At 63.5% G+C, this 56,566-nt stretch carries 54 protein-coding genes (2 of these 54 cut by a window edge); 25 read left to right on the forward strand and 29 right to left on the reverse strand.

What is annotated here, in order from left to right; genetic code table 11:
• The 4 genes from sppA to X771_RS161505 form a co-directional block, all read left to right on the forward strand.
• Positions 1-111: the 3' end of a signal peptide peptidase SppA gene (sppA, locus tag X771_RS161520; protein WP_023686570.1), read on the forward strand. The gene continues 846 nt to the left of window position 1, outside the view; 111 of the gene's 957 nt are visible here — the last part of the coding sequence; the start codon falls outside the window, past its left edge; the stop codon is at positions 109-111.
• 80 nt (positions 112-191) lie between these two features.
• Complete coding sequence (locus X771_RS161515; RefSeq protein WP_006200394.1) at positions 192-476, forward strand: integration host factor subunit beta; 285 nt, start codon at positions 192-194, stop codon at positions 474-476.
• A 52-nt stretch (positions 477-528) separates the two neighbouring features.
• Positions 529-873, forward strand: a complete 345-nt coding sequence (locus X771_RS161510; RefSeq protein ID WP_023669750.1) for a lipopolysaccharide assembly protein LapA domain-containing protein — start codon at positions 529-531, stop codon at positions 871-873.
• A 30-nt stretch (positions 874-903) separates the two neighbouring features.
• Positions 904-1,869 (forward strand): ornithine cyclodeaminase family protein, encoded by a 966-nt coding sequence (locus X771_RS161505; RefSeq protein WP_023686571.1) that lies wholly within the window; start codon positions 904-906, stop codon positions 1,867-1,869.
• On the opposite strand, the gene X771_RS161500 is transcribed toward X771_RS161505, so the two are convergent.
• The 4 genes from X771_RS161500 to X771_RS161485 form a co-directional block, all read right to left on the reverse strand.
• Positions 1,859-2,281 (reverse strand): VOC family protein, encoded by a 423-nt coding sequence (locus X771_RS161500; RefSeq protein ID WP_023686572.1) that lies wholly within the window; start codon positions 2,279-2,281, stop codon positions 1,859-1,861. The two genes, X771_RS161505 and X771_RS161500, sit on opposite strands and share 11 nt — an antisense overlap.
• A 120-nt stretch (positions 2,282-2,401) precedes the next feature.
• Complete coding sequence (locus X771_RS161495; RefSeq protein ID WP_023686573.1) at positions 2,402-2,836, reverse strand: EVE domain-containing protein; 435 nt, start codon at positions 2,834-2,836, stop codon at positions 2,402-2,404.
• A complete protein-coding gene (locus X771_RS161490) occupies positions 2,833-3,243 on the reverse strand; it encodes a VOC family protein (protein ID WP_023683064.1) in 411 nt (136 codons plus the stop codon). Before X771_RS161490 ends, X771_RS161495 begins: the two co-directional genes overlap by 4 nt.
• A 90-nt stretch (positions 3,244-3,333) precedes the next feature.
• Positions 3,334-4,032: a YafY family protein gene (locus X771_RS161485; RefSeq protein ID WP_023686574.1), complete on the reverse strand. Its 699-nt coding sequence runs from the start codon at positions 4,030-4,032 to the stop codon at positions 3,334-3,336.
• 127 nt (positions 4,033-4,159) lie between these two features.
• Between X771_RS161485 and X771_RS161480 the strand changes: the two genes are divergently transcribed.
• The 6 genes from X771_RS161480 (at position 4,160) to X771_RS161455 (ending at position 11,195) form a co-directional block, all read left to right on the forward strand.
• The gene (locus X771_RS161480; protein ID WP_023686575.1) at positions 4,160-5,242 is read left to right on the forward strand and encodes a class I SAM-dependent rRNA methyltransferase; all 1,083 of its coding nucleotides are present in this window, start codon (positions 4,160-4,162) and stop codon (positions 5,240-5,242) included.
• Positions 5,243-5,276: 34 nt separating this feature from the next.
• Positions 5,277-6,134 (forward strand): RNA methyltransferase, encoded by an 858-nt coding sequence (locus X771_RS161475; protein WP_023683061.1) that lies wholly within the window; start codon positions 5,277-5,279, stop codon positions 6,132-6,134.
• Complete coding sequence (gene lspA, locus X771_RS161470) at positions 6,131-6,619, forward strand: signal peptidase II (protein WP_023686576.1); 489 nt, start codon at positions 6,131-6,133, stop codon at positions 6,617-6,619. The genes X771_RS161475 and lspA overlap by 4 nt, the downstream gene beginning before the upstream one ends.
• A 105-nt stretch (positions 6,620-6,724) precedes the next feature.
• A complete protein-coding gene (locus X771_RS161465) occupies positions 6,725-7,714 on the forward strand; it encodes an MDR family oxidoreductase (protein ID WP_023686577.1) in 990 nt (329 codons plus the stop codon).
• Positions 7,715-7,856: 142 nt separating this feature from the next.
• The gene (locus X771_RS161460; RefSeq protein WP_023686578.1) at positions 7,857-10,145 is read left to right on the forward strand and encodes a response regulator; all 2,289 of its coding nucleotides are present in this window, start codon (positions 7,857-7,859) and stop codon (positions 10,143-10,145) included.
• A 162-nt stretch (positions 10,146-10,307) separates the two neighbouring features.
• Complete coding sequence (locus tag X771_RS161455) at positions 10,308-11,195, forward strand: GNAT family N-acetyltransferase (protein WP_027049733.1); 888 nt, start codon at positions 10,308-10,310, stop codon at positions 11,193-11,195.
• A gap of 98 nt (positions 11,196-11,293) precedes the next feature.
• Here X771_RS161455 and X771_RS161450 read toward each other — a convergent pair whose 3' ends face one another.
• Together X771_RS161450 and grpE are read right to left on the reverse strand one after the other, a co-directional pair.
• Positions 11,294-11,926: a trimeric intracellular cation channel family protein gene (locus X771_RS161450; RefSeq protein WP_023686579.1), complete on the reverse strand. Its 633-nt coding sequence runs from the start codon at positions 11,924-11,926 to the stop codon at positions 11,294-11,296.
• Between the two features lie 145 nt (positions 11,927-12,071).
• The gene (grpE, locus tag X771_RS161445; protein WP_023686580.1) at positions 12,072-12,701 is read right to left on the reverse strand and encodes a nucleotide exchange factor GrpE; all 630 of its coding nucleotides are present in this window, start codon (positions 12,699-12,701) and stop codon (positions 12,072-12,074) included.
• Positions 12,702-12,960: 259 nt separating this feature from the next.
• Here grpE and X771_RS161440 point away from each other — a divergent pair, with 259 nt between their 5' ends.
• Positions 12,961-13,161, forward strand: coding sequence for a hypothetical protein (locus tag X771_RS161440; RefSeq protein ID WP_023669766.1), 201 nt, complete (start codon positions 12,961-12,963; stop codon positions 13,159-13,161).
• 84 nt (positions 13,162-13,245) lie between these two features.
• The gene (locus X771_RS161435) at positions 13,246-14,268 is read left to right on the forward strand and encodes a fatty acid desaturase (RefSeq protein ID WP_023686581.1); all 1,023 of its coding nucleotides are present in this window, start codon (positions 13,246-13,248) and stop codon (positions 14,266-14,268) included.
• A 271-nt stretch (positions 14,269-14,539) separates the two neighbouring features.
• Here X771_RS161435 and X771_RS161430 read toward each other — a convergent pair whose 3' ends face one another.
• The 5 genes from X771_RS161430 to cysG all read right to left on the reverse strand — a co-directional run bounded on the left by X771_RS161430 (position 14,540) and on the right by cysG (position 19,367).
• Positions 14,540-15,073 carry a DUF934 domain-containing protein gene (locus X771_RS161430; RefSeq protein ID WP_023686582.1) on the reverse strand — a complete coding sequence of 178 codons (534 nt, stop codon included), beginning with the start codon at positions 15,071-15,073 and terminating at the stop codon, positions 14,540-14,542.
• A 107-nt stretch (positions 15,074-15,180) separates the two neighbouring features.
• On the reverse strand, positions 15,181-15,945 hold the full coding sequence (locus X771_RS161425; protein WP_023686583.1) for a phosphoadenylyl-sulfate reductase: 765 nt from the start codon (positions 15,943-15,945) through the stop codon (positions 15,181-15,183).
• Positions 15,920-17,590 (reverse strand): nitrite/sulfite reductase, encoded by a 1,671-nt coding sequence (locus X771_RS161420; RefSeq protein WP_023683051.1) that lies wholly within the window; start codon positions 17,588-17,590, stop codon positions 15,920-15,922. Before X771_RS161420 ends, X771_RS161425 begins: the two co-directional genes overlap by 26 nt.
• A 35-nt stretch (positions 17,591-17,625) precedes the next feature.
• Positions 17,626-17,919, reverse strand: a complete 294-nt coding sequence (locus X771_RS161415; protein WP_023686584.1) for a DUF2849 domain-containing protein — start codon at positions 17,917-17,919, stop codon at positions 17,626-17,628.
• Entirely contained in the window at positions 17,916-19,367 is a 1,452-nt protein-coding gene (gene cysG, locus X771_RS161410) for a siroheme synthase CysG (protein WP_023686585.1), read from the reverse strand. Before cysG ends, X771_RS161415 begins: the two co-directional genes overlap by 4 nt.
• Here cysG and X771_RS1000000167905 point away from each other — a divergent pair.
• The 3 genes from X771_RS1000000167905 (at position 19,366) to ybaL (ending at position 22,213) form a co-directional block, all read left to right on the forward strand.
• Complete coding sequence (locus X771_RS1000000167905; RefSeq protein WP_155923307.1) at positions 19,366-19,620, forward strand: hypothetical protein; 255 nt, start codon at positions 19,366-19,368, stop codon at positions 19,618-19,620. The two genes, cysG and X771_RS1000000167905, sit on opposite strands and share 2 nt — an antisense overlap.
• Before the next feature lie 165 nt (positions 19,621-19,785).
• A complete protein-coding gene (locus X771_RS161405) occupies positions 19,786-20,238 on the forward strand; it encodes a host attachment family protein (protein ID WP_023686586.1) in 453 nt (150 codons plus the stop codon).
• A gap of 184 nt (positions 20,239-20,422) precedes the next feature.
• Complete coding sequence (ybaL, locus tag X771_RS161400) at positions 20,423-22,213, forward strand: YbaL family putative K(+) efflux transporter (RefSeq protein WP_023686587.1); 1,791 nt, start codon at positions 20,423-20,425, stop codon at positions 22,211-22,213.
• 21 nt (positions 22,214-22,234) lie between these two features.
• On the opposite strand, the gene X771_RS161395 is transcribed toward ybaL, so the two are convergent.
• Positions 22,235-23,044: a helix-turn-helix transcriptional regulator gene (locus tag X771_RS161395; RefSeq protein ID WP_023686588.1), complete on the reverse strand. Its 810-nt coding sequence runs from the start codon at positions 23,042-23,044 to the stop codon at positions 22,235-22,237.
• A 111-nt stretch (positions 23,045-23,155) separates the two neighbouring features.
• On the opposite strand from X771_RS161395, the gene X771_RS161390 reads away from it, so the two are divergent.
• Positions 23,156-24,076, forward strand: coding sequence for a zinc-binding dehydrogenase (locus tag X771_RS161390; protein ID WP_023686589.1), 921 nt, complete (start codon positions 23,156-23,158; stop codon positions 24,074-24,076).
• A 15-nt stretch (positions 24,077-24,091) separates the two neighbouring features.
• On the opposite strand, the gene X771_RS161385 is transcribed toward X771_RS161390, so the two are convergent.
• The 7 genes from X771_RS161385 to X771_RS161355 form a co-directional block, all read right to left on the reverse strand.
• Positions 24,092-24,844: an SDR family oxidoreductase gene (locus X771_RS161385; RefSeq protein ID WP_023686590.1), complete on the reverse strand. Its 753-nt coding sequence runs from the start codon at positions 24,842-24,844 to the stop codon at positions 24,092-24,094.
• 130 nt (positions 24,845-24,974) lie between these two features.
• On the reverse strand, positions 24,975-27,251 hold the full coding sequence (locus X771_RS161380) for a transglycosylase domain-containing protein (RefSeq protein ID WP_023686591.1): 2,277 nt from the start codon (positions 27,249-27,251) through the stop codon (positions 24,975-24,977).
• Positions 27,252-27,455: 204 nt separating this feature from the next.
• Complete coding sequence (locus tag X771_RS1000000166270) at positions 27,456-27,602, reverse strand: hypothetical protein (RefSeq protein WP_023686592.1); 147 nt, start codon at positions 27,600-27,602, stop codon at positions 27,456-27,458.
• A 77-nt stretch (positions 27,603-27,679) separates the two neighbouring features.
• Positions 27,680-27,934, reverse strand: a complete 255-nt coding sequence (locus X771_RS161370; protein WP_023683047.1) for a GlsB/YeaQ/YmgE family stress response membrane protein — start codon at positions 27,932-27,934, stop codon at positions 27,680-27,682.
• Between the two features lie 105 nt (positions 27,935-28,039).
• A complete protein-coding gene (locus tag X771_RS161365) occupies positions 28,040-28,246 on the reverse strand; it encodes a hypothetical protein (protein WP_023683046.1) in 207 nt (68 codons plus the stop codon).
• An 80-nt stretch (positions 28,247-28,326) separates the two neighbouring features.
• Complete coding sequence (locus tag X771_RS161360; protein WP_023698188.1) at positions 28,327-28,947, reverse strand: ribonuclease D; 621 nt, start codon at positions 28,945-28,947, stop codon at positions 28,327-28,329.
• A 77-nt stretch (positions 28,948-29,024) separates the two neighbouring features.
• Entirely contained in the window at positions 29,025-30,410 is a 1,386-nt protein-coding gene (locus X771_RS161355) for a M20/M25/M40 family metallo-hydrolase (RefSeq protein WP_023686593.1), read from the reverse strand.
• 444 nt (positions 30,411-30,854) lie between these two features.
• Between X771_RS161355 and polA the strand changes: the two genes are divergently transcribed.
• Both polA and X771_RS1000000168680 read left to right on the forward strand, forming a co-directional pair.
• Positions 30,855-33,782 (forward strand): DNA polymerase I, encoded by a 2,928-nt coding sequence (gene polA, locus X771_RS161350; RefSeq protein ID WP_023686594.1) that lies wholly within the window; start codon positions 30,855-30,857, stop codon positions 33,780-33,782.
• A 7-nt stretch (positions 33,783-33,789) separates the two neighbouring features.
• Positions 33,790-34,089: a hypothetical protein gene (locus tag X771_RS1000000168680; RefSeq protein WP_198025807.1), complete on the forward strand. Its 300-nt coding sequence runs from the start codon at positions 33,790-33,792 to the stop codon at positions 34,087-34,089.
• A 199-nt stretch (positions 34,090-34,288) separates the two neighbouring features.
• On the opposite strand, the gene X771_RS161345 is transcribed toward X771_RS1000000168680, so the two are convergent.
• Positions 34,289-34,693, reverse strand: a complete 405-nt coding sequence (locus tag X771_RS161345; RefSeq protein WP_023686595.1) for a Fur family transcriptional regulator — start codon at positions 34,691-34,693, stop codon at positions 34,289-34,291.
• A 295-nt stretch (positions 34,694-34,988) separates the two neighbouring features.
• Here X771_RS161345 and X771_RS161340 point away from each other — a divergent pair, with 295 nt between their 5' ends.
• The 5 genes from X771_RS161340 (at position 34,989) to amrB (ending at position 43,304) form a co-directional block, all read left to right on the forward strand.
• Complete coding sequence (locus tag X771_RS161340) at positions 34,989-37,208, forward strand: caspase family protein (RefSeq protein ID WP_023686597.1); 2,220 nt, start codon at positions 34,989-34,991, stop codon at positions 37,206-37,208.
• An 89-nt stretch (positions 37,209-37,297) separates the two neighbouring features.
• Complete coding sequence (locus X771_RS161335; RefSeq protein WP_031202409.1) at positions 37,298-37,690, forward strand: hypothetical protein; 393 nt, start codon at positions 37,298-37,300, stop codon at positions 37,688-37,690.
• Complete coding sequence (locus tag X771_RS161330) at positions 37,687-38,400, forward strand: hypothetical protein (RefSeq protein ID WP_023686599.1); 714 nt, start codon at positions 37,687-37,689, stop codon at positions 38,398-38,400. Before X771_RS161335 ends, X771_RS161330 begins: the two co-directional genes overlap by 4 nt.
• 72 nt (positions 38,401-38,472) lie before the next feature.
• Positions 38,473-41,436 carry a caspase family protein gene (locus X771_RS161325; protein ID WP_245262510.1) on the forward strand — a complete coding sequence of 988 codons (2,964 nt, stop codon included), beginning with the start codon at positions 38,473-38,475 and terminating at the stop codon, positions 41,434-41,436.
• 149 nt (positions 41,437-41,585) lie between these two features.
• On the forward strand, positions 41,586-43,304 hold the full coding sequence (amrB, locus tag X771_RS161320) for an AmmeMemoRadiSam system protein B (protein ID WP_084566705.1): 1,719 nt from the start codon (positions 41,586-41,588) through the stop codon (positions 43,302-43,304).
• 29 nt (positions 43,305-43,333) lie between these two features.
• On the opposite strand, the gene X771_RS161315 is transcribed toward amrB, so the two are convergent.
• Positions 43,334-45,172, reverse strand: a complete 1,839-nt coding sequence (locus X771_RS161315) for a hypothetical protein (protein ID WP_023686602.1) — start codon at positions 45,170-45,172, stop codon at positions 43,334-43,336.
• A gap of 156 nt (positions 45,173-45,328) precedes the next feature.
• Positions 45,329-46,408: a serine protease gene (locus X771_RS161310; RefSeq protein WP_023686603.1), complete on the reverse strand. Its 1,080-nt coding sequence runs from the start codon at positions 46,406-46,408 to the stop codon at positions 45,329-45,331.
• A 402-nt stretch (positions 46,409-46,810) separates the two neighbouring features.
• Here X771_RS161310 and X771_RS161305 point away from each other — a divergent pair, with 402 nt between their 5' ends.
• Positions 46,811-47,902 carry a trypsin-like serine protease gene (locus X771_RS161305; protein WP_023686604.1) on the forward strand — a complete coding sequence of 364 codons (1,092 nt, stop codon included), beginning with the start codon at positions 46,811-46,813 and terminating at the stop codon, positions 47,900-47,902.
• Between the two features lie 80 nt (positions 47,903-47,982).
• On the opposite strand, the gene mgrA is transcribed toward X771_RS161305, so the two are convergent.
• From mgrA to X771_RS161270, 7 genes are all read right to left on the reverse strand, one after another.
• Positions 47,983-49,029 (reverse strand): L-glyceraldehyde 3-phosphate reductase, encoded by a 1,047-nt coding sequence (gene mgrA / locus X771_RS161300; RefSeq protein WP_023686605.1) that lies wholly within the window; start codon positions 49,027-49,029, stop codon positions 47,983-47,985.
• A gap of 57 nt (positions 49,030-49,086) precedes the next feature.
• Complete coding sequence (locus X771_RS161295) at positions 49,087-50,229, reverse strand: Gfo/Idh/MocA family oxidoreductase (RefSeq protein WP_023669799.1); 1,143 nt, start codon at positions 50,227-50,229, stop codon at positions 49,087-49,089.
• 11 nt (positions 50,230-50,240) lie between these two features.
• Positions 50,241-50,987 carry a sugar phosphate isomerase/epimerase gene (locus X771_RS161290; RefSeq protein ID WP_023669800.1) on the reverse strand — a complete coding sequence of 249 codons (747 nt, stop codon included), beginning with the start codon at positions 50,985-50,987 and terminating at the stop codon, positions 50,241-50,243.
• A 99-nt stretch (positions 50,988-51,086) separates the two neighbouring features.
• Complete coding sequence (locus X771_RS161285; protein ID WP_023686606.1) at positions 51,087-52,187, reverse strand: ABC transporter ATP-binding protein; 1,101 nt, start codon at positions 52,185-52,187, stop codon at positions 51,087-51,089.
• Positions 52,188-52,192: 5 nt separating this feature from the next.
• Positions 52,193-53,128: a carbohydrate ABC transporter permease gene (locus X771_RS161280; RefSeq protein ID WP_023669802.1), complete on the reverse strand. Its 936-nt coding sequence runs from the start codon at positions 53,126-53,128 to the stop codon at positions 52,193-52,195.
• A complete protein-coding gene (locus tag X771_RS161275; protein WP_023683029.1) occupies positions 53,121-54,014 on the reverse strand; it encodes a sugar ABC transporter permease in 894 nt (297 codons plus the stop codon). The genes X771_RS161280 and X771_RS161275 overlap by 8 nt, the downstream gene beginning before the upstream one ends.
• Positions 54,015-54,095: 81 nt before the next feature.
• A complete protein-coding gene (locus X771_RS161270) occupies positions 54,096-55,334 on the reverse strand; it encodes an ABC transporter substrate-binding protein (protein ID WP_023686607.1) in 1,239 nt (412 codons plus the stop codon).
• 392 nt (positions 55,335-55,726) lie between these two features.
• On the opposite strand from X771_RS161270, the gene X771_RS161260 reads away from it, so the two are divergent.
• Positions 55,727-56,566 carry the 5' portion of a LacI family transcriptional regulator gene (locus X771_RS161260; RefSeq protein ID WP_023683027.1) on the forward strand. Its footprint extends 204 nt past the window's final position, so 840 of the gene's 1,044 nt are visible here — the first part of the coding sequence; its start codon is at positions 55,727-55,729; its stop codon lies off the right edge, out of view.

A 56,566-nucleotide genomic window follows, 5' to 3' on the forward strand; every position in this document is an offset into this window, starting at 1 on the left:
CGCAGCGTCGGCAGCGCGCTCGGCCTGTCGGAGGCCGGCAGCGACGTGCTTCACGAAATTGGCGCGGATCGCTTGTTTCTTGACGGTCTCGTTTCCGTCTGGCACCCTTGATCTGCCGGTTGGGGCGAGTAAAAAAGCAAATAAAATCATCCTGATAATTTGACCGCAGCGCTTTCACGGGGACCTTTCTGATGATCAAATCCGAGCTTGTGCAGATCATTGCCACGCGCAACCCGCATCTTTTCCTGCGCGACGTCGAAAACATCGTGGGAGCGATCTTCGACGAGATCACCGATGCCCTGGCGGAAGGCAATCGGGTCGAGTTGCGTGGCTTCGGCGCTTTTTCGGTGAAGAATCGCCCTGCCCGCACCGGCCGCAACCCGCGCACCGGCGAATCCGTCGAGGTCGAGGAGAAGTGGGTGCCGTTCTTCAAGACCGGAAAGGAATTGCGTGAAAGGCTGAATGGCGGCAAGTAGGCGCGGACCACGCGCCGGCCTTATCATGGCCTGCCTTCTCCAGGGAATCTCTATGCTGAACCGCTTCATACTTATCGTGGTCTTCGTGCCGCTCGCCGTCATCCTGATCGCGCTGGCCGTCGCCAACCGCGAGCTGGTCGCCTTCACGCTCGACCCGTTCAACCCCGGCAATCCGAAACTGACGCTGACCTTGCCGCTGTTCATCTTCCTGTTCGTGGCGCTCGCCATCGGCATGGTCGTCGGCAGCCTGGCGACCTGGGTCAAGCAGGGCCGCTACCGCAAGCTGGCGCGCCAGCGCGGGGTCGAGGCCGAGAATTTGCGCCAGGCGGTCAGCCGTATACCCGCCGTGCAGCAGGGCGCGGCCGCCGGGCCGGCGCTGCCGAAGCCAACGGCCTGAAGCCGGCGCTTTTATCTTCGCGGAGTTTGCATGCTGACCATTTCGGCCGACGCTGTCGACCAGGCGCTGACCTTTCCCGGGCTGGTCGAGACATTGCGCGCGGCCTTCCGCGAGGGTGCTGTGCAACCCGTCCGCCATCATCACGGAGTCGAACGGCCCGACGGTGCCACTTCCACGCTGCTTTTGATGCCGGCGTGGACCGACTTCCATGCGGCCGGCACGTCGGTCGGGGGTCATATCGGCGTCAAGATCGTCACCGTATCGCCCGACAACAACGCCATCGGCAAACCGGCGGTAATGGGGCTCTACCTCCTGCTCAACGGCGCCACCGGCGAGCCCGAAGCGCTGATCGACGGCCAACGGCTGACACAGTGGCGCACCGCTTGCGCCTCGGCGCTGGCCGCCTCCTATCTCGCCCGCGAGGACGCATCGCGGCTTCTGGTGGTCGGCGCCGGCGCGCTGTCGCCGTTCCTCGCCAAGGCGCACTCCGCGGTGCGGCCGATCAAGACCATCCGCATCTGGAACCGCACGCCCGCCAATGCCGAAAAGGTCGCGGCCGATTTGCGCGCGGACGGTTTCAACGCCGAGGCCGCAAGCGATCTCGACGCCGAACTCGCCGAGGCCGACATCGTCTCATCGGCGACGATCACGACGACGCCGCTGGTCAAGGGTGCGCTGCTCAGGCCGGGCGCGCATGTCGATCTGGTCGGCGGCTTCACGCCGACCATGCGCGAGAGCGACGACGACGCGATCGCGCGCGCCCGCGTCTATGTCGACACCCGCGCCGGCGCCACCAAGGAAGCCGGCGACATCGTCCAGCCGCTCGCCTCCGGCGTGCTGAAGCCGGAAGCCATCGTCGCCGATCTGCATGAGCTGGCGCGCGGGGAAAAACAGGGCCGGCAGAGCCCCACTGAGGTCACGCTGTTCAAGTCGGTCGGCGCCGCGCTTGAGGACCTTGCCGCCGGCATTGCCGTCTACAACGCGCTCAAGCAGTAGCGTCTGCGCCGGTTCTGCGATCGAACTTCCTGATCGCTTCCGCGCTGACCGGGGTGAAGAAGTTCACCAGATTGCCATCGGGATCGCGCAGCAGCAGCGACCGGTTACCCCATGGCATCGTCGTCGGCGTCTGTACGAAATCGCCGATAATTTTCGCCAGCCTGCTGTACTCAGCATCAACATCGGCGACGCGAAACTCGATGATCGCTGAGCGATTGGCGGCCGGCTGCGCCACATCAGTTCCGAAGAGGGCCAGCGTGCGGGTGCTGCCGATCGCCAGTGTGCAGGACGGCGTTGCCAGTTCGGCGAAATCGTCTGTGAACCAGGTTGCGGTAAGCCCGGTGATCGTCTCGTAGAATGCCACCAAGGGCTTGATCTGGTCGGTAATGATGCGGATCGAGACGAAGTCCATCTTATTCTCCTGGGGCAAGCGCGACGCTAACTGAAGATGATCGCTTGTCGCACAAGGCTGCTGACAACTTGGTGTCAGCAGCCTTGTCACGGTGCCTTGCCGATCCGGCGGCTGGAGCCTTCAGCCTGCCTTCCTGGCCTTTGCGCCCATCGCCTCGGCGATCAGCGCGAAATCATGCGCCGTAATTTCGAACAGCCCAAAGCGCAGTTGATAACCCCAGTTCGATTTGCCCGCGGTGAAGTCGAGCTGCTCGAGCAGCGGCTTGATCGGCGCCTCCTCGGCCTTGGCCCATTCGACATCCCTGCGGAACGGCGTGAAGCCACCGCCCATGTCGCCCTGGTAAGGCTCGCCTTCGCGCACGGTGCCGATTGCCGTGAAGGCCTGCAGGCCGTCCTTCTCGCGCAGAATTGTGGTCGGCGAGTAGTAGATGATGCCGTCGCCGGGCTTGATGCGGCGCAAAGGTGCCGCCTTGCCGTGGTTGACCTGCATGAAGCCGGCCTCGCGGCCGCGCCGGACATGTTCGGCGGAAGCGACCGCGATCCAGTGCGCACTCATTTCTGTTCTCCATTGGCCTGTTCCCCATTGGCCTGTTCTCCGTCGTTCAGCCAGTAGACGCGCAGCCGGTGCTTGTCGGGATCGAGCGCAACGAAGGTGCGGCCGAAGTCCATGTCGGTCGGCGTCTGCAGAACGGTCAAGCCGCGTCCTGCCCAGTCCGTGTAGGCGGCGTCCACCGCATCAGGCCGGTCCAACGCGAAGACGAGCTCCGCACCGCCGCCCGCGGCCGCGGCCGACGGCTCCACCGTGTGGCGCGACCACAGGCCGAGCTTGAAGCCATTGTCGAGCACGAACAGCACGAAGGTCGGCGACGTCTCCACCGGCTGGCGTCCCAGCAGCGCACCGTAGAAGGCGCCGCTCCGCTCCGGGCTGTCGACATAAAGGATGACGAAATTGGGGGTGTTCATGTCTGCTCTCCAGGTTTCGATTGGAGGAGCATAGGTGACCCCACTGTCAGATTCTGGCAGCAGCGTCTTGTGGGCGCGTGGAAAGGAGCATTAAGCGCCAGGCTGGCGCTCCGGTGCGTCCAGCGTCGCGCGCCATTCCTTCAGCAGCGCCTGCCGACGACGCGGATAGCGGATATCCGTGGTGTTGAGCCCCGACATCCGGTCGGCGCGAAAATGTCTGAAATCCTGCCGCGTCTCGCACCAGGCCACCACCACCCGCACCTTGTCGAAAAAGCCGAGCGCGAATGGCCAGATCAAGCGCTCGGAGGCGGCGCCGCCGGCATCGCGGTAAAGAAAGCCGAGTTTTCTCTCGTTGCGGATCGCCTGGCGCACCAGGCCAAGGTCGATGCTTTCGACAGCATCGCCGTGCGGCCCGACCAAAAGCGCGGTCGCATCGAGGTCCTCGCGCAGATCATCCGGCAGCACAGCGGCGATCTTGGCCAGCGCGTCGGTGGCGGCGGCCGACAGCCGCTTGTCCGGTTGTCTGGCAACCCAACGCGATCCCAGAACGATGGCCTCGATCTCCTCGTCGGTGAACATCAGTGGCGGCAGCATGAAGCCGGGTTTCAGCACATAGCCCAGCCCAGCCTCGCCCTCGATCGGCGCGCCTTGCCCCTGCAGCGTGGCAATGTCGCGGTAGAGCGTTCGGATCGAAACGTCCATCTCGCCGGCAAGCGTGCGACCGCTCACCGGCCGGCGATGCCGGCGCAGGATCTGGATCAGGTCGAGCAGGCGTTCGGAACGGGACATGATTCGAGATTTGCCTGTTTCCTCAGCGAGGTCCACCACCTCAGACATTCGCACGCTCGACCATTTTGTTTGCGCAGCCGGTGACCCTATGCCAAAAGCGGCCTGCCGCCTCCGGAGACGCTCCTGCTTGAAGTCTTTTCGCGACAAACGCCGCGACAACCGTCCGCCCGCAAAAGGCAGGACCGAACATGCGCGGCCACAGCCGGAGACCGTACCAATCCGACCCGAAGCCAGACAGCAACGCCACGAAACAAAACCGGACGACCGGTCTGATCCGAAGCCCGCCCCCCGTGTCCTGGCGCGTCGCGAAGGCATCCTGCCCACTGAGCGCCTGCCGGTGATCCTCGAAGTGGCGCCCAATCAGGATTATGCACTGCTCGACAGCGGTGCCGGCGAGAAGCTCGAACAATACGGCCCCTACCGCATCGTGCGGCCCGAGGGACAGGCGATCTGGCAAAAGGCCTTACCGGCCAGGGACTGGGACCGCGCCGACGCCATCTTCACCGGCGACACCGACGAGGAAGGCATCGGCCGCTGGCGGTTCCCGAAGGTACCGCTGGGCGAGACCTGGCCGATGAAGCATGACGGCATCGACTATCTCGGCCGCTTCACCTCGTTTCGCCATGTCGGCGTCTTCCCCGAGCAGGCTTCGCACTGGGACCATATGGCCAGCCTGATCGCGGCGGCCAAGCGCCCGATCAAGGTGCTGAACCTGTTCGGCTATACCGGGCTCGCGTCTCTGGTGGCCGCCCGCGCCGGCGCCGAGGTCACCCATGTCGATGCCTCCAAGAAGGCGGTCGGCTGGGCGCGCGAAAACCAGGAAATGGCCGGTCTCGGCAGCAAGCCGATCCGCTGGATCGTCGACGATGCAGTGAAATTCGCCGAGCGCGAAGAGCGCCGCGGCAGCCGCTACGACATCATCCTGTTCGACCCGCCTGCCTATGGCCGCGGACCCAAGGGCGAGGTCTGGCAGTTGTTCGAGGACCTGCCCGGCCTGACCGACCTTTGCCGCGCGATCCTGACGCCGAAACCGGTCGCCATAGTGCTGACCGCCTATTCCATCCGCGCCTCCTTCTTCGCCATCCATGCCTTGATGCGCGACACCTTTGCCGGCATGGGCGGCACGGTTGAATCAGGCGAACTGATCATCCGCGAGCAGTCCGCCGGGCGGGCGCTGTCGACATCGCTGTTTTCGCGCTGGGTGGCCTGAATGCCCCGGAGACCTGAATGCCCGGGAGTCCCGAATGAATGAGCGGCACGCCGGCGCGCCCGGGCAGGTCAAGGAAGTCACCAGCCTTGCCAATCCGCTGATCAAGGACATCAAGGCGCTCGCCCAGAAGAAATTCCGCGACCAGCAGAACGCCTTCATGGCCGAAGGGCTGAAGCTGGTCATCGACGCCCTCGACCTCGGCTGGTCGATCAGGACGCTGGTTTTCGCCAAGGCCGGACGCGGCAATGCGGCGGTCGAAAAGGTGGCGGCGCGCACGGTTGCCGCCGGCGGCACCGTGCTCGAAGTGTCCGAAAAAGTGCTGGTCGCCATCACCCGCCGTGACAATCCGCAAATGGTGGTCGGCGTCTTCCGGCAAAAACTGCTGCCGCTAAGAGACATCCGCGCTCACGACGGCGACGTCTGGGTGGCGCTCGACCGGGTGCGCGATCCCGGCAATCTCGGCACCGTCATCCGCACCGTCGATGCCGTCGGCGCCAAGGGCGTCATCCTGGTCGGCGAGACTACCGATCCTTTTTCTGTCGAGACCGTGCGCGCCACCATGGGCTCGATCTTCGCCGTGCCGGTGACCAAGGCGACGCCGGAAGCATTTCTGGCTTGGCGAAACAGCTTCTCGGGCCTGGTGGTCGGCACCCATCTGAAGGGTGCGGTCGACTACCGCTCGGTCGATTTCTCCCGAGGACCGGTGCTCTTGATGATGGGCAATGAGCAGCAGGGCCTGCCCGACAATCTGGCGGAAAGCTGCGACCGGCTGCTGCGGATTCCGCAGGCCGGCCGCGCCGATTCGCTCAATTTGGCGGTCGCCACCGGAATCATGCTGTTCGAGATCCGGCGCGGCGCTCTGAAACTTGCCCCCGAGGACGCCACATCGTGAAATCATGGTCTCCCTATGCGCTGCTGGTGGTGGTGGCAATCGCGCTCGACCAGTGGATAAAGCATCTGATCGAGACCGGCCTCGCCTTTCAGGAAAAGCTCGACCTGATGCCGTTCCTGGCGCTGTTTCGCACCTACAATACCGGTATTGCCTTTTCGATGTTCTCGTCTTTCGGCGACACCGGCCTGGTCGTCATCGCGGTCGTCGTCGTCGCCTTCGTGCTTTATCTGGCAACGCGTACGCCATCCGGCCATGTGCTGGCCCGCATCGGCTTTGCCCTGATCATCGGCGGCGCGATCGGCAATCTGATCGACCGCGCCGTCTACGGCCACGTCATCGACTATATATTGTTCCACACGCCGGTATGGTCCTTCGCCGTATTCAACCTCGCCGATGCCTTCATTTCGGCCGGCGCGGCGCTGGTCGTCTTCGACGAGTTCATCGGCTGGCGGCGCGAGGCCAAGCCGCAAGGCCCAGAAGCCTGACGGCCCGACTCTTTTGACCAATTGACCTCGCCGGACGGTCGCCGCACAGTTCGGCCAGAGCCAGCCAATGCCGACCGCCAGCCTTTGCGAAGCCGAGGAGAAGAGATGCCTGAAACCTTCAAAGCCATCCTCGTTTCGCGCGACGCCGAAAAGAAGCAATCGGTCGAGATCGTCGATTTCGGCGAAGCCGATCTGATGGAAGGCGACGTAACTGTCGCGGTCGAGGCGACGACGGTCAACTACAAGGACGGGCTGGCCATCACTGGGAAAGCGCCAGTGATCCGCCGCTGGCCGCTGGTGCCGGGCATTGATTTCGCCGGAACCGTCCTCTCCTCATCGCATGCCGACTGGCGCAAGGGCGACAAGGTCATCCTCAATGGCTGGGGCGTCGGCGAGACGCATTTCGGCGCCTATGCCGGGCGCGCGCGCGTCAACGGCGACTGGCTGGTGCCGTTGCCCGACGGCATCAGCGCGCACGATGCGATGGCGGTCGGCACCGCCGGCTATACGGCCATGCTCAGCGTCATGGCGCTGGAGCGGCACGGCATCCTGCCGGATCGCGGCCCGGTGGTAGTGACGGGTGCGGCCGGCGGCGTTGGGTCGGTCGCGGTCTCGATCCTGTCCAGCCTTGGCTATCACGTCATCGCCTCGACCGGCCGCAACGCCGAAAGCTCCTATCTGATCGACCTCGGTGCCGCCGAAGTGATTTCGCGCGAGGAACTCTCCCAGCCGGCCAAGCCGCTGGCAAAGGAGCGCTGGGCCGGCGGCATCGATGCCGTCGGCAGCCACACGCTGGCCAATGTGCTGTCGATGACCGCCTATGGCGGCGCGGTCGCCGCCTGCGGCCTGGCGGGTGGCATGGATCTGCCGTCGAGCGTCGCCCCGTTCATCCTGCGCGGCGTCTCGCTGCTCGGCATCGATTCAGTGATGGCGCCAAAGGCTGTGCGGCTGGAAGCCTGGCGCCGCATCGGCAGCGATCTTGATCTCAAGAAGCTCCCCGGCCTGTCGACGACCATCGGCTTCGACGGCATCATCACCGCCGCCCATGACATCGTCGAGGGCAAGATCAGGGGCCGCGTGGTTGTCGATATGTGAGGCTCCCGAAGCATGATCCCGAAAGGGAATCAGGTTTCGGAAAAGATCAGGCGATGCGGAAAACCGCCAAAAATGCATGACCGCTAAAATTCGAACGATCCGCCGCGCTTTTCCATAATCTCTATCTGGCAAGGAGTTCCGCATGATCGCGGAGTCCGCCAGGAAAGAGAAGAGCCGCGCCGAAAGCATCGACGGGCCGAACCCGGCGACGCCCAAGCGGCAGCATGTTGCCGCGCCGCCGCTGGCGCCGGATTTTCCGCGCGCCACGCACGAGGGCCTGCTGTTCCTGACGGTCGTCGCCAGCGTCGTGCTGGCGGGCCTGTCTCACCTCACCGGCGCGCCGATCTTCATCACCCTCGGTCTGCTGGCGACCGGCCTAGCCGGCGTCGCCATGCACCTGCGCAACCGCCGCACCGTCCACCGCGCGACGGCCTTGCTCGACGAAACCGCCGCCCGCAGCCGCGCCGAGATCGAGACGCTGGCCGACCGCATGTGGGAGATGCAGGAGAGCGAGGAGCGTTTTCGCGGGCTGATCGATGCGCTCGGCGATCTCGTCGTCCACCGCGACCGCGACGGCCACATCGTCTATGCCAACATGGTTTTCGCCGGCCTTGTCGGAACCGATCAGCGCGACCTTGCCGGCAGGACTCTGGCCGACCTCGGCATCGATGTCGGTATCGTTCCCGACGCCGCCTTTTCGGATCACGAATGCCTGAGTTCCACCGACGTCTCCATCCGCACGCCGAACGGTCCGCGCTGGTTCTCGTGGATCGAACTGTCGGTGCGCGACAAGGATAGCGGCGCCGTCTCGCACCGGGCGATTGCCCGTGACATCACCGCCCGCAAGCGCGCCGAATCCTCGTTGATCACCGCGCGCGAGCGCGCCGAATATGCCAGCCAGGCCAAGTCGCGCTTCCTCGCCACCGTCAGCCATGAGATCCGCACGCCGATGAACGGCATCATGGGCATGGCCAAGCTTCTGGCTGACACCAATCTGTCGCCCGAGCAGCGCACCTATGTCGGCGCTGTCTCGACCTCGGCCAGCGCCCTTTTGGCGCTCATCGAGGATTTGCTCGACTATTCCAAGATAGAGGCCGGCCGTTTCGACCCGGAGCCGCAGCCGACATCGCTGCGCGAAATCGCCGACAACATCATCGAACTGATGGCGGCGAAAGCCTTCGCCAAGAACATCGGCCTCGGCTGTCATGTCGAGCCCGACGTGCCACAGATGATCATGGCCGATCCGGGAAGAGTCAGGCAGGTGCTGCTCAACCTGATCGGCAATGCGATCAAGTTCACTGACACCGGCGGCGTGCTGGTTTCGGTTGCACGGGCCCGCACCGAGACCAGCGACCGCATCTGCTTCACCGTCGCCGACACCGGCCCTGGCCTGCGCGAAGAGGATATGGAGCGCATCTTCGAGGAGTTCGAACAGTCCGACGGCACCTCGACCCGCACCCATGGCGGCGCCGGCCTCGGTCTGGCCATATCGAGGCGCCTGGTCGCCGCCATGGGCGGTGCCATTTCGGTGTCGAGCCGGCTTGGCGAGGGATCGGAATTCGTCTTCGAGATCCCGGCCGCAGGAGCAACCGAAGCACCGCAGAACCGGCAGAACATCCTGGCCGGCCGGCGCGCCGTGATCGTGTCGAAGAACGCCGTCGAGGCCGACGCCATCGCCCGCACCATCCGCGCCCATGGCGGCGCCGTCGACGTCGCCGCAACCGCTTCCCAGGCGACGCCCTTCGCCGACCATTGCGATGTGCTGTTGATCGACGCGGCCCTGGAGGTCGGCGACGGCAGACTGCTCAAGCGCCTGCGCCAGAGTGGCTTTGCCGATTGCGAGGCGATCACGCTGATCGCGCCGACCGACCGCGGCATGCTTGGCGAATTCCGCACCAGCGGCTACGCCACCTTCCTGGCGAGGCCGGTGCGCGGCGAAACCCTGCTGCGCGTGCTGCTGACCAGTCATGCCCCTGCCTTGCCGCCGCCCAAGCCGGAAAAGACCGGCGCGTCCTCGCTTCGTGCCCATGGCGGGCGCCAGCAAGGTTTGTCGGTGCTGATCGCCGAAGACAACGACATCAACGCCATGCTTGCCCGCGCCACGCTTTTGAAGGCGGGACATCGCGTGAAAGTGGTCGGCAATGGCAAGGCCGCGGTCGAGGCGGTGACCGAAGCCGGGCTGAAAAATCGCTTCGATGTGGTGCTGATGGATTTGCACATGCCGGTGATGGACGGGCTGGACGCGATCGCCGCCATCCGCCGCCACGAAGAGGAAATGGCTGTGCCGCCGGTGCCAATCATGGTGCTTTCGGCCGACAGCCAGGAAAAGACCCGCCACGCCGTGCTCGCCCATGGCGCCAGCGGCTTCGTCACCAAGCCGCTCGATCCCGACGCGCTGGTCCATGCCGTCGAGGGCCAGGTGGCCGCCTGAAGCGACGCTGGAGAAATCCTCGCGTCACGTAGGTAGCCGAATGAGGGTTTTCGCCAGCCGACGAAGTATTGCCCGTCGCGCCGTATCACGGTACTGTCACAATCCTGTTGCACCTACACCGTATCCCCGTGCCAAGAGGGATGGCTCGAAGGAGAATCACTCGTGCATACAGTTATGCCGGAATGTGACACTCGGCCCAGCGCAGGCGGCGCTTTGCTCGCCGCGCGGAACGCCGATGCCGTCGCAACAGGCGCACCGCTGGGCCGTATCGGCAATCTCGAAGTGCGGCTTGCCCGCAATGAGGCCGAAATCGCCGCCGCCCAGGAAGTGCGCTACCGGGTGTTTTATGACGAGCTTGGCGCCAGGAAGGACCTGTTCCAGGCGCAGGACCGGCGCGACGCCGACCGCTTCGACCCGCTGTGCGACCATCTCCTCGTGCTGGACACTTCGATCTCCGGCCCCGAGCATCGCCGCATCGTCGGCACTTACCGCCTGCTGCGGCAAGAGATTGCGGCGACCGCCGGCGGCTTCTATTCCGAAGGCGAGTTCGAACTGACCAAGCTGATCGCCCGCCATCCCGGCCAGCGCTTCCTTGAGCTCGGCCGCTCCTGCGTGCTGCCGGAATACCGCTCGAAGCGCACCATCGAGGCGCTGTGGCAAGGCATCTGGGCCTACATCAACCACTATGAGATCGGCGTGATGACCGGTTGTGCCTCGTTCCCTGGCACGGTGCCGGCTGCGCATGCCGAGGCGCTCACCTACCTTGCCCATCACTGCCGGACCAACTCCGCCTGGGATGTGCGGGCGGTCTCCGGCCGCTATTGCTCGATGGATCTGATGCCGATCGAGGCAGTCAACGCCAAGGCGGCGATCGCGGCCATGCCGCCGCTGGTCAAGGGCTATCTGCGCGTCGGCGCCCGCATCGGCGACGGCTGCGTCATCGACCGTGAGTTCTCCACCGTCGATGTGTTCGTGGTGATGCCGGTCAAGGAAATCGGCGCCCGCTACGTCAACTATTATGGCGGGGAAGCGCAGCGCTTTGCGGCGTGAGGCAGTAGGCAGTAGGCAGTAGGCAGTAGGCAGTAGGCAGTAGTGAAGGCTGCCGGGATTCCTGACCACTGACTACTCCCTACTCACTAATCCCCTCCCTACGGAATATCCTCCGGTCGCCGTCCCGGGCGGCTCTTGTAGGACGGAAAGGTCCAGCCGAATTTCAGCGCGCCGCCGCGCACCAGGAAAGCCGCGACGAAGCCGGCAATATCCGAGGCGAGCGGCGGCAGGCCGGCAAGATCGCAAAGTGTGTAGAGGCCGGCGCCCGCGAGTGCGGCGGTGACGTAGATTTCGGGCCTGAGCAGCACCGATGGCTCGCCGGCCAGCAGATCGCGCAGGATGCCGCCAAATGTGGCGGTCAACACGCCCATAACAACGGAGACGACCGGCGAGCCGGTGATGGCCAGCCCCTTGGCCGCGCCCATTACGGAAAAGGCCGCCAATCCGATGGCGTCGAGCCAGAGCAGCCATTTCCAGCGGGATTCGACGCGGTGGGCGATGAAGAAGACCAGCACCGCAACCGCCGCGCAAACCAGCACATAGCCGGAGTTGGCGACCCAAAAGACGGGCAGGTTGAGGATGACGTCGCGAAGCGTGCCGCCGCCAATGCCGGTGACGCTGGCCAGAAACAGGAAGCCGATAATGTCGAGCTGCTTGCGCGAAGCCGCCAACGCCCCGGTCGCGGCAAAGACGGCGACGCCGGCATAGTCGAGGAGGTCGATGGGTGTCAGGGACATGAGGTAGTAGGGATTGGGAATTAGGGAAAGTATGAATAACACGAAGCCGCGCGATTGATACGCCTGCCTATTCCCTATTCCCTATTCCCTATTCCCTATTCCCTATTCCCTATTCCCTATTCCCTACTGCCTACCCTACTCACGCATCCTTCTCGGCCTGCTCGTTCACCGGCCCCGGCTCGACCGGCGCTTCGGTGGCCGCGATCTTGGGGCCGCCCTTGGCGACCCCGACCATGGCCGGCCGCAGCACGCGCTCGCCGATCGAATAGCCCGGCTGCACGACCTGGACGACGGTGTTGGCCGGCACATCGGGATTGGGCACTTCGAACATCGCCTGGTGGAAATTCGGGTCGAACTTCTCACCTTCCGGTTCGAGCTTCTTCACCCCATGCCGTTCCAGCGTCGACAGCATGGCGCGCTCGGTGATCTCGACGCCGTCGATCAGCGCCTTGAAGCCGGCATCTCCGGCCGCTTTCGCCTCGGCGGGGATAGCGTCGAGCGCGCGGCGCAGATTGTCCGACACCGACAGCATGTCGCGGGCGAAATTGGCCACCGCATAGGCGCGCGCATCATGCGCGTCGCGGGCGGTGCGGCGGCGCAGATTCTCCATCTCGGCCGCGACGCGCAGCGCGCGGTCCTTCAGCTCCTCGTTTTCCTTCAGCAGCCGCACCAGCGCTTCATAGTCGCTGTCGATGCCGCCTTGCGTGCGCTCGGCCTCGGCCGTTTCGATATCCTCGGGCGCGCGTTCGTCTTTTGTCTGGTCGCTCATCGCCATTTCCCGTCATTCGAATGGTTTGGATTTGCGCCCGATATCGAGGTTTGGCGGCCAAAAATCAAGGGGCAAGCCCAGGAGGACGCCCCACAGCAGGCAATGTTGCGGGCTGCCCGTCGGACTTGGTGCGGGGCGCAAGGACGTTCAAAATTAATTCAAACTTTACCGTAACGGCAGCCTTTGCTTGCCAATACCCCGCTATGGGGAACCATTCAAAGCTTGGAGGAGTTTTGAAACCGACACAGGATTTGAGACAATGGACCGCAATACTGGCAACAGAAGCGAAGAGCTCGCCGCCGACATCAGGCGCCAGTTCGGCACCGAGGCGACGACGCGCTTCTTGCGCACCTTGCCGGCCTTCCGCACCGAGGCCGACATTCCCGCCCGTTTCCGGGACCTGCTCGACCGGCTGGACGGCATAGAAGCCAGCATGGCCGGCGGCCAACGCCGTCAATAGCGATGCTATCGCGCGACAATTACGCGCAGTAATTTTGCGTGAGCTTTTCCTTGCGGCAGCGGGACGCCCCGCCTATGCTTCCTGATGAACATGATTTCCCCCGAGACGGCCGCCAACAGCAAGCGCGCCTGGTTGAAGATCCTGGCGCGCTACAAGAAGCCCGACCGGCGACGCAGCACCCTCGAACTCGCCATCACCCTCATTCCTTTCGTTACGCTGTGGGCGCTGTCTTCGGCAGCCTATTCCTATGGCCACTGGTGGGGCTTGATCCTGATCCTTCCGGCCGCCGGTTTTCTGGTGCGGATCTTTATGATCCAGCACGATTGCGGCCACGGCTCCTTCTTCGCCAACCGCACTGCCGACGACTGGATCGGCCGCGCGCTCGGCGTGCTGACGCTGACCCCTTACGATTGCTGGCGGCGCGCGCACGCCACCCATCACGCCAGCGCCGGCAATCTAGACGAGCGGGGAATGGGCGACATCAGGACGTTAACGGTTGCTGAATACCGGCAACTGTCTTGGCGGGGACGCCTTGCCTATCGTCTCTACCGCCATCCCCTGGTGATGTTCGGCCTCGGGCCGATCTGGCTGTTCATCTTCGAGCAGAGGCTGCCCGTCGGCATGATGCGCGGCGGCCTGACGCCCTGGGTGTCGTCGATGACCACCAATCTCGGGATCGCGGTCGCGGCAGCGCTGCTTATCTGGCTGGTCGGCCCCGGCGCTTTCCTGATCGTCCATTTGCCGATCGTGATCCTGGCCGGATCGGCCGGAATCTGGCTGTTCTACGTCCAGCACCAGTTCGAGGAGACGGAATGGGCGAACGACGAAGAGTGGGAATTCCAGCGTGCCGCCCTGCACGGCTCGTCCTATTACGATTTGCCGCCGGTGCTGAACTGGTTCACCGGCAATATCGGCGTCCATCACGTGCACCATCTCTCGGCCAAGGTGCCGGGGTACCGGCTGCAGGAAGTGCTGCGCGACTATCCGGAATTGCGCGGCATCGGCCGCGTCACGCTTCTCGACAGCCTGCGCTGCGTAAAGCTGGCGCTATGGGACGAGAATCGCCGCAAGCTGATCTCGTTTCGCGAAGCGCGGGCCTTGGCCTAAAAGCAATCCCAGCAAAGTGTGATGCGGTTTTCCCGGGAAAAGCGCGCAGCGCTTTCCCTCGGGATCGCATAAAACAAGAAACAAACCGCCGCACCAAAGGCGCGGCTGCATCTCCCAGAAGATATGCTCAGGTGGCCTTGCGCTCCTCGCGCATCAGGACCTTGCAGCNCAGACGTGTGCTCTTCCGATCTGCTTCCTCCCTGGCGGATACTTCCGTCCGGACAGCCAAGAGATCACAGTCTTTGTAAAGACAGGCGAAATTACCGCTGCGTCAGCTGTTGCGAACGCGCCGCCAGGAGTATTTCGGCCCCTTCGGCTCCGACGCTTCGGTCGGCTGATAGTAAAGGCCCAGCCCGCCTGTGCGGCCTTCTTCGAGGCGCTTCAGCAGAACCGGGTTGGAGATCTCGAACTCGTCGAAGCCGAGGCGCAGCATATGCGGCAGCTGGTCGACGAGCACCTGGCCCGTGGCGCGGACCGCGCCCTCGAAATGGTAGCGGCTGCGCAGCAATTCGCCCTTGGAAAACGAGCGGCCGTCGCTGAAGGCCGGGAAGGCCAGCGCCACCAGCGACAGCTGGTCGAGCAGATCCACAATCTTTTCCAGCTGGTCGCCGGGCTGCAGCGCGACGCCAAGCCGCTCCTTGGCCGAGCGCCGCACTTCGGCATCGAGGCCGAGAAATGCCTGCAACGGCAGGATGAAGCGGCCATTGCCCGCCAGTGCATCCGCACTTTCGGCATGTGTCCACTCGTCCTCGCGAAAACCCGTCCGGGTCCAGAGGCGGGTCTCCGCTGTCGTCGGTTCAGTCATCGAAAATTCCTAAAAGCCCCAAAATCGAAGTCCGCGAAAGCCGGTCCACACGGCCTCCGGGCGGAAGCCGCCGTTGCAGGCCAGCCTCACCTGAATATCACCATAGCTTAAAGGGATGCGTCGGTCAGCGATACTTCCAGTCCCGACAGATGGATGCCGCACTCGGTCTTGGCATGACCGGCCCAGCGTCCGCTTCGCGCATCCTCGCCCGGCTGCACCGGCTGCGTGCATGGGAAGCAGCCGATCGACAGATAGCCGTACGCAACCAGCGGATTTTCGCGCAGCGCATGCGCGCGCATGTAGTCAGCCTGGTCGGATGTCGTCCAGTGCGCCAGCGGATTGACGCGTACGCGCGGGCCGACCGCCTCGAACACCGGCAGCGCGGCTCGCGTCGCCGCCTGGAAGCGCTTGCGGCCGGTCAGCCAGGCCCGGAAGGGGGCGACGCCGCGCGCCAGCGGCTCGACCTTGCGCACGTCGCAGCAGGCATCGGTATTGCTCTGGTGCAGATTGCCGGTCGGATCGACCCGCTCGAGCGCCGCGTCTTCGGGCTTGATCACCCTGATGTTGGTCAGCCCGAAATCGGCGACCAGCGCATCGCGATAGCCCAGCGTCTCCTCGAAATGCTTGCCGGTGTCCAGGAAGATGATCGGCAGCGTGCGGTCGACCTTGGCGATCATATGCAGCAGGACGGCGGAATCCGCGCCGAAGGACGACACGGCGGCGATCTCGTCATGAAACAATTCGCTCGCCGCGCGTTCGATGATGTCGAGCGGGCTCAGATGTCCATACAGCGCGTCGAAGCCCGCCGCTTTGGCGGCGATGCTGTCGTCGACGTCGACGATGCGGTCAAGCGGCCTTGGTTTCGCCAGCATAGAGCGCCTCCTTGAACGGCGCGGGACCGACACGGCGGTAGGCGTCGATAAAACGTTCACTGGGACCGAGCCGAAGGCCGAGATAGGTGTCGACGATCTGCTCGATGGCGTCCGTGATCTCTTCCGAAGAGAAGCCGCGGCCGATGATTTCGCCAACCGAGGTGTTCTCGTCGGCCGATCCGCCAAGCGTCACCTGGTAGAGTTCGGAGCCTTTCTTCTCGACGCCGAGGATACCGATATGGCCGACATGGTGATGTCCGCAGGCATTGATGCAGCCGGAAATCTTCAGCTTCAATTCGCCGATCTCGCGCTGCCGCTCCAGCGAGGCGAAGCGAAGCGAAATCTCCTGCGCGATCGGGATCGAGCGCGCTGTCGCCAGCGCGCAATAATCGAGGCCAGGGCACGCGATGATGTCGCTGATCAGGTTGGAATTGGCCGTCGCGAGGCCAATGTCGACCAAAGCGTCGTAGACCGCTTTCAAATCGGCGCGCGCCACATGCGGCAGGATCAGGTTCTGCTCATGGCTGACGCGCAGTTCGTCGAACGCGTATTTCTCGGCGATGTCGGCGACCGCTTCCATCTGGCTGTCGGTGGCATCGCCCGGCACTTCGCCGATACCTTTCAGCGAAATCGTCACCGCGGCATAGTCGGGATGGCGATGCGTCACGACATTCTGGTCGAGCCAATCCGAGAAGCTTTTGGAATCGAGCCGCGCCAGCTTGATCGCCGCGTCGCCTTCCGGCCGGGCGGTCAGTGCCGGCGGCGCGAAATAGGCGTCGATGGCACGGATGTCGGCTTCCGGCAGCTTCAGCTCGGCGTCCTTCAGCTCCTGCCATTCGGCCTCGACCTGGCGGGTGATTTCCTCGACGCCGGTCTCGTGGACGAGGATCTTGATGCGCGCCTTGTACTTGTTGTCGCGGCGGCCATAGAGGTTGTACACGCGCAGGATCGCCGTGCAGTAGGACAGCAGGTCGGCTTCCGGCAGGAAGTCGCGGATCTTGCGCGCCACCATCGGCGTGCGGCCCTGGCCGCCACCGACATAGACGGCAAAGCCGAGCTCGCCGGCGGCGTTCTTCTTCAGATGCAGACCGATATCATGCGTCTGGATGGCGGCGCGGTCGCGCTCGGCCCCGGTCACCGCGATCTTGAACTTGCGCGGCAGGAACGAGAATTCCGGATGCACAGACGACCATTGCCGCAGGATCTCGGCATAGGGGCGCGGATCAGCGACCTCGTCGGCGGCGGCGCCGGCAAAGTGATCGGCGGTGACGTTGCGGATGCAATTGCCGCTGGTCTGGATGGCATGCATCTCGACGCTGGCGAGATCGGCCAGGATCGCCGGAATGTCGGACAGCGCCGGCCAGTTGAACTGGATGTTCTGGCGCGTGGTGAAGTGGCCGTAGCCCTTGTCGTATTTGCGCGCGATGTGGCCGAGCATGCGCAGTTGCGCGCTGTTCAGCGTGCCATAGGGCACCGCGATGCGCAGCATGTAGGCGTGCAGCTGCAGGTAGACGCCGTTCATCAGCCGCAGCGGCCGGAACTGATCCTCGGTGATCTCGCCGGACAGCCGGCGTTCGACCTGGTCGCTGAACTCGGCGACGCGGGCCTGGACAAAATCGTGGTCGAACTCATCGTAGCGGTACATGTTTCGTCTTTCAGGGCGCGTCCGCCCGTATTTTGTTACGCTGCCCGCGCAGCCTGCTTGCCCAGATCTTCCCGGATGGTCGGGCCGGCGGCGCGGATCTTTTCGCGCAGCCGCATCGGCACGACGATGCCATTGACGACTTCAGCGTCGATCAGATTGACGTCGACAACCTGATTGTTGGCGTTGGCCTTGGCGCCGATTGCTTCCAGCCTGTCCTCTGCCGCTTGGTCATGGGCAAGGTCGGCATGGTCGACCGTCTCGGCCCAGCCACCATCGGCGTACCAGACGGCGATGCCGTCGGAGAGGCGGTTTGCGGTCAGTATCTTCATGGCTCGACCTCTGCGTCGGCCGCGTTGGCGGCGCCCTCATAGTTATGTGCCGCGAGCGGCTCGGAACGTTCAAAGTTGGCGCCGGCAACCGCGTCGCCGATGATGGTCATCACCGGACCGGCCAGATCGGCGCGCGCTTCCAGCGACGGCAAATCGGCCAGCGTGCCGTGGAAACGGCGGCGGTTCTGCAAGCTGGCATTCTCGACCACGGCAACCGCCGTGTCCGGCGACAGGCCGGCCTCGATCAGTCGTCCGGCGACTTCGGCGGCGACCGAGCGGCCCATATAGACGGCGACGGTGGCGCCGGAAATGGCGAGCTTGGCCCAATCCGGCAGCGAATTGCCCTTCAGATCATGGCCGGTGGTGAACACCATCGACGAGGAGACGCCGCGCAGCGTCAGCGGCAGCTCGAAGTCGGCGGCGGCGGCAAAGGCGGCGGTGACGCCGGGGACGACATCATAGGCGATGCCGGCATCGCGCAGTGCGGCCATCTCCTCGCCGGCGCGGCCGAACACGAGCGGGTCGCCCGACTTCAGCCGCACGACGCGCTTGCCCTGCCTGCCGAGATCGACCAGCAGCGCATTGATCTCGGCCTGGCTCTTGGTGTGGCATCCCTTGCGCTTTCCGACCGGCAGCCGCTCGGCGTCGCGGCGGCCCATGGCGACGATCGCCTCCGGCACCAGCGCGTCATAGACGATGACGTCGGCTTCCATCAAAAGCCGATGCGCGCGCAGCGTCAGAAGATCCTCAGCACCTGGCCCGGCGCCAACCAACGCGATATGGCCCGAAGCCGGAGCCTTCGACAGCAACAGATCGGCGGCGGCGTCATGCGCCTGCGAAAGCTCGCCGGCTTCGACGGCGCGCGCCGGTGCACCCTGGAAAAAACTGCTCCAGAACTGGCGGCGGGCGTTGCCTTTCGGCAGCAGCTTTTCGGCGGCACCCCGGAACGAGGCGGCAAGCGCTGCCAGCGGCCCGAGCGACGGCGACAGCATGCGGTCGATGCGGCTGCGCAGCATCTGCGCCAGCACCGGACCCGCGCCTTCCGTGCCGATGGCGATGGCGACCGGGGCGCGGTTGACCAGCGCCGGGGTGAAGAAATCGCATAGCTCCGGCCGGTCGACGGCATTGACCGGAATGCCAAGGCGGCGCGCATCGTGGGCGACGCGGCGGTCGAGCGTCTCGTCGCCGCTGGCGGCAAACACCAGGACCGCGCCTTCGAGATGCGCGGCGTCGTAGGGGGCGTCGATACGGATGGCGCCGGTCGTGGCGATGAAGCTCAGCAATTCGGCGTCGGCAACATCGGCAATGATGCGAAGCACAGCACTCGACTGATCAAGTAGCCGCGCCTTGGCCAACGCTTCGCCTCCGCCGCCGACGATGGCCACGGCTTCGCCTTCGACCCGCATGAAGACCGGGAACGCGGTGAGCTTGGGATTGGTGTGCGGCATGACGAACAGATTCCGGAACAATTCGGCAGTTTTAGGCGCGGACGCGAAAAAGCTGAAGGAACCCACTCGCGCATCCCCTGACGGGAGGCAATCGGTTTTCCGCAAGCCAAAGGGCCAAGAGAAAAATATTCCACATCCGCATATCAGGCGGATTCAAGCTGCTGCCGCAGGCCTTGTTCTGCGGCTCTTTTATCCGGCAGGCGGCCAAGCTGCAAAATTGTTTTTTCTAAATTCTACTAATTTAGTAGATTAAAGCCGTCACCTCGGACATTGCTCCGATGGACGTTAGATCGGGCTGGATATGGCTGCGTGCGATCTCGGCGAACGAAGTGGAACGTTCCCGCTTCGCCACGCGTTCTGCCCCTGCCGTAACAGACAATCGTCGGCTGGATTTGAACCTTCAAGCAGGAGCCCGCAAATGAGCAAGATCAACCTGAAACATGGCCTTCTGGTCATGGTGGCCGATGGCGAGAAAGCGCTGTTCCTGAAGAACGAGGGCGACAATCTCTATCCGCACCTGCAGCTCTTCCAGGAGATGAACCAGGACAATCCGGCAACGCGCGAACAAGGCAGCGACAGTCCCGGCCGCTACAATGACGGCCCCTCCGTGCATCGCAGCGCGGTTGAGGAAACCGACTGGCACCGGCAGGGCAAGGAACGCTTTGCCGAAGAGATCGCGGACCGGCTCTACAAGCTCGCCCATCACGGCATCTTCGACGACATCGTGCTGGTCGCGCCGCCGCTGGTGCTCGGCACCATGCGCAAGAAATTGCACAAGGAAGTCACCGACAAGGTGCAGGCGGAGATCCCAAAGACACTGACCAACCGCCCGCTGATCGACATCGAGGCCATGCTGCAGCAGGCAGCCTGACGCTATCTCATAGATCATTCGCGCGCGCAGCGTTTTCGCTGCGCGCGCCTTTCGTTTTTCGGCGCCTCTGGCCACCAATTTACGTCTCGCGGGTTGCGTCGCCCGCACCCCCTCCACCATATTGCAAAGGCGGCGGCTGCGGGCGGCGCACACCCGACATTTCCCGAAAGGCGCTCCATAGACAATGCCGCATGACACGCCCCTTATCGCCACCATCGTCGCCGGTCTGGGGCTGGCATTCATCTTCGGGGCGCTCGCCAACCGTTTTCGCATCCCGCCGCTGGTCGGCTATCTCGTCGCCGGCGTGCTGGTTGGACCGAACACGCCGGGTTTCGTCGCCGATGCCGGTCTTGCCAATGAGCTGGCCGAAATCGGCGTCATCCTGCTCATGTTCGGCGTCGGCCTGCATTTCTCGCTGAAGGATCTTCTCTCCGTCCGCGCCATCGCCGTACCCGGCGCCATCGTCCAGATCGGCTTTGCCACCGCGCTGGGCGCCGGCCTTGCCTGGATGCTCGGCTGGTCGATGGGCGCAGGCCTCGTCTTCGGCCTAGCGCTTTCCGTCGCGTCCACAGTGGTGCTGTTGCGCGCGTTGCAGGAGCGACGGCTGATCGAGACCGAGCGCGGCCGCATCGCCGTCGGCTGGCTGATCGTCGAGGACCTCGCCATGGTGCTGGCGCTGGTGCTTTTGCCGGCGTTGGCCGGCGTGCTCGGCGGCCAGCCGCAGGTCGATGACCATGCGAGCCTTTTGTCGCTGCCGGCCAGCTTCGGCATCTGGGGCGTCGTCGGCCTCACGCTGGCCAAGGTCGTCGCCTTCGTCATCGTCATGCTGGTGGTTGGCCGCCGCGTCATTCCGTGGATCCTGCATTACGTCGCCCATACCGGCTCGCGCGAACTGTTCCGGCTGGCGGTGCTGGCGATCGCGCTCGGCGTCGCCTTCGGCGCCGCCAAACTGTTCGGCGTCTCGCTGGCGCTCGGTGCCTTCTTCGCCGGCATGATCATGAGCGAATCCGAGCTCAGCCACCGCGCGGCGGAGGAATCACTGCCGCTGCGCGACGCCTTCTCGGTGCTGTTCTTCGTCTCAGTCGGCATGCTGTTCGATCCGTTCAGCCTGATGAGCAATGGCTGGCCGATCCTGGCGACGCTGGCCATCATCGTCATCGGCAAGTCGCTGGCCGCCTTCGTCATCGTCATCGCCTTCCGCTATCCGCTGGGAACCGCCTTGATGATCTCGGCCAGCCTCGCGCAGATCGGCGAATTCTCCTTCATCCTGGCGGAGCTCGGCGTCGGGCTGAAGCTGTTGCCGCAACAGGGACGCGACCTGATCCTGGCAGGCGCCATCCTGTCGATCCTGGCCAATCCGCTGATGTTCCTCGCCCTCGACTGGATGAAGCCATGGCTGGACGCGCGCGCCGCCAAGGCAGCACCACCGGAAGAGGCCAAGCCGGTCGGCCCGGCGACGCAGCCCGGACAAGTGGCCTCGGTGGCCGCCGCGGCAAAAGAGGATGGCCCACCGCCACGCACAACGCTTTCGGGCCACACCATCCTGATCGGCTACGGCCGCGTCGGCAGCCTGGTCGGCGCGGCGCTGAAACAGGCATCGCTGTCCTTCCTGGTCATCGAGGACGCCGACAAGACGCTGGCGAGGCTGAGAGACGACGGCGTCGAAATCGTCTCCGGCAACGCGGCCAATGCAGGTGTATTCGCCGCCGCCAATCCGCAGGGCGCCAGGCGATTGATCCTTGCCATCCCCAACGCGTTCGAGGCCGGGCAGATCGTGCTCAGGGCACGCGCCGCGAATCCCGGCATCAACGTCATAGCGAGGGCCCATTCCGATGCCGAGGTCGAGCATCTCAAAGGCCTCGGCGCCGACACCGTCATCATGGGCGAACGCGAGATCGCCCGCGGCATCGTGCAAGAAGTGCTGGAGCAAAAGCCGATGCCGCGCCCCGAAGCCATTGAGCCCTCCCCGGCCTGAGGCTTGCCACAGGCGCATCGATCATCCAACGAAGGCGGAGCCGCCATTGTGCGCGACGCTGGCGAGATACTTTGCCGGCGGCTTGCCAAGCGCCTTCTTGAACATGGTGATGAAGGCGGTGACGGAGGCGTAGCCGAGATCGCCCGAAACCTGCTGGACACTCGCACCGGAGGCCAGCTCCCTTATGGCGACGATCAGATGCAATTGCTGGCGCCAGCGGCCGAAGCTCAGGCCGGTTTCCTTCACCACCAGACGGGCAAGACTGCTTTCACTCAGCGCGACGCGATTGGCCCACTCGGCAAGCGTGCTGCGGTCGGCCGGGTCTTGCGCCAGCGCCTCGGCGATCCGCCGCAAGCGCGGCTCGGCGGAGATCGGCAGATGCAATAGCTGAACCGGCATGCGCGGCAGTTCGGAGAGCAGGATCGTGGTCAGCAGCACGTCCCTCGCCTCATCCTCCTCCACGCGATCGGCCAGCTCGATGATCAGTTCGCGCAACAATGGCGAGATCGACAGCGTGCAGCAGCGGTCCGGCAGATCGGCGGCTCCCGGCTCGATATAGACGAAGAAAATCCGCGCATTGGCGGTGGCGATATTGCTGTGTCCCATGCCACCGGGAATCCACACCCCGCAATGCGGCGGCACCATCCACAGACCGCTGGGCACGCGGCAGGTGACGCCACCGCCGAGCGCGAAGACGAGCTGGCCCTTCCGATGCCAATGGGTCGCCACTTCCGCTTTGGTTTCGGTGACATCGACGCGAACCGCAATTGCAGGAGCGATCACATCATCGACGTCGAAATTGGCCCAGGGGTAGCGGAGAGGCTGTCTCATGATTGACGGCTTTTAGCGACTATTCGCCATGATAGCTAAATTCTTTGATCCGGGAAGTCGATAGGCTCTGGTTCGTGGCTGGCATTTCACAAACCGGCAGGAAGGCTTCCCATGCGCGCCCTCGTCATCTCTCCCGACAGCCCCACCGGACTGACGTTTGCCGAGGCCAACGAACCTCAACCCCTCGCCAACGAAGCGCTTGTCTGCGTCCACGCAACCTCGTTGAACCGCGGCGAACTGCGCCTGCTCACCATACGCCCAAAAGGCTGGATACCTGGCCAGGACGTGGTTGGAGTAATCAAGCGGGCGGCAGCCGATGGCTCCGGGCCTGCCGTCGGCGCCCGGGTTGTGGCTTTGGTGGACGAGGCCGGCTGGGCCGAACGGGTCGCCGTTCCGACCGACCGTCTCGCAGTCATCCCGGACGAGGTCAGCTTCGGGTCCGCCGCCACGCTTCCGGTCGCGGGCACGACGGCGCTCAGGGTCTTGCGCCATGGCGGCGACCTCGCGGGACAGCAGGTGTTGATCACCGGCGCCAGCGGCGCGGTCGGCGGTTTCCAGATCCAGATCGCCCGCGAGCAAGGCGCCGCGGTGACTGCAATCGCCGCCGCCCGGCACGCCGAGGATCTCCGCGGTCTTGGTGCTCACGAAGTCGTCGAGTCGATCGAACTGGCCGAAGGGCCATTCTCTCTGATCACCGAGTCGGTCGGCGGCCAAAGCCTCGCCCATGCCATCGAACGCGTCGCCCCCGGCGGCACCATCGTCATGTTCGGTTCGAGCAGCGGCGAACTCACGCCGGTTGGTTTCAGACAATTCGTTCCAGGCCATGAGGGAGCGAGGCTTCAGACTTTCGCCTACTACACATCCGGTCCAGCCATTGGCGCGGACATCGCCTCGCTGCTCGCTCTGGTCGCGGCTGGCCGGCTGGAAACCCGCGTGTCCATGACCGTGCCGTGGACAGACATCGCCCAGGCTCTGGACGCCCTGCGACAGCGCAGCTTCAGCGGCAAGGCTGTTCTCACCATCGCCGAATGAGCAGTCTGTCAGCGCTCAGACGTGCTGGCCGCCATTGATGTGGATTTCCGAGCCCGTCACATAGGACGCCTGCTGCGAGCACAGGAAGAAGATGATGTCGGCGACTTCCGAGGTGGCGCCAAGGCGCCTGAGTGGGATCGTCTCGACGATCTTGTCGGTGCCAGGCGACAGGATCGCGGTGTCGATCTCGCCCGGCGCAATCGCATTGACGCGGATGCCGTGCGGGCCGAAATCATGCGCCATCTCGCGCGTCAGCGAGCCGAGTGCCGCCTTCGAGGTCGCATAGGCGGTGCCGGCGAAAGGATGCACGCGCGTGCCGGCGATCGAGGTGACGTTGACGATCGAACCTTTTGCTGCCGCAAGCTCCTTGAAGAGACCACGCGCGAGCATGATCGGCGCGAAGAAATTTACCTGGAACACATCGCGCCAGACATGCATCGGCGTGTCGATCGAATCCATGCGGCTGTTGCCGTCCTTGAGCTTCGGCGAAATGCCGGCATTGTTGACCAGCGCGTGTAATTGCCCGCCATGCGCTTCCAGCCGGTGACGGATCTCCGAGACGGCGATGCCGACATCCTCCTGGTCGGCGAGATCGACCTTGATGTGGTCCTCCGGGCCGGCCGGCCACGGGCAATCCTCGGCAAAAGCCTGGCGCGAACAGGTGATGACCCGCCAGCCCTCACGCGAAAAGCGCTTGACCGTGGCATGGCCGATGCCGCGGCTGGCTCCGGTCAGCACGATGGTTTTTCTGATGTCGGTCTCAGCCATGTCTGTCACTCCGGCCGGAGATGTAGCCGAATGCCGCGAAGGTGGCGAGAGGCCGAATTGTCACCGCAGCTCTCATATGAGGAACGGATTGCCAGCTCGCATTTGATTCGAAGCTAGAATGACGAGCCGCTCAGCCGCCGCCGAGAATATCCAGGATTGAGGTTTTCCGCTTCTTGGTCGGGCCGCCGACGCTGCCCGGCGGTACCGGATGCTTGATCGAGGCCGTGGTGCCGCCGTCGCCCGGCATGTTGAAACCGTCGGCATCGACCGTTTCGGCCGGACGGCGGACCGGTGCTTGTGCCGGTGCAGCAGCAGGTGCCGGCGCGGCAGCAGGCTCCGAACGGCTGACGGCCACGGCAGGCAACGGCGCCGCCTGATTGTTATCGACTGACGGAATATCGTCGGGCACGATGGTATCTGGAGGCGTCGATTTCCAGGTCCCGGGCAGCGGCCTGACCGGCACGCCTTCATGCGCCGCCACCATGAATTCGTGCCAGGCCTGTGCCGGCAACGCGCCACCGGTGACCTTCTTCATCGGCGTGCCGTCATCATTGCCGAACCATACGCCGGTGGTGAGGTTTGCGGTGTAACCGACGAACCAGGCGTCGCGCGAATTCTGGCTGGTTCCGGTCTTGCCGGCAGACGGCCAGGCGAAGGCCGCCTTCTTCGCCGTGCCGATCTCGACCGTGCCAGTCATCATCGAGTTCATCATGCCGACAATGTTCTGCTTGACGACGCGCGGCGCGCTGCCGCCATTGTCGTCATAGAGCACCTTGCCTTCGGTCGTGGTGATGCGGCGGATGAAATGGATGTCAGGCTTGTAGCCGCCATTGGCGAACGGCACATAGGCCGATGTCAGCTCCAGCGGCGTCACTTCCGAAGTGCCGAGCGCGATCGAGGTGTTGGCGATCAGATCGGACTGGATGCCCATGCGGTGCGCCGCCTCGACCACCGCGTCGGGGCCGACCTCCATGGTCAGCTGTGCCGCGACAGAATTCAGCGATTTCGCCAGCGCGGTCGCCAGCGTCACCTTGCCGAAATATTTGCCGCCGTAATTGTCCGGTGTCCACTTGCCGATCTTGATCGGTGCGTCGTTGCGCACGCTGTCGGGCGTGCGACCAGCTTCCAGCGCGGCCATATAGACGAACGGCTTGAACGCCGAGCCCGGTTGACGGCGTGCTTCGGAGGCGCGGTCGAACTGGCTCGTCGAATAGTCGTAGCCGCCGACCATGGCGCGCACGGCGCCGGAATTGTCGATCGAGACCAGCGCGCCTTGGCTGACATTGAGCTTCTTGCCGCTCTCGTCGATCAGCCGGCGGATCGACTCTTCGGCGAGCTTCTGCAGGTTGAGGTCGACGGTGGTGTCGACGACGATGTCGCTGCGCACGTCGCCGATCAAATCGGGCAGCTCTTCCATGATGGTGTCGGCGACGTAGTTTTCCGAACCGGTCCAGTAGGATGGCGCGCGCGTTGCCGGCGCGCTCATCGCCGAGGCCAGTTCCTTAGCGCTGATCTTGCCTTCGTCGCGCATGGCGGCGAGCACCAGCTGCGAACGCTCCTCCGCCGCCTTCGGATCCCGCGCCGGCGACAGTCGCGACGGCGCCTTCAAGAGGCCGGCGAGAAGGGCCGCCTCCGACAGAGTGACATCGCGCGCGCTCTTGCCGAAATAGCGGCGCGAGGCCGCCTCGACGCCATAGGCGCCGGAGCCGAAATAGACCCGGTTGAGGTACATTTCGAGGATCTGGTCCTTGGTATGCTTGTGCTCCAGCCACAGCGCCAGCAGCACTTCCTGCACCTTGCGCTCCAGCGTGCGGTCGGGCTTCAGGAACAGGTTCTTGGCCAGTTGCTGGGTCAGCGTCGAGCCGCCCTGCGAGAAACGCCGGCCCAGAACATTGGTCACCATGGCGCGTGACAGGCCGATCGGGTCGATGCCGAAATGCGAATAGAAGCGGCGGTCCTCGATGGCGATGACGGCTTCCGGAATGTAGGGCGACATTTCGTGCAGGCCGACCGCCTCGCCGCCGCTCATGCCGCGGTTGGCAAGCAGTTGCCCGTCGACCGAGACGATCTTGATGTTGGGCGCACGGTCGGGGATCGACCAGGTGGTCGCCGCCGGCATCTTGGCGCCGTAATAGACGACGATGCCGGCCACGGCGATGCCGCCCCAGATGCAGAGCACGAAGCACCAGTAGAACATCCGGGCCATCACGCCGAAAAGGCCGCGCCGGGCTTTGCCTCGCTTGCCGCGTGACGATGATTTTGCCTTGGAGGTTTTGCGCGCCGAAGATGATTTGCGATTGGCCGGCACGACCCGATCCTCCTCGTTCACCGAAAAACCGGCCGCGGATTTCGCCTTTGGCGATCCCTCGAAGCTGGGTTCGATGCGACTGTCTCTGCGGTTCGCCATGCGTTGCGCTGTCTTCCCGGTATCAATGGCGCTCGGGTTGGAGGGTAGATGCGGCGGTTTAAGGGCGCGTTAAAGCAGGGTTTATGCACCCTTCTGAAATTCCTTAAGAATTTCTAAAATCCGCTGCCGCCAACTGGGTCCGAAAGGCGCATCCTCGCGGCCTGTCTGCCGCAAAAGGCAGAGGCCCTGGCTACCCCGAATATTTCAATTCTGCTGGATCGAAATGCCCTTGTCGTCGATCTTCAGTTCGACGCCCTTGGGCTTGGTCTGTTCGTGATAGACATATGCACCGAGCGCGATGACCACGACAACGAGCGCGCCGACAAGGAGATAGAGAGTGTTCTGTTTCACGGCGCGCTCCTTTGGCAGCAATTCCAGGAAAGCACAGGCTTTCTCCTGAGGAATTGCGTTGAATGAAACTTAGAGCGTCACGCTCGCTTCAAGACCTTGACCAGCACCAGCAGGATGACAGCGCCGATCGTGGCGTTGATGATGGCAGCCAGAATGCCGCCGCCGATTGCGAAGCCCAGCCTTGGAAACAGCCAGCCGGCGATCAGGGCGCCGATAATGCCGACGACGATGTTGCCGATGAGGCCGAAGCCGAAGCCCGAGACGATGAGGCCGGCGAGCCAGCCGGCAATGGCGCCGATTATGATGAAGATGAGAAGGCTTTCGATGCCCATGACGCGTTCCTCCAGGAAGAGAGGCTACGGAGCGGAAGGCCCCGAATCGGCCTCGATATCAACGGCTTCAGGCTATGCGAAAGCAGTTGCACCCGCCAGCGGCGCTCATTGATCGTCGTCATCGTCGCTGGAGACTGGCCGCCAGCTGGTCGGGTCGACCTTTTTCTGGGTATCGCTGTCGGTGTAGACCCACCAGGCGCCGTCGCGATATTGCCCGACGGATTCGCTGACGACGCCGGCGCCGTCCTTCCACAGAACAGTGACCTTGGATCCATCCGTCGGGGCGGTCGCTATCGGTTTGCGGTCTGCCACGTCATCCCCCTCATTGAGTCGACAGAACGCCACGACGCGTGTCTGGTTGCAAGGCTGCCGGAAGCGTTATCCGAAGGCCATCAGCTGTGGGCAAAAATATCCTCTTCGTCCCAACCCATCAAATCGAGCTTGGCACGCGTCGGCAGGAAGCGGAAGCAGGCGTCGGCTTCCTTGGTGCGCCCGTCCCGCGCCAGGCGTCCAGCCAGCACCTCGCGCAGACGGTGCAGATAGAGAACGTCGGAAGCGGCATATTCGAGCTGTTCGGGCGACAGGGTCTCGGCCGCCCAGTCCGACGATTGCTGCGCCTTCGACAGGCCGACGCCAAGCAGTTCGAAGCAGATGTCCTTCAAGCCGTGCCGGTCGGTATAGGTGCGGGTCAGCCGCGAGGCGATCTTGGTGCAGAACACCGGCTCCGGCATGACGCCGAAGGCATTGTACAGCACGGCGAGGTCGAAACGGCCGTAGTGGAACAGTTTCGATATGCCGCGGTTGCGGAGCAGGCTGACGAGGTTCGGCGCTTTCTTCTGGCCGGGCGCGATCTGGATCACGTCGGCCGAGCCATCGCCGGGCGAGATCTGCACCACGCAAAGCCGGTCGCGGTGCGGGTTCAACCCCAGCGTCTCGGTATCGATGGCCACCGCGTCGACATTGTAGTGGGCGAGGTCGGGCAGATCGTTCTTGTGGAAGCGGATGTCGGGCATAGTTGTCTCCGGATCGCGGCGTAACTCGTCCTCGCCGCGATCCGCTGAAAAATCAACAAGAAAACTTCCCAGCCTCCTCAGCGCGTCAGCGCATCGAGAATGCGCGCCCAGGAGCGCTGGCCCTTGTGGAAGGAGGTCAGCTCGTATTTCTCGTTGGGCGAGTGGATGCGGTCGTCGTCGAGCCCGAACCCGACCAGCAGCGATTCCATGCCGAGATAGGTCTGGAAGTCGCCGACCACCGGTATCGAGCCTCCGCTGCCGGTCGTCACCGCTGGCTTCGGCCATTCATCCGACAGCGCAGTCTTGGCCTTGGCCAGGAATGGCGAGTCGTAGGAAAGCTGAATTGCCGGCCCGCCGCCATGCGGGTGGAATTCGACCGAACAGTCCCTGGGAATGCGCGCCTTGACGAATTCCCGGAACGCGGCGCGGATCTTCTCGGGGTCCTGCTTGTGGACGAGGCGGAAGGAGATTTTCGACGACGCTTCCGCCGCGATCACCGTCTTGAACCCCTTGCCGGTGTAGCCGCCGATGATGCCGTTGAACTCGGCCGTCGGCCGCGCCCAGGTCAGTTCCATCACCGAGCGGCCTTTTTCGCCCGACGGGATCGAGAGGCCGATCGGTCCGAGGAAGGTTTCGGCGGTCTCGCCCAGAGTTTCCCATGATTTCAGGATCTGCGACGGCGTTTCCTCGACCCCGTCATAGAAGCCGGGAATGGTGATGTGGCCGTTCTCGTCATGGATGTCGGCGAGGATTTTCGCCAGGATGCGGATCGGGTTGGCGGCGGCGCCGCCATAGAGGCCCGAATGCAGGTCGCGATCGGCGGCCTTGACGGTGACCTCCTCGCCGACCATTCCGCGCAGCGAAACGCAGATCGACGGCGTTTCGCGGTCCCACATGCCGGTGTCGCAGACCAGAGCGAAATCGGCCTTGAGCTCATCGGCATTGGCCTCGAGGAACGGCTTCAGCGACGGCGAACCGGACTCCTCCTCGCCCTCGAACAGGATGGTGATGCGGCAGGGCAGATTGCCATGCACCTGCTTCCAGGCGCGGCAGGCCTCGACGAAGGTCATCAGCTGCCCCTTGTCGTCGGCCGAGCCACGGCCGGTGATTACCTTGTGACCGGGCTCGATCTCCTTGACCGCCGGCGCAAACGGGTCGTTCTCCCAAAGCTCGATCGGATCGACCGGCTGCACGTCGTAATGGCCATAAAACAGCACATGCGGCGAACCGGCGGGGCCTTCATGGTGCGCAACCACCATCGGGTGTCCCGGCGTGTCGCGCACCGAAGCGTCGAAGCCGATCAGCTTGAGGTCCGCCACCAGCCATTCGGCGGCCTTGCGGCAGTCGGCGGCATAGTCTGAATCGGTGGAGATCGACTTGATGCGGAGCAGGCCGAACAGGCGCTCCAGGCTCTGGTCGAGATTTTTGTCGAGACGGTCGAGGACGGAGGAAATGGTGGACATTACTGCGGGCCTTTCTTTTCGGTGCCGGGACCGTAAAGGCAGCGCATCAAAACGAAAAGCCCGCGATCGTTGGACCACGGACCGTAAGCACTTGTCAGAAGGCAAAAAAGAACCGCCGTGGTGGAGGGGAACCACGGCGGTCTTTTACTCGAAACGATGCGGCAGCCCGGAGAGGGGGGATAGGCTGCCGCAATTGTCCGGGATAGGCGGGGGACGGGCCTTGCTCCGGACTCGGCGAAAACTGCCGATGACCTTTATTTGTGTCTCGGATCGTGGCGTTTCAAGGGCACAAAAATTACACTTTTGTAACATAGCCCTGAGCGCCGAGGCAAACAGCAGCAGGACCTATCGGCAGGCAGGCTCTGTCAGCATGTCGCCGCAACACCTGTTGGAAGCCCGCCTTTGCCATGGACCGCGCCGTCCTGCCGCGCTATCCCTGCCGGCATGAAAAAAGGCGACCATCTCTTCCTTATCGACGGCTCCGGCTACATCTTTCGCGCCTATCATGCGCTGCCGCCGCTGACCCGCAAATCCGATGGGCTGCCGGTCGGCGCGGTCTCCGGCTTCTGCAACATGTTGTGGAAGCTGATGCAGGACGCCCGCAACACCGATGTAGGCATCGTGCCGACGCATTTAGCGGTCATTTTCGATTATTCGTCGAAAACCTTCCGCAACGATCTTTACCCGGAATACAAGGCCAACCGCAACGCACCGCCCGAAGACCTGATCCCGCAATTCGGTCTGATCCGCCAGGCAACCGTGGCCTTCAACCTGCCTTGCATCGAGATCGAAGGCTACGAGGCCGACGACCTCATCGCCACTTATGCCAGGCTGGCGTGCGAGGCCGGCGGCGACACCACTATCATCTCCTCTGACAAGGATCTGATGCAGCTGGTCGGACCCACGGTCGGCATGTACGACCCGATGAAGGACCGCCAGATCGGCATCCCCGAAGTCATCGAGAAATGGGGCGTGCCGCCGGAAAAGATGATAGACCTGCAGGCGCTGACCGGCGACTCCGTCGACAATGTGCCGGGCGTACCCGGCATCGGGCCGAAAACGGCGGCGCAGCTTCTGGAACAGTTCGGCGACCTTGACGGGCTGCTCGCCCGGGCCAGCGAGATCAAGCAGGACAAGAGGCGCGAATCCATCATCGCCAATGCCGACAAGGCGCGCATATCGCGCCAGCTGGTGACGCTGAAGAACGACGTGCCGGTGACCGACGGGCTCGACGATTTCGTGCTGCATGCGCCGGATGGGCCGAAGCTGATCGGCTTTCTCAAAACCATGGAATTCACCTCGCTGACCCGCCGTGTGGCCGAGGCGACCAGCACCGAAGCCGGCGATGTGCAGGCTGTCGCCGTCACCGTCGAGCGCGCCGACACCGCGCACGGCCCCGATGTCGGCTCCGGCACACCGGTGCCTGCGGCAACACAGGATGAAGCCAAATCCGAAACCGCAAGGGCCGGGGACGCGCCTTCGCTGCTTGCCGCACTTCGCCTGGAAACGGCCGCCGCGGCCAAAATCGATCCTGCCGCCTATGTCGCCATCCGCGACACGGCAACGCTCGAGACCTGGCTGGCCCAAGCCAAGGAGACCGGAACCGTCGCCTTCGACACCGAAACCACGTCTTCCGATCCGATGCTGGCCGACCTCATCGGTTTCTCCCTGGCGATCGGCCCCGGCCGCGCCGCCTATGTGCCGCTCGCCCACAAGAGCGGCGCTGGCGACCTGCTCGGCGGCGGCACGCTGGAGAACCAGATTCCGGTCCGCGAGGCGCTGGCGCTGCTGAAGCCGTTGCTGGAAGACAAATCGGTGCTCAAGATCGCCCAGGACGCCAAATACGACATCGTCGTCATGAGCCGCCACGGCATCGATATCGCACCCTTCGACGACACGATGTTGATTTCCTATGTGCTCGACGCCGGCACCGGCCACCACACTTTGTCCTCGCTTGCCGACAAATGGCTCGGCCATGCCACGACGCCGCTCAAGGATCTCGCCGGTTCCGGCAGAAGCTCGGTCGGGTTCGAGCAGGTCGACATCGACCGGGCGACCGCCTACGCCGCCGGCCATGCCGACGTAGCGCTGCGGCTATGGCAGGTGCTGAAGCCGCGACTTGCCGCCAAGGGCCTGGTTTCGGTCTATGAGCGGCTGGAACGGCCGCTGGTGCCGGTGCTGGCGCGGATGGAACAGCGCGGCATCTCGGTCGACCGCCAGATCCTGTCGCGGCTCTCCGGCGAGCTGGCGCAAGGCGCTGCACGGCTGGAGGAGGAGATCTACGGCCTTGTCGGCGAGCGCATCAACATCGGGTCGCCAAAGCAACTCGGCGACATCCTGTTCGGCCGCATGGGCCTGCCCGGCGGCTCCAAGACCAAGACCGGGCAATGGTCGACCTCCGCGCAGCTTCTGGAAGACCTCGCCGCCGAAGGCCACGAACTGCCGCGCAAGATCGTCGACTGGCGCCAGCTGACCAAGCTGAAATCGACCTACACCGACGCGCTGCCCGGCTTCATCCATCCCGACACCAGGCGCGTGCACACATCGTATGCGCTGGCCGCAACGACGACGGGCCGGCTGTCCTCCTCCGATCCCAATCTGCAGAACATCCCGGTGCGCACCGCGGAGGGACGCAAGATCAGGACGGCCTTCATCGCCGACAAGGGCCAGAAACTGGTCTCGGCCGACTACAGCCAGATCGAACTGCGCGTGCTTGCCCACGTCGCCGAGATCCCGCAGTTGAAGCAGGCCTTCGCCGATGGCGCCGACATCCACGCCATCACCGCCTCGGAAATGTTCAACGTGCCGGTCGAAGGCATGCCTTCCGAAGTGCGCCGCCGCGCCAAGGCAATCAATTTCGGCATCATCTACGGCATCTCGGCCTTTGGGCTGGCCAACCAGCTGTCGATCCCGCGCGAGGAGGCCGGCGCCTACATCAAGAAATACTTCGAGCGTTTCCCCGGCATCCGCGACTATATCGAGGCAACAAAAGCCTATGCCCGCGAGCATGGCTTCGTCGAAACCATCTTCGGCCGCCGCATCCACTATCCTGAGATCCGGTCGTCAAACCCGTCGATCCGTGCCTTCAACGAGCGCGCCTCGATCAACGCCAGGCTGCAAGGCACCGCTGCCGATATCATCCGCCGCGCCATGGTGCATATGGACGAGGCGCTGGAAAAGGCCGGCCTGTCCGCCCGCATGCTCTTGCAGGTGCATGACGAATTGATCTTCGAGACGGTTGAAGCGGAAGTCGAGGCGACGATCCCCGTGGTGCGCAGGGTGATGGAGAACGCGCCGATGCCAGCCATCTCGATGTCGGTGCCGCTGCATGTCGATGCCCGCGCAGCGAACAACTGGGACGAGGCGCATTGAAGGTGCGATGATTGTCTTTGTCACCGGAGACCTGCTGGCCGCCCAGGAAAGCTATATCGCTCAAGGCGTGGCAGAGGGCAATCAAGAGGGCCTTGGCACCGGACTTGCGCTGAAGATTTCGAAAAAGTGGCCGAATGTGCAGGCTGCGTTCAAGAAATATGCTCGGACCGGCAGGTTTATTGGGGGTCATATCTGGACATTGGAGCCAGACGGCAATCAGCCGGGCTTCATTTATCTGGCAACCCAGCCAGATATATGTATCACGCCACGCTTCCCTATTTACGGAAAGCAGTTCGCGGGCTTGTGAAATGGGCCGACAAAAACCGGGTAGAATCCATCGCCTTGCCAAAAATCGGGTCTGGGCTTGGCAAATTATCTTGGCTCGACGAGGTGAAACCCCTGCTTATGGAGCAGCTAACACCTGGGCCTACGCGGTACGTCGTCTATGAGACATTCTTGAACGAATTCGAGAATAGCGCACCGCCTCGGCTCAAGTAGGAAGCAAGCTAAGCCGCCTCAGCCAGGCACTTGGCACACGTCCCCCGAAACTCGATGACCGCCTTCTTCGCAGCAAACCCGGTCGAGCGCACCCATTCGTCCAGCCGGTGGCCGACGTCATGGTCGGACATCTCCATCACCTGCCCGCATGTGTCGCAGATAGCGAAGGCTGTCATCGAATGCGTATGGTCGTGCGGTTCGGCGCAGGCGACGAAGGAGTTGAGGCTTTCCAACCGGTGCACGAAGCCTGACTTCACCAGGCTGTCGAGCGCCCTATAGACCTGTAGCGGCGCGCGGAAACCGCGCTCGCGCAGCTGGTCGAGAAGCGTATAGGCGCTGAGCGGTCCGCTGGCGGCCTCAAGCTTTTCGAGCACGCTCAGCTGATTCTTCGTCAGCACATCCCTTGCTGCCATGATCCCGTTTTCCGATCGTTTAGAGCATGATGCCGAAAAGTGTGAAGCGGTTCTCGGACGACATCATGTTCTATCTGTTTGATCCAGCGCCGCTCGCAAATCATTTCTGCCATGCGGCGGTCTCAATTCCCTTGAGATAGCGATGAAGCGGGCTTTTTGCCACTGTTTCCGTTATCGCCATCGACACCATGACCACCACCGCCGATTGACGGCACCGACCACATCCAAAATACTGACAAAATTCGCGACGAAAGGTGCCGCACTTGCAAATTCGATCGGGCTTGGGGAAGCAATTATGATCAAACTGACACGACGGACGCTGCTCGTCGGCACGTCGGCGCTTGTGGCTGCCGGTACGGTCTCGTTCCGCGCCCTCGCTGCCTCGCGCACCTATCACGCGCTGCTGGTTGCCTGCACCGACTATCCGAACCTACCGCAGAAGAACTGGCTGATCGGGCCGAAGAACGATGCCGGCCTGGTGCGCGACTATCTCCTGAAGAACACGCCCGATCCGGTGAAGTTCTCGGCCGAGAATGTGATCCTGCTCGCCAAGGACGTCGAAGGCGCCAACGGCCCGCCGACGCATGCGGCGATCAAGGCCGCCCTTGCCGACCTCGCCGGCAAGGTGCAACGCGACGATTTCGTCTATCTGCATCTGTCGGGCCACGGCGCCCAGCAGCCGCAAGCCAAGGCCGGTGACGAGACCGACGGCCTCGACGAGATTTTCCTGCCGTCCGATATCGACAAATGGATCAACCGCGAAGAGGGCGTGCCGAACGCGCTGGTCGACAACGAGGTCGGCGCCGCACTCGACGCCATCCGCGACAAGGGCGCCTTTGTCTGGGTGGTGTTCGACTGCTGCCATTCCGGCACCGCGACGCGCGCCGCGGAAGTCGATGACGAACTGGAGCGCAAGGTCGAGTTCGCCGACCTCGTCGGCGGCGACGACGCGGCGAGAGCAGCCGCGGTGAAGGCCTATGACGACATCTCGGCAAGCGCATCGCGCGGTTTCGACGAGAATGGCGGCCGCAAGCCGGCCTTCAACCTGACGCCGACCGGCGCAGAGCCGATCGCCAGGGGCAAGCTGGTCGCCTTCTATGCCGCGCAGACGGTCGAGACGACGCCGGAAATGCCGCTGCCCAAGGGCACGCCCGACGCGCCGCGCTTCGGCCTGTTCACCTTCACCATCCTGTCGAAATTGGCCGAGAACCCCAACGTCACCTATCGCCAGCTCGGCCAGGCCGTGCTGCAGCAATATTCGGCCGACGGCCGCACAAGGCCGACGCCCCTGTTCGAGGGCGAACTGGACGCCCGCGTGTTCGGCACCGACAAGACCGACGCCGTCATGCAATGGCCGATTGCCGTCAAGGACGGCGATGTCGCGATCGGCGCCGGGCTGCTGCAGGGTCTGACCCCCGGCAGCAAGCTCGCCATTTTGCCTTCGGCGCTGTCGAAGCTCTCCGACGCCGTCGGCTATCTCGAAGTGAAATCGGCAAAAAACCTCGAATGCCAGCTCGCACCGGTCGAATTCGACGGCAAGCCGGCGCTTGCGCCGACGGCGGTGCCCGCCGGCGCCTATGCGCGCGTTGCCGAACTCGCGGTCGACTACAAGCTGCTGGTGGCAAAGCCGGCGCCGACCGCAGGGCTCGAAAAGGAAACCGAGCTGGTCAATTCGGTTCTGGACGAATTGGTGGCGAAGCCGAAGTCCGGCTTCCACATCGCGCTGGTCGAGCCCGGCAAGAGCGCCGATCTGCGGCTTGCGGTGCTGCGCGAAAAATCCATGGACGGCGCTGCCGCCAACGCCAGCGACGAACCGGCGCTGTGGTTCCTGCCGGCGTCCGGCGACATCAGCCTGAACGACGGCAGCAAGCCGCCACGCATCGTCATCCATCAGGATGGCCGCGACGAGCTTGCGGAAAACACAGCCAAGACCCTGACCACGATCTTCCGCGCCACCGGCCTGTCGCGGCTCGCCGCGGCGTCCGACTACCGGCCGGACGAGGTCAGCGTCCAGTTCCTGATCAAGCGCCAGGGCAGCGATGCGCTGGAGCCGATCGAATCGTCAAAGGTGCCGCGCGTTTCGCCGGGCGATCAGGTACACATTGCGGCCAAGAACGAGTCCGACGAGTTCGTCGACATCAACGTGCTGTATATCGGCAGCGACTATTCGATCACCCACATCGTCGCCGAGCGGCTGGCCCCGATCAATCAGCAGGCCGATCAGGGTCTGAAGGAAGGGCTGCTCGCCTTCACCGACACCAGCTTCGGCATGGAGCGCATGATTGCCGTGCTGACCGAGGCGCCGCCGCAAAGCGAGAAAGAGGATCTGAGCTTTCTTGCCCAGGAAGGCGTGCGCGCCGTGACGCGTGCCGCATCGGGAACGCCTGGTTTTTCCGACATGCTGGCCGACATCGGCATGGCGCCGGCAACGCGCTCCGTGATGCGGCTTGCCGACAAGAGCGGTCCCAAAGGCGCGGTGATGATCTTCCCGATGGAGACGGTGCCCCGCGCCTGACCTGACATCGCTTCGCCGGCTCTTGCCGGCGTGATATATGAACATTCCCGGCTCGCGACACTTCTATGCGCCGCGGCTGGATGCAACAGATGAGGACATCAGTGACTATCCCCGTGCTCTCCTGGCGTGCAGCGACGGTCGGCCTTGCCGGCAGCCTGTTGCTGGTTGCCAGCGCCTCGGCGGACGAGAATTGCGGCCTGTGCGCCAAGCAGATCGTCACCAATTCCGAGCTCGCCACCTGCTTTCTCGACCAGTACGACCAGATCGCCAAGACCGGCAACACGGCCGTTGTCGTCGATCTCTCCAGCTGCGCCTCGCGCGGCGTGGTCGAGCCCTTGCCGTCACCCAGCAAGGCGGCTGCCGAACCGGACGTGCAGTTCATGATTTCGCGCACGCAGCTCGATTGCCTGAAAAAGAAGCTAGAGACACCCGGCATCGTGCTCGATCCCACCGCCACCATCCAACTGGACAGCTGCGGATGAAAAAGCCGGGGGGCGCTGCAACGCAAAAATCGCCGGCCACATCGGCGCCGGCACCGGCCAAGAAGCCGGCGACCTTGCCCGAAACCACCGAAGGCTTTCCGTGGCCGAGCAGTCACGAGATCAAGAAGGAAGCCAACCCGTTCACCGACCGCGACTGGCGCATGCTGATCTACGCCTGGTCGGGTCTCGCCGTGCGCCTGGCGATCGTCTTCACCTTGGGCTTCTCGGTCTTCCAGTTTCTCGCAAACCAGGAACAGAAGCGCGTCGAGCAGACGATGTCGCTGGTCGAGCTTTGGGAAAGCAAGGACTTTCAGCAGGCGCAACGCGCGCTCAAGGAGCGCCTGTCGGCACTCAACGCCAAATACGACAATCTGCTCAGCGCCACGCCGTCGCCAACCGAGGAACAGGTTTTCCGGCAACGCATCGGCATCGAGGCGATGACTGCCGGCGGCGGCACCATGCCGATCGCCGATTTCAACGACAATTTCGACCGCATCGTCTATTTCCTCAATCGTCTCTCCATCTGCGTCGAGGGCAAGCTCTGTTCGCGCGATGTCGCCGATGCCTATTTCCGCGACTACGCGGTGTCGTTCTGGAGCTATTTTGCCGGCTACATCGAAAAAGAACGCAAGGCCGGTTCCGCCAATTATGCCCAGGCGATCGAGAATTATGTGCGTCACGGGTCGCCGCCGCCCGCCGACTCCAAATAGCGGCGCAACAAGGTGCCGGGCAGCTCCCATCCCTTGCGTGCTATCCGGTGGCTAATCCTGGTCGGTCTTCTGGTGTTAACGTCAACGGCCGGTGCCGAGGACCTCGATTTCCACCTCGATCTCAACACCGGCGGCCACAGCGCCAGGGTCACCGACCTTGCCTTCACGCCGGACGGCGAGGAACTGGTCTCCGCATCTGACGACAAGACCATCCGCATCTGGGACTGGCAGAGCGGGGTGACGCTCCGCACCATTCGCGGCTATCTTGGCAATGGCAATGACGGCAAGGTCTTTGCGATTGCCGTGTCGCCGGATGGTAAGACGATCGCCGCCGGCGGTTATTTCGGCGCCGGCATCGGCGACAAGCCCCCTTATGGCGATATCAGGCTGTTCGATTTCGCCACCGGCAAGATCAGAACCGTGCTCAAGGCCGCCGACTATGCCATTTATGATGTCGCCTTTTCACCCGACGGAAACACGCTCGCCGCCGGCGGTGGCGATGGTTTCGTCTACCTCTGGCGGGCGGACGACAAATCCGCTTCCGGCTGGACACTTGCCGAAAAACTCGATGCCGATTCCTGGCGTGTCGAAAAGCTCGCTTTCGCCGCTGCGGGAACCCGGCTGGTGGCGACGACCACCGACAACGGCATAAGGCTCTGGGACATCGCCAAGTCAGAGGAAATCGCTTTGCCCGCCGAGGCCGAACCGCTGCGCGATGTCGGCGTCGCCGCACTCGCCGTGTCATTGGATGGCAGCCTGTTCGCCACCGGCAGCAAGGACGGCGACGTCCAGCTCTGGCAGGCCAGCACCGGCAAATTCGTCCGCGCCATGCCGAAGCAGGATTTCCAGATCGGCGCTCTGAGCTTCGCCACGGGTTCGCGGCTTGTCGCGGCCTGCAGCTACCACTGCGCCGACAAGCATCGCTCGGTGGTCTGGAATACCGACAGCGGCGAGCAACTGCTCGACTATAACGGCCATGACGGCACGGTCTTTGCTGGCGCCGGCAATGCCGACGGTTCGCTGGTGGCGACAGCCGGCGGCACCCGCAACGGCATCCAGGTCTGGAACCCCATGACCGGCGAGCGCAAGGCGCTGCTGCAAGGGGTCGGCGAACCCGTGACGGCGATCGGGATCGATGCAGCGAGCAACTCCATCGCTTGGGGCAACACCAACCCCTGCCCTGAACGCGTGTCCTGTCCCGAGCTGCAGGGCACGCTGGACAAGGTACTGGCACTACCGACGGCCGAGCGGTTCTTCGAAGACCCGGTGGCGTTGGCGGAACAGGGCGCCTATGCCCGCGCGGCACTCGCACAGGGTGAGTGGTCGCTCCGTGCTGCCCCCGGCGGCAAGGACGGCCTGGAGAATGCCGTGCTCGAAATCGCGAGCGGCGGAAAGGTGATGCACAGCATCGAGAATGCCGGCACCAATGGCTTCGTCCATTCGGCTTACACGCTGATCGGCAATGGGCTTGGCCTGATCACCGGCGGCAGCGACGGCACGCTGTTGGAATACAAAACCGCGACCGCCGATGTATCGGGTGAATTCACCGGCCACACCGGCGAGATCAACGCCATGGTTGCCGCCGAGAAGGAAGGGCTGTTGGTCACCGGCAGCGCCGACCAGACCGTGCGGTTGTGGAATTTGAAGAGCCACAAACTGATCGTGTCGATGTTCTTCGCCGGCTCCGAATGGATCGCCTGGATGCCGCAGGGCTACTATTATTCCTCCGCCGATGGCGACAAGTTGATCGGCTGGCACGTCAATCAGGGCCGCGACCACGAAGGGCGTTTCATCAGCGCCGGCCAGCTGAAGAAATATCTCTGGAGCCCGGAAATGGTGCGCCGGGCCATCATCCTGCGCAGCGCCGAACAGGCGGTCCAGGAAATGCGCCCCGGCGTAGACCGCCAGCTGGAAAAGCTGCTCGAGCGCAAACCGCCGGAATTCGGCATCAAGCTTGCCGCCGACCAGAGCAACGTCCGCGAGGGCTATGTCGCCGTCGAGATTTCGGGCGCGCAGGAAGCCGGCGCCGATGTCGCCGGATTTTCGATCCTGTCGAACAGCCGCAATGTCGGCAATGTCACGGCGCGCTCGGCCGATGGCGGCAAGAGCACCATCGTCGAAGTGCCGGTCGAGAATGGCGAAAATACCATTCGCATCACCGGCACCAACGAGTTCGGCTATCTGACCGAGCGCAGTGTCACAGCACTTGGCAGGAAAACCGAAAAGCCCGCCAACAAGGGCAAGCTCTACGTCGCCGTGATCGGCGTCGACAAATATCCTTTCCTCACCGATGCATGCGCCGGCCACGCCTGCGATCTGCGCTATCCCGTCGATGACGCCACCGAATTCCTCAAGGTGATCTCGCAGAAATCCGCGCCCTTGTTCTCGGCGATGGAGACGCTGGTTCTGGTCAACCGCGAAGCGCTGGATGAGGCGCCCGATTCCGGCAAGGACGTGTTCAAGGTCGCCAGCGCCGACACCATCCTGGAACCGGATTCCGACACCATCGACGACCAGCTCGCCGACTTCCTCGACAGACCCGGCGAGAACGACACCACCATCATTTTCGTCGCCGGTCACGGCATCAACATCGACGAAGACTATTATTTCATCCCCACGGACGGCCGCAAACAGGATGCCGACCGCTGGAAGCGCTCCTCGCTGGTCGACTGGGGCGACATCCAGAAATCGGTTGAGCGGGCCAAGGGCATGCGCTTCATGCTGCTCGACACCTGCCACGCCGCCAACGCCTTCAACCCGCGCCTGGAAAAAGACGCGCAGGACGCACGCATCGTCGTCTTCTCGGCCACCGCTGCCAACAACACCGCCGCCGAACTGCCCGAGCTCGGCCATGGCGTCTTCACCTATTCGATCCTCGAAGGCCTGCGCGGCCGGGCCCAGACCTCCGACGGCGGCGTGACGCTGTTCGGCCTCGCCGACTATATTTCGCGCGAAGTGCTGCGGCTGACCGCGTCCAAGCAGAAGCCGTTCTACTATGTCGGCGGCGTGGAGAACATTGTGCTGGCTGAGCCGTGAGAGGTTTGCGCCCGGACACCCCCCTCTGCCCTGCCGGGCATCTCCCCCTCAAGGGGGGAGATCAGCTGACATCCGCGACTTCGCCAATCATCGAAGTTTCAGAAGATGGGCCGGCGGTCAAGCTGCCAATCTCCCCCCTTGAGGGGGAGATGTCCGGCAGGACAGAGGGGGGTGCCTGGGCGCAGACCATTCTGCTGATCTTTGCAGTCACCCTCCTCACCTTGTCTCCTCTCCAAGCGTCTGCCGCCCCCATCACCTGCCCGCCCGGCGACACAAACTTCCCGTCCTTCTACTCCGACCCCACACTCTTCACCGACGCCATCGCCGCCGTCGCCAGAATCGAGCCGTCCAACCAACGCCTCACCGGCATCACAGTCCCCCACCACCTGCTCGTCGCAGATCTCGTCGCACTCGGTTTCCACGCGGCGTCCGGCTTCCGCTACAAGCGCATCGTCATCCTGTCGCCGGACCATTTCCACGAGACGCAGAAACTCTTCGCCACCACGACGCGCGGCTTCGACACCGTGCTTGGCCCGGTCCCGGCCGACACGGCAGCCCTGCGCCTTCTCCAGGCGAACAGCGACATGGTCCAGGACTCCTGCCTCTTCGCCAAGGAGCACGGCGTTCAAGCCATGCTGCCCTTCCTGCACCATTATTTTCCCGAGGCAACCATCGTGCCGGTGGCGATGTCGGTCAAAGCCAAGCGAGCCGACTGGGACCGGCTGGCGCAGGCGCTGAAAGCGATCGTCGACAAGGACACGCTGATCGTCGAATCCACCGATTTCTCCCACTATCTGCCGCAGCACGAAGCCAGGCGTTTCGACCAGCAGACGCTGAACATGCTGGCCGCCGGTTCGCTCGACGGCATCGCGGCGCTGCGCCAGCCGGATCACGCCGATTCGGTCGGTGCGCTCTATATCCAGACCAGGCTGCAGCGCGAACTGTTCGGTGCTGCGCCGCTGGTCGTCGCCAACGAGAACTCGCAGGCGCATTCAAGCGACTATGTCGAGCGCACCACCAGCTATGTCGTGGCGCTGTTCGGCGCCTTCGGCCCCGGCTTCAACAATCCTGCCCGTCCCGACGACAAGCTCTACTATTTCGCGGGCGACGTGAATTTCGGCCGCGCCATGAAGAAGATCCTGGTCCGCGACGGTGTTGCCGAGAAGATCGTCGAAAGCGTGCTGGCCCTGACCCGCTCGCGGCCGCTGATCGTCAATCTCGAAGGCGTGATCCTGCCCAACGTCCCTGAAGCGATCGACGACATGACGCTGGCGATGCCAACCGATCTCGCCATCGGCATGCTCAAGAAATTGCATGTCGCCGCTGTCAGCCTTGCCAACAATCACGCCTATGACCTCGGCCCGTCAGGCTATGCCGAGACGCTGGCCGCTCTGGACGCCGCCGGCATCGCCCATTTCGGCCAGGGCGAGACGCTGGCGCTTGCCGATCTCGACCTGGTCGGGCTGACCGACATCGATACCAACGGCTCCAGGAACACCGACCTTCTGACGCCTGCTTTGCTCGACCGGCTGCTGCACGACAATGCCGAGCGGCCGGTGATTGCCTTCGTCCATTGGGGCCGCGAGTACAAGACGGAGCCGTCGCCGCGCGAGGAGATGCTTGCCGACCAGATGCGGCTGCGCGGTGTCACGGCAATCGTCGGCGGCCATCCGCATGTATCGAGCGAGGCGATCCTTCCGCTCGGCGGCGGCGATGTTGCGGAGATCTATTCGCTCGGCAATTTCCTGTTCGACCAGAAGGCCGAACGATCGTCTGGGTCGATGCTGGAACTCAGGGTGTTCAGCCAGGGCACGATCTTTGCCAGGCTGATCCCGCTGCCCAATTATTTCGAGATGGGCTCGAAATAACGCGATTCCCGAAAGGACGTGACAGGACCTTAACAGCCTTGCAGATCTTCCGGCAGATAGCAGACCGCCGGCTTGGTGCTGGTTTCAAACAGCGACTGCTTCGGCCTGAAATAGAAGAACGTGGCCGGCTTGCTCTCCCGTGTGCTGCCATCGGCGAAATGGGCGGCGATGCTGAAGCGATGGATCGACGACATTGACGACCACATTTTCAGCCGTGCCGTGTAGGCGCTGAGATTCTTGTTGCCGCGCACCGGCATGGGGATGCTGTAATCGGTCTTGCCGATCGGAAATTCGATGTTCTGGTAGCGTAGCGCTTCGGGCGACGCGCCGCCGCCATCGCCGCATTCGGCGAGCGATTCTGGGACCTCGATGCTGACCAGCGAGACGATGACGCGAAACGGCTCGCTCTGCTGGTAGACAGCGCCCTGATCGTCCGCCCAGGAATAATCGAGCTTGCCAATCCCGGTCACGCTCATTTTCTCGACGCTGCCGCTGATGTAATCGGCAACGTCGCCGAACTTGACCTTGTTGGCCACCTGGGCGCGGCAGACATCCAGGCTGTCCCTTGACGGGCAGGTGAAGCGCTCGGTCTCGAGCGTGGTTGTGTCGACGCCGGCTTCAATCAGCACGTTCTTGATCGAGACGTCGACGCCGTCGCCGAAAGTGCCGATGTCCTTCGTGAACGTGCCGCTCGGCTCGCCGGTCGCGTTGTCCTCCTCGTCGGTCCTGGTGAACTGGATCGACATCTTCATGTCTTTCACGTCGCCCCAGCCATTGTTGACGATCGAGAAGTCGGGGCGGAAGCCGACGCAGCCATAATGCTCGCTGATCGACAGCATCGGCTTGCGGTAGGCCTCGCTCGCGGCCACCTTCATTTCCAGGCTGTCGATCTTGACCCTCGACTGGTCGGTGGTCTTGAGGTCGACTTCGGCGAAGGCCGGCGCCGTCTCCCAGTCCATGCCTTCATAGACATTGCCGGTACGAATCTCTCCGGTGCCGTTCCAGGCATCATTGTACTGGTCCGACACCGGATAGATCGCGATGTCTTCGTCGCGCACCAGATGCTGGTACTGCATGTCGGCCTGCTGCGTCATGCGCTGGTCGACGGCAATGCCGATCTCGACCTTGTCGGCGGAACCGCCGCCGGTCTGCGCCTTGAGCAACCCGCCCACTCTGGCATCGGCCAGCACGTCGGGGCGCGCACCGCCGATCTCCTTGCCCATCGCCCATTGCGACCAGTAGACGGTGCCGCCGGGCAACCGGGTGCGGCCCTTGCCATCCTTCAGCCCATCGGCAAAAGAGCCGACGAATATCTTGCCTGTCTTCGTCTCCAGCCTGCCCTCGCCATTCGGCACACCGGCCCTGAATTGCCCTTCATAGCGATTGCCGTCGGCATCGACATGGATCGCATGGCCGTCGAGCTGGCCGGCGACCCAATGGCCGTCGAGAATCTCGCCCGAACGCAGCTCCAGCCGGCCTTGTCCTTCGGGGCGGCCATTCCTGATCTCGCCGAAATAGCTGGAATAGATCGTCTTGGGGTCGTAGCTCGCCGAGCCGCGTACGCACCAGACCAGCCTGCCCTTGCCGTTGACGGTGCCGTCGGCTGCGACGGTGCGGTCCGGCGACACGCCGGCTGCCGGCTCCCAGGTGAAATCAAGACCCAATTCCGGGTGGGAATCCCAGACCCGTACATTCTTGCGCAGCACCGAACGTGTTTCGCTTTGATAGAGGATTTGCACCCGCTCGGCCCAGGCGCCATCGGGTGCGGCACCGCCTTGATCGGCCATAGCGGAAAAGCATGTCAGTGCGGCCAGCATGGATGCAGCCGCCATCGCTTTGACCCCGAAGATCATTCTTGCCCGCGCCATCTTACCCAACCCCTTGGATCGCCTAGCGTAAGCACCGCTGCAACACAGTGCAAGAGAGGTGTTTCGATACAAAAAAAACCGGCGGCAGGAACGTCCCGCCGCCGGTTTGGTAGTGCTGGTTATCGCCGCTGTTTGCCGGCGAAAGATCATTCAGCCTTATTTGTACAGGCTGTTGATCCACGCCACGTTGGCGGCGTTCAGGCGCACCGCAGTGTTGGCGTTGGGGCTTTCGGCCACGTTCACGCCGGTGACGACGCGCTGCTTGGCGCCATTATCATAGGCGTAGACCGAGCTGCCGCTCGATCCCGGATAGGTGTCGCAGTCGTACTGGAAATACTCCGCGCCGACGTTTTCGGCTTTCACTTCGCAGGTCGCCTTCCACATCGTTCCCATCGGCTTGTCGCCGGGGTAGCCAACGATGTTTGCGGTGAAATCGCCGAGGTTCTCATAGTTGGCATAACCCAGCCAGCCGAGATTGGTGCCGACATCCTGCTTCAGCGTGATGATGCCGAGATCCCACGGAATGACCGAGCCGTAGTAACCCTGATAATTGTCGATGAAGCCCTGCAAGATATAGACGCTCTCGTAGCTGAAAGCGCCAAACGGTGCATCGTCGGCGGTGTTGCCGTTGAGCGACGGCACGAAGATGACGTCGTCGAGCCAAGCCTTGTCTTCATTGCTGTAGAGGCAATGCGCCGCGGTGAGCACCGTGCGCGGACCGATCAGGGTTCCCGAGCAGCTGCCGTAACCGCTCTTGGCTTTGCCTTCGATATAGCCGATCGCGGTGAACGGGTACGTCTTGGTGTTCTTGATCTGCTCGCGGTCGTCGGCCCCGAACACCTGGCGGCCGGCTTCGTCGCCGCCCGTCAGCCCGGTCTTGTTGGCCGCTGGTGCGTTAGCGGGCGCATTCAGTTCCTTGATGACAAGGTCCTTCAGCGTCTCGCCGGCATCGATCTTGATGTCCTTGCCATCGGCGGAACGTCCGACGATGCCATAGGATTTGACCGCCGTGCCCTCGTCGGTCAGCGGCGCTGCCCGGCTGGCTTCATCTTCGGTCAGTTTCGGCGGCGCGATCGGCTTTGCACGGCCGGGCTGGTAGTCGCCCGTTCCGAGATCGCGCATGCTTTCGCCATTGCCGGCATTCGCTGAGCCGGGATCGGCGGCGAAGGCAGGCATCGTCCACAGTGCGGTGGATAGCAGTGCGGACGCAATGATAGTGCTTGTCAGTTTCGTCATGGTGAGACTCTCCCAAAAGTCAGCAAGGAGTGGAGCAAAATACAGAAATATTGTCGAGATCGTGGTGGAGTTAAAAAATTAGTTTGGTTACCCGCCCGTATCGGATCATCGGTCCGGGCGGCCTCGTTAAAGCCCTCCGCCAAACGCACCCGCGTCGATATACTGCCTAAAATAATCCAACATTGGCAATGACAAATCGCTTCCACGTAGCCCGTGGGGGGCTATAGGGTTTGGGTGGGCTCTGCCCGATGGGGCACGATTAGCAAAAGTCGTATTTCGGTTTTATGACCGCGCGGATGTCGTTCGTTCTGGCAGAAGGCGATCGAGGTACCGGTACCGCTTCTGTTGGTTATGCGTCATGGCGGCATGGCTCGGCATTTTTCATCTCAGGAGGGTTTCAAGGTGAACATTATCCATCGGTTCAGGCCGCTTGCCGCTGCATCGCTGCTGGGCATCGCGGCCGCTTTCCCCGCCGTCAACGCGCTCTATGCAGCCGACGACGCCGCCAGGCCGGAAGCGGCGGTCTCGCCGATGCAGCGCGTCGCCGAATCCCGGGACAAGGCCAAGGCCGAGAATCCCGACGGGGCCGACCGCGTCTATGGCGGCAAGGAAGCCGACAAAGGGGCCTATCCGTTCCAGGTGGCGCTGCTGACCAGCGCCCGGCTGGACCCCAGCCCGGCCTCGCAGCCGAACGCGCAATTCTGCGGCGGCAGCCTGATTGCTCCGCAATGGGTGCTGACGGCGGCGCACTGCCTCAACGACAAGGGCCGGCCGATTTCGCCCGACACGGTGACCGTGCTGACCGGCGCCACCGATCTTACCGAAGGCAAGCGCTACAAGGTGGTCGAGGTCATCGTCAACGAGGGCTACAGCGAACAGACGCTGGACAATGATCTCGGCCTGCTCCGGCTGCCGGAGCCCGCCGATGCGCCGGTCATCAAGATCACCAATGAGCCGACGCCAGACAGCGGCAAGACCACGGTCATCGGCTGGGGCAAGATGCAGGACGGCACCTTCCCGACCGCGCTGATGGTGGCCGATCTCGATCTCGAGCCGAGCGCTGCCTGCAACAGCGGCATCAAGTCGATCTATGCGCATGACCTGAAGGCGGCACTTGGCGATCTCTCGCATCGGATGCGTTATTCCGAAAAGGGCATCGATGCCGCCGCCAATGCGATCGCCGCCGATATGTCGGATCCGCTGACCAAGAACATGATCTGCGCCGGCACCGACAGCGGCGAACGCGACGCCTGCAACGGCGACAGCGGCGGTCCGCTGTTCATGACCGGCGCCAACGGTCCGGTCCAGGTCGGCGTCGTCTCCTGGGGCGAAGGTCCGTCCGACGGCACCGCCGCTTGCGGCCACAAGAATGCCTATGGCATCTACACGCGATTGGCCAACTATACGGGTTGGATCGAAGCCAAGATGAAGACCCCGGCTCCCGCAGCCGCGGCGGCGCCCAAGGCCGGTCTCGGCACGGCCAAGAAGCCCTGAACGGGCCCGAAGCCTGATAAACGCAAAACGGCGGGATCTTTCCCGCCGTTTTGATTCATGTCCGGTGCCGGCTGTTCCGCTTACTTCCGCGGCGGGCCTTTGCGCTCGGCCGACGCCGCCCACAGATTGATGTCGGACTCGCGTGCGTAAGTGTCGATTTCGGCGAGCTCGGCATCGCTGAACTCGAGCACCTTGAGCGCGCCGACGCAGTCCTCGACCTGTTCGGGCCGGCTGGCGCCGATCAGCGCCGAGGTGACCCGGCCCTTGCGCAGCACCCAGGCTAGCGCCATCTGCGCCAGCGTCTGGCCACGCTTGCCGGCGATCGCGTTCAGCGCCTGGATGTTAGCGATGGTCTTTTCGTTGATGAAGGCGGGCCGCAGCGACTTGCCTTGGCTGGCGCGGCTACCCTCGGGGATGCCGCCGAGATATTTGTCGGTCAGCATGCCTTGCGCCAGCGGCGAGAACACGATCGATCCGACACCGAGCCCTTCCAGCGTATCGAGCAGTCCGTCCTCTTCGACCCAGCGGTTGAGCATCGAATAGCTCGGCTGATGGATGATGCAGGGCGTACCGAGCTGCTTCAATATGTCGGCGGCCTCGCGCGTGCGCTGCGAATTGTAGGACGAGATGCCGGCATAGAGCGCCTTGCCGGAACGCACCGCATGGTCGAGAGCGCCCATCGTTTCCTCAAGCGGCGTATCCGGATCGAAGCGGTGCGAATAGAAGATGTCGACATAGTCGAGCCCCATCCGCTTCAGGCTCTGGTCGAGGCTCGCCAGCACATATTTGCGGCTGCCCCATTCGCCATAAGGCCCTGCCCACATCTCATAGCCCGCCTTGGTCGAGATGATCAGCTCGTCCCGATAGCCGGCGAAGTCGGTGCGCAATATCTCGCCGAAGGCGATCTCGGCCGAGCCGGGCGGCGGGCCGTAATTGTTGGCGAGATCGAAATGGGTGATGCCGAGATCGAAGGCCTTGCGCGCGATCGCCTGCTTGGTCTTGTGCGGCGTGTCGTTGCCGAAATTGTGCCACAGGCCGAGCGAGATCGCCGGCAGTTTCAGGCCGGATCGCCCACATCTGTTGTAGAGCATTTTCTCATAGCGGTGTTCAGCCGGCTGCCAGCGCATGGGTACAGATCCTGGATTGTATGGGTGTCGGCGCGAGCGCGCCGACACCCTTCTACCTCATTTCTGCTTCGCCAACAGTCCTTTTGCGTCCTTGACGCCGAGTGCAGCCGGCCGCTCGCAGCTGGTCTGCATGGCGACGAACTTGCCGGTCTCGCCCGACCGCAACAGGCCGGTCATGACATCGACGGCATGCAGCGCGAGCTCCATCGAGCAACGATGCGGCCGGCCCTCGGCGATCGCCAGCGCCATGTCGGCAAGGCCTGCGGTGCGGTAGTTGGCCATCATGCCCTGGCCGTGCATTTCGTTGGGCACGCCGAACGGATGCTGCCATTTCGGCAGTTTCTTCACCGGTTTTGCCGCCTTGGTTATGCGCACGTCGCCACCGAAGAAATTCGGATCCGGCACGAACACCGTGCCCGTCTCGCCATAGAGTTCCATCGGCGCGTGACCATGCGCCCAGACGTCCCAGCTGGTGTTGAGCGTGATCACGGCGCCGTTCTCGAACTCCAGCAGGCCGTGGATCGTCGTCGGCGTGTTCACCGGGATTTTTTCGCCCGCGCGCGGTTTCGACGAGATCGTGCGTTCCTTGGCAGGCGTCGTCGCGAAGGCCGCCACCTGCTTCACCGGCCCGATCAGCTGGATCAGGTTGGTGATGTAGTAGGGCCCGATGTCGAGCACCGGCCCGGCGCCCGGCTGGAAGAAGAAATCGGGATTGGGGTGCCAGTGCTCCATGCCGTGGCCCATCACATGACAGGTGCCGCTGGTGATCTTGCCGAGCGCGCCGGTGTCGATGAGGTTGCGCACCAGCTGGTGCGCGCCGCCGAGGAAAGTGTCCGGAGCCGAACCGATGCGCAGCCCTTTCTTCTCGGCCCGGCTCTTGAGGTCGAGGCCTTCCTTGACCGACAGCACGAACGGCTTTTCCGAATAGACGTGCTTGCCGGCATCGAGGATCTGCTTCGACACCCCGTAGTGCACCGCCGGGATGGTGAGGTTGACGACGATGTCGATCTCGTCATCCTTGAGCAGTTCTTCGACGGTCTCGGCGCGCAGCTTGAACTCCTTCGCCCGTGCCTTGGCCGCGTCCATGTTGATGTCGGCGCAGGCGCGCATCTCAATGCCGCGAAACAGCGGCGCCAGCGAGAAATACGCTTTCGAGATGTTGCCGCAGCCGATGACGCCGATACCCAGTTTCTTTGCCATGATGATTGTTCCTAGTAAGCCTTGACGGATGCGAGCGAGCGGCTGGCGAAGCGCTCGATATCGTTGGGGTTGTCCTGTTCCATGACGTAATATTTGGCCGCGCTCTTCGCCCGAAGTGTCTTGATCAGGCCGGCCCAGTCGATGGTGCCGTGGCCGACATCCGCCCAGCCGTCCTCGTCAAGGCCTTCGCCTGACTTGGCCATGTCCTTGACATGGACGGCGCTGATGCGCTTGCCGTGCTTTTCGATCCACGGCAGCGGATCAACGCCACCGCGGACTACCCAGGCGACGTCCATCTCCCAGCCGATGTCGGGCGCAGCCGACAGGATGTGATCCTGCGGCACCGAGCCGTCGGCGAGTGTCTTGAACTCGAAATCATGGTTGTGCCAGGCAAAGCCGTAGCCGGCTTTTTTTGCGGTCTCGCCGACCTTGGCCAGACGCTCGCCAAAGCCGCGCCAGCCGGCAGCGTCGGCCGGCCGCTGCTCGGCCAGCAGATAGGGACAGATGACGAGCGTGATGCCGAGTGCGTCGGCTGTTTTGCGTACCCCGTCGAAATCATTCTCCAGCGCATCGATCGAGAAATGTCCGGTCGGCATCGAAAGCCCGTTCTTGTCGAGTTCGGCGCGGAACGCCGTGGGGTCGTCATAGACGCCGCCGAAACCTTCGACTTCCTTGTAGCCGAGCTTGCCGAGCATTTTCAGGATGCCGTCCCACGGCTGGAAATTGCGGGCGCTGTAGAGTTGGAATGACCAGTTCATCGTCTCTGTCCGTTTCTTGGGTGGTTAAGGCTTGGGGATGTTTTCGGGGGATCGTTTCGGTCGTTCTTGGGAGGATGGTTTGCGGATGATTCTAGAGGGTCACAGGCGATTGCCGGTCGCAGCGTCGAACAGCGAGGCGCGCGCCGGATCGAAACCGAACTGGATCGGATCGCCGCTGCGCAGCGTCCGTTCCGCTTCGACGCGGAAGGAGAAGTTGCGGCCGGCAAGCTTGGTCCACACCAGCGTGTCGGAACCCATCGGCTCAACGATCTCGACCGAACCGCCGGCGGAAAACGGCATCGACTTTGCAGCGTCACCGAAAGCGATGTGTTCAGGCCGGATGCCCAGCACGCAAGCGCCGGCCGGGCGCTCCGTGCCGTCAAAGGTATAGCGGTCGAGCGGCACCGAAACACCGTCGGTCCTGAACGCCGGAGCAGCACCGGCTTCCAGCTCCCCTTCGAGGAAATTCATCGCCGGCGAGCCGAGGAAGCCCGCGACAAAACGGTTGACCGGCCGGTTGTAGATCGTCTGCGGCGCGTCGAGCTGCTGGATGACGCCGCCGCGCATGACCGCGATACGGTCGGCCAGCGTCATCGCCTCGATCTGGTCGTGGGTGACGTAGATCATGGTGTTCTGCAGCTTGCGATGCAGAAGCTTGATTTCGACGCGCAGTTCCGAGCGCAGCTTGGCGTCGAGATTGGATAGTGGCTCGTCGAACAGGAAGACATCGACGTCGCGCACCAGCGCCCGCCCGATCGCCACGCGCTGGCGTTGGCCGCCGGACAAGGCCGCGGGCTTGCGCTGCAAAAGCGGCTCGATCTGCAGGATCTCGGCGGCGCGTGCGATGCGCTTGGCGATCTCATCCCTGGGCACGCCGGCAACGCGCAGGCCGAACGACAGGTTCTTCTCCACCGTCATTTGCGGATAAAGCGCATAGGACTGGAACACCATGCCGATGCCGCGATCCTTGGGCTCCTCCCAGGTGACGTTCTTGCCCTTGATGAAGATGCGGCCTTCGGAAATATCGAGCAGCCCGGCGATGCAGTTGAGCAAGGTCGACTTGCCGCAGCCCGAGGGACCGAGCAGCACGATGAACTCGCCCTCTGCGACCTCGAGATTGAGGGTCTGCAGCACCGATACAGAGCCGAAGTTCAGGGACAGGTCCTGGATCGAAACGCTGGTGCCGTTGGCTGCCGTCATCGCCATCACCCTTTCACCGCACCGGCGGCGATGCCGCGCACGAAAAGCTTGCCGGAAATGAAGTAGACGATGAGTGGCACAAGGCCGGTCAGGATGGTGGCGGCCATGTTGACGTTGTACTCCTTCACGCCTTGCACCGAATTGACGATGTTGTTGAGCTGCACCGTCATCGGATAGGTGTCGGGGCGGGTGTAGACGACGCCGAACAGGAAGTCGTTCCAGATGCCGGTCACCTGCAGGATGATGGCGACGACGAAGATCGGCAGCGACATCGGCGCCATGATCCGCAGGAAGATGCCCCAGAAGCCGGCGCCGTCGACCCGTGCCGCCCTGAACAGCTCTTCCGGCATCGAGGCAAAATAGTTGCGGAACAAAAGCGTGAGGATCGGCATGCCGAAGATGGAATGGACGATCACCAGGCCGCTGAGGCTGCCGTAGAGGCCGATCTCGCGCAGGATGATGACGATCGGATAGATCATCACCTGATAGGGGATGAAGGCGCCGACGATCAGGATGACGAAGAATGTGTCGGCGCCCTTGAAGCGCCAGTTGGCGAGCGCATAGCCGTTCACCGAGGCGATCGCGATCGACAGCAGCACCGACGGCACGGTGATGCGCACCGAATTCCAGAAGCCGCGCGAAAGCCCGTCGCAATTGAGGCCGGTGCAGGCGGTCGCCCACGCCTTCACCCACGGTTCGAACGTGATTTCGAGCGGCGGCGAGAAGATATTCCCCATCCGTATCTCGGGCATGCCCTTGAGCGAGGTTACGACCATCACGTAGAGCGGCAGCAGATAGTAGACCGCCACCACGATCAGCGTGCCATAGAGGAAGATATTGCGGCGCGAGAAGACATGCCGCGGCTTCGGCCCGCGCGGCCCGGAGGCTTCGCGCTCGGCGGCACCCGCGCTGGCGGGCAAAGGGACGGCCGGGTCAGCCACGCTTCCTGCCTCCAAATTCAAGGTAGGCCCACGGCACGACGACGATCACCACCGAGAGCAGCATCATGGTCGAGGCGGCAAAGCCCTGGCCAAGATTCTGTGCGAAGAACATGTAGTCATAGACATATTTGGCCGGCACTTCGGAGGCGATTCCGGGGCCGCCGCTGGTCTGGGCGACAACGAGGTCGTAGACCTTGACGATGCCCGACGCGATGATGACCAGCGTGGTGATGAAAACCGGCCGCATCATCGGGATGACGATGAACAGATAGGTCTTCCACATCGGGATCCCGTCTACCCGCGCTGCCTTCCAGATGTCCTCGTCGATGCCGCGCAGGCCGGCCAGCATCAGGCACATGATGAGCCCGGTGCCTTGCCACAGCGCCGCAATCGAAATGCCGTAGATGACGATGCTGGAATTGTAGAGCGGGTCGAAGTTGAAGCTCGTCCAGCCGAGGTCCCGCACCACATGCTGGATGCCGAAATCCGGATTGAGCAGCCACTGCCAGACCAGGCCGGTGACGATGAAGGAAAGCGCGAACGGATAGAGGAAGATGGTGCGGAACGTGTCCTCGAAACGGATCTTCTGGTCGAGAAGCGCTGCAAGCAGGAAGCCGATGACCAGTGAGAACACCAGCGAGATCGCGCCGTAGATCAAAAGGTTCTCGATCGAGATCAGCCAGCGCGGCGTCGCCCACAGCCGGTAATACTGGTCGAGCCCGGCGAAATTCAGCCGTGGCAGCAGCTTCGAATTGGTAAAGGAATAGAACACCGTCCAGACGGTGCCGCCGACGAAAACCACCGACGCGGTGAGGATCATCGGGATCGAGGCGACCTTCGCATTGATGTTGCGGAACAGCGGGTTGGGGCGTTCGCTCTTGCTCATCTCGTCAGCCGGCTGGGTAAGGGCGGTGCGATCCCGGCCCTGCTTTCGCAAGGCCGGGAGCGAGGTGTATTGCCTCCAACGTCAGTCTGCCGAAGCGATGAGGTCGGCGAAGCGCTTCTGCGCGTCTTCGATGGTCAGGTCCGGCTTGGCGAAGAATTCGGCGAAGAGATCTTCCTTCTGCTTCTGGGTATCCTGCGAAAGCAGTTGGTCCGTCCACGGGATGACGGCGCCCTTGGCGAGGATGGCCAGACCCTTCTTCATGCAGTCGTTCGCCGCATTGAGATCGACGTCACCGCGCACCGGCAGCGAGCCCTTCTTGAGATTGAAGGCGACCTGAGTCTTAGGGTCGAGCAGCGTCTCTGCCAACACCTCCTGCGCCTTGGACTTGTCGGCATCCTTGAGCAGCGGGAAATAGAAGGCGTCGCCGCCGGTGGCGATAACTTCGTTCAGACCGAGGCCCGGCAGGCAGGCATAGTCCTTGCCGGCGACCTTGCCGGCAACCTGGAACTCGCCTTGCGCCCAGTCACCCATGATCTGGCCGCCGGCCTTGCCGGTGATGACCAGATTGGTCGCCTGGTTCCAGTCCTGCACATTGGTGTTCTTCGCCATCTTGCGGGCATCGTCGGCGGCCTTGAAGACCTTGGCGATCTCGGGCCCAGCGGCGAACTTGGCGTCCTTGTCCTTGTAGACCTTGAGGAATGCATCGGTGCCGCCGACCGCCGCCAGCAGCACATCGAAGGCGCCGGAAGATTGCCAGGCCTGTCCGCCGACAGCGAGCGGGATGATGCCCGCCTTTTCCAGGGCGGGCGCTGCCGCCACGAATTCATTCCAGTCCTTCGGCAGCGGCACGCCGGCCTTATCGAAGGCTTCGTTCGACAGCCACAACCACTGCCAGGAGTGGATATTGACCGGCACGCAGTAGATCTTGCCGTCTATGGTGCAACTGTCGAGCAGGCTCTTCGGCCGCACGATTTCCGTCCACTTGCCCTTGGTGGCGACATCGGTGAGGTCGCGCATCAGGCCGGCCTGCACCAGTTCTTCGGCCTGCCGGCCGTGATTGAACTGGGTGGCGCCCATCGGATCGCCGCCGGTGATGCGGCTGATCATGATCGGCCGTGCCGTGCCGCCGGATCCGGCAATGGCGCCGTCGACCCAGTGATTGCCGGTCGCGTCGAAGGCCTTGGCGAATTCCGCAACCGCCGCCGCCTCGCCGCCCGACGTCCACCAATGGGTGACTTCCAGGTCGGTGGCGGCCGCCGGGCCGGCAAGCTGAAGCGCGGCCGTCGCGGCAAGGGCAGCGGTCAAAAGTCTATAGCGCATTTCGGTTCCTCCCAGAATCTGAAACGTTACAGATTTTCGATACGGCAATTATGCGGTGCGTGCAACCCCTGAGATAAACGCGCTCGAATGTTTTTTCGAGGCGCGAACAAATTCGTTGCGAGCAAACCGGCAAACTCCGCGCAAAACCGGGTGCTGCGCTGCAAAATCATGCTGCAGCGCAAGAAAACCGTCTCGAACCTGATTGTCGCGCAACGTTTCTGGCCGCCAAAACCCTGCCAAAACCATGGCTTGAGAGACCCGCGCGCTGCGATGTTGGAAATCTGTAACGTTTCAGTATATTGAGGCCTGACGGCGAAGAACCGTGCCACATCGTCATCGAAGCGATTGTCGGCTGGTCCGGCGGCTGCTATGCGCCTGACGGGGCGGGACGAATGGACAGGGACCAGACGGAGAAGGACGACGAGGCGTCGGCGCATGAGCGGCCGACGCTGAAAACGCTTGCCTTCATGACCGGGCTCGGCGTCACCACCGTCTCGCGCGCGCTCAAGGATGCACCCGAGATCGGCGCCGAGACCAGGCGGCGGGTTCAACTCGTCGCCAGGCAGATCGGCTACCGGCCGAACCGCGCCGGCGTGCGCCTGCGGACCGGCAAGACCAATGTTATCAGCCTCGTGCTCAATACCGAGCGCGAGATCATGAGCTTTGTCTCGGACATCATCTACGGCGTCTCGGAGGTCATTGCCGACACACCCTATCACCTGATCGTCACGCCCTACTCGCGCTCGCAGGATCCGCTGGACCCGGTAAAGTATCTGGTCGAGTCCGGCTCGGCCGATGGCGTCATCATCTCACGCACGCAGCCCAACGATCCGCGCGCCCGCTACATGCTGGAGCGTGGCATACCCTTTGCCACGCATGGCCGCACCGATATGGGGCTTGTCCACCCCTATCACGACTTCGACAATTACGCCTTCGCCGCCGAAGCGGTGCGCCATCTGGCCAGCGTCGGCCGGCGCCGGCTGGCGCTGGTAGCGCCGCCGGTCGGGCTCACCTATTACGACCACACGGTCAATGGCTTTGCCGACGCACTGAGCGAGGTCGACGCCAGCGAAGTGCCGTTCAACGCTGTTTCGATCGACCAGTCGATCGATCAGATCAGGACGCGGACCGCGCAGTTGATGCGCCGCGACGTCAGGCCGGACGGTTTCGTCAGCAGCGCCGCCGCAGCAACGCTGGCCATCGTCGCCGGCATCGAGGATGCCGGCCTGAAA

Source organism: Mesorhizobium sp. LSJC269B00, assembly GCF_000502815.1.
Lineage (GTDB): Bacteria > Pseudomonadota > Alphaproteobacteria > Rhizobiales > Rhizobiaceae > Mesorhizobium.

Excerpts from the sequence above, each read along its gene's own strand:
- X771_RS161515 (WP_006200394.1), top strand. The coding sequence starts at position 192 with ATGATCAAATCCGAGCTTGTGCAGATCATTGCCACGCGCAACCCGCAT.
- X771_RS161510 (WP_023669750.1), top strand. The coding sequence starts at position 529 with ATGCTGAACCGCTTCATACTTATCGTGGTCTTCGTGCCGCTCGCCGTC.
- X771_RS161505 (WP_023686571.1), top strand. The coding sequence starts at position 904 with ATGCTGACCATTTCGGCCGACGCTGTCGACCAGGCGCTGACCTTTCCC.
- X771_RS161500 (WP_023686572.1), bottom strand. The coding sequence starts at position 2,281 with ATGGACTTCGTCTCGATCCGCATCATTACCGACCAGATCAAGCCCTTG.
- X771_RS161495 (WP_023686573.1), bottom strand. The coding sequence starts at position 2,836 with ATGAGTGCGCACTGGATCGCGGTCGCTTCCGCCGAACATGTCCGGCGC.
- X771_RS161490 (WP_023683064.1), bottom strand. The coding sequence starts at position 3,243 with ATGAACACCCCCAATTTCGTCATCCTTTATGTCGACAGCCCGGAGCGG.
- X771_RS161485 (WP_023686574.1), bottom strand. The coding sequence starts at position 4,032 with ATGTCCCGTTCCGAACGCCTGCTCGACCTGATCCAGATCCTGCGCCGG.
- X771_RS161475 (WP_023683061.1), top strand. The coding sequence starts at position 5,277 with ATGAATGAGCGGCACGCCGGCGCGCCCGGGCAGGTCAAGGAAGTCACC.
- X771_RS161465 (WP_023686577.1), top strand. The coding sequence starts at position 6,725 with ATGCCTGAAACCTTCAAAGCCATCCTCGTTTCGCGCGACGCCGAAAAG.
- X771_RS161460 (WP_023686578.1), top strand. The coding sequence starts at position 7,857 with ATGATCGCGGAGTCCGCCAGGAAAGAGAAGAGCCGCGCCGAAAGCATC.
- grpE (WP_023686580.1), bottom strand. The coding sequence starts at position 12,701 with ATGAGCGACCAGACAAAAGACGAACGCGCGCCCGAGGATATCGAAACG.
- X771_RS161440 (WP_023669766.1), top strand. The coding sequence starts at position 12,961 with ATGGACCGCAATACTGGCAACAGAAGCGAAGAGCTCGCCGCCGACATC.
- X771_RS161435 (WP_023686581.1), top strand. The coding sequence starts at position 13,246 with ATGAACATGATTTCCCCCGAGACGGCCGCCAACAGCAAGCGCGCCTGG.
- X771_RS161430 (WP_023686582.1), bottom strand. The coding sequence starts at position 15,073 with ATGACTGAACCGACGACAGCGGAGACCCGCCTCTGGACCCGGACGGGT.
- X771_RS161425 (WP_023686583.1), bottom strand. The coding sequence starts at position 15,945 with ATGCTGGCGAAACCAAGGCCGCTTGACCGCATCGTCGACGTCGACGAC.
- X771_RS161420 (WP_023683051.1), bottom strand. The coding sequence starts at position 17,590 with ATGTACCGCTACGATGAGTTCGACCACGATTTTGTCCAGGCCCGCGTC.
- X771_RS161415 (WP_023686584.1), bottom strand. The coding sequence starts at position 17,919 with ATGAAGATACTGACCGCAAACCGCCTCTCCGACGGCATCGCCGTCTGG.
- X771_RS1000000167905 (WP_155923307.1), top strand. The coding sequence starts at position 19,366 with ATGACGAACAGATTCCGGAACAATTCGGCAGTTTTAGGCGCGGACGCG.
- cysG (WP_023686585.1), bottom strand. The coding sequence starts at position 19,367 with ATGCCGCACACCAATCCCAAGCTCACCGCGTTCCCGGTCTTCATGCGG.
- X771_RS161405 (WP_023686586.1), top strand. The coding sequence starts at position 19,786 with ATGAGCAAGATCAACCTGAAACATGGCCTTCTGGTCATGGTGGCCGAT.
- ybaL (WP_023686587.1), top strand. The coding sequence starts at position 20,423 with ATGCCGCATGACACGCCCCTTATCGCCACCATCGTCGCCGGTCTGGGG.
- X771_RS161395 (WP_023686588.1), bottom strand. The coding sequence starts at position 23,044 with ATGAGACAGCCTCTCCGCTACCCCTGGGCCAATTTCGACGTCGATGAT.
- X771_RS161390 (WP_023686589.1), top strand. The coding sequence starts at position 23,156 with ATGCGCGCCCTCGTCATCTCTCCCGACAGCCCCACCGGACTGACGTTT.
- X771_RS161385 (WP_023686590.1), bottom strand. The coding sequence starts at position 24,844 with ATGGCTGAGACCGACATCAGAAAAACCATCGTGCTGACCGGAGCCAGC.
- X771_RS161380 (WP_023686591.1), bottom strand. The coding sequence starts at position 27,251 with ATGGCGAACCGCAGAGACAGTCGCATCGAACCCAGCTTCGAGGGATCG.
- X771_RS161370 (WP_023683047.1), bottom strand. The coding sequence starts at position 27,934 with ATGGGCATCGAAAGCCTTCTCATCTTCATCATAATCGGCGCCATTGCC.
- X771_RS161360 (WP_023698188.1), bottom strand. The coding sequence starts at position 28,947 with ATGCCCGACATCCGCTTCCACAAGAACGATCTGCCCGACCTCGCCCAC.
- X771_RS161355 (WP_023686593.1), bottom strand. The coding sequence starts at position 30,410 with ATGTCCACCATTTCCTCCGTCCTCGACCGTCTCGACAAAAATCTCGAC.
- polA (WP_023686594.1), top strand. The coding sequence starts at position 30,855 with ATGAAAAAAGGCGACCATCTCTTCCTTATCGACGGCTCCGGCTACATC.
- X771_RS1000000168680 (WP_198025807.1), top strand. The coding sequence starts at position 33,790 with ATGATTGTCTTTGTCACCGGAGACCTGCTGGCCGCCCAGGAAAGCTAT.
- X771_RS161345 (WP_023686595.1), bottom strand. The coding sequence starts at position 34,693 with ATGGCAGCAAGGGATGTGCTGACGAAGAATCAGCTGAGCGTGCTCGAA.
- X771_RS161340 (WP_023686597.1), top strand. The coding sequence starts at position 34,989 with ATGATCAAACTGACACGACGGACGCTGCTCGTCGGCACGTCGGCGCTT.
- X771_RS161335 (WP_031202409.1), top strand. The coding sequence starts at position 37,298 with ATGAGGACATCAGTGACTATCCCCGTGCTCTCCTGGCGTGCAGCGACG.
- X771_RS161330 (WP_023686599.1), top strand. The coding sequence starts at position 37,687 with ATGAAAAAGCCGGGGGGCGCTGCAACGCAAAAATCGCCGGCCACATCG.
- amrB (WP_084566705.1), top strand. The coding sequence starts at position 41,586 with ATGTCCGGCAGGACAGAGGGGGGTGCCTGGGCGCAGACCATTCTGCTG.
- X771_RS161315 (WP_023686602.1), bottom strand. The coding sequence starts at position 45,172 with ATGGCGCGGGCAAGAATGATCTTCGGGGTCAAAGCGATGGCGGCTGCA.
- X771_RS161310 (WP_023686603.1), bottom strand. The coding sequence starts at position 46,408 with ATGACGAAACTGACAAGCACTATCATTGCGTCCGCACTGCTATCCACC.
- mgrA (WP_023686605.1), bottom strand. The coding sequence starts at position 49,029 with ATGCGCTGGCAGCCGGCTGAACACCGCTATGAGAAAATGCTCTACAAC.
- X771_RS161295 (WP_023669799.1), bottom strand. The coding sequence starts at position 50,229 with ATGGCAAAGAAACTGGGTATCGGCGTCATCGGCTGCGGCAACATCTCG.
- X771_RS161290 (WP_023669800.1), bottom strand. The coding sequence starts at position 50,987 with ATGAACTGGTCATTCCAACTCTACAGCGCCCGCAATTTCCAGCCGTGG.
- X771_RS161285 (WP_023686606.1), bottom strand. The coding sequence starts at position 52,187 with ATGACGGCAGCCAACGGCACCAGCGTTTCGATCCAGGACCTGTCCCTG.
- X771_RS161275 (WP_023683029.1), bottom strand. The coding sequence starts at position 54,014 with ATGAGCAAGAGCGAACGCCCCAACCCGCTGTTCCGCAACATCAATGCG.
- X771_RS161270 (WP_023686607.1), bottom strand. The coding sequence starts at position 55,334 with ATGCGCTATAGACTTTTGACCGCTGCCCTTGCCGCGACGGCCGCGCTT.